52 protein-coding genes and 1 pseudogene (2 of these 53 running past the window's edge) are annotated in these 57102 nt (G+C 70.1%); 27 read left to right on the top strand and 26 right to left on the bottom strand.

The features are described from left to right. Positions 1–153, bottom strand: the start of a protein-coding gene (locus O7615_RS03890; RefSeq protein WP_278181967.1) for a helix-turn-helix transcriptional regulator. Its footprint begins 1401 nt before the window's first position; the window shows 153 of its 1554 coding nt (coding positions 1–153); the start codon lies at positions 151–153; the stop codon falls past the left edge of the window. A 525-nt stretch (positions 154–678) separates the two neighbouring features. Between O7615_RS03890 and O7615_RS03885 the strand changes: the two genes are divergently transcribed. Genes O7615_RS03885 through O7615_RS03870 form a run of 4 tightly spaced genes read left to right on the top strand, consistent with a single transcriptional unit; the run spans position 679 to position 7819 of the window. Next, positions 679–3432: a DEAD/DEAH box helicase family protein gene (locus O7615_RS03885; RefSeq protein ID WP_278175850.1), complete on the top strand. Its 2754-nt coding sequence runs from the start codon at positions 679–681 to the stop codon at positions 3430–3432. Further along, a complete protein-coding gene (locus O7615_RS03880; RefSeq protein WP_278175848.1) occupies positions 3429–4700 on the top strand; it encodes a restriction endonuclease subunit S in 1272 nt (423 codons plus the stop codon). Before O7615_RS03885 ends, O7615_RS03880 begins: the two co-directional genes overlap by 4 nt. Next, positions 4693–6222: a class I SAM-dependent DNA methyltransferase gene (locus tag O7615_RS03875; protein WP_278175847.1), complete on the top strand. Its 1530-nt coding sequence runs from the start codon at positions 4693–4695 to the stop codon at positions 6220–6222. Before O7615_RS03880 ends, O7615_RS03875 begins: the two co-directional genes overlap by 8 nt. Then, positions 6206–7819 carry a hypothetical protein gene (locus O7615_RS03870; protein ID WP_278175846.1) on the top strand — a complete coding sequence of 538 codons (1614 nt, stop codon included), beginning with the start codon at positions 6206–6208 and terminating at the stop codon, positions 7817–7819. Before O7615_RS03875 ends, O7615_RS03870 begins: the two co-directional genes overlap by 17 nt. Positions 7820–7934: 115 nt before the next feature. Here the strand turns inward: O7615_RS03870 and O7615_RS03865 are convergent, their stop codons facing one another. Together O7615_RS03865 and O7615_RS03860 are read right to left on the bottom strand one after the other, a co-directional pair. After that, a complete protein-coding gene (locus tag O7615_RS03865; RefSeq protein WP_278175845.1) occupies positions 7935–8150 on the bottom strand; it encodes a hypothetical protein in 216 nt (71 codons plus the stop codon). Positions 8151–8274: 124 nt separating this feature from the next. Further along, on the bottom strand, positions 8275–10416 hold the full coding sequence (locus O7615_RS03860; protein ID WP_278175844.1) for a hypothetical protein: 2142 nt from the start codon (positions 10414–10416) through the stop codon (positions 8275–8277). Between the two features lie 339 nt (positions 10417–10755). Between O7615_RS03860 and O7615_RS03855 the strand changes: the two genes are divergently transcribed. Then, positions 10756–11172: a hypothetical protein gene (locus O7615_RS03855; protein ID WP_278175843.1), complete on the top strand. Its 417-nt coding sequence runs from the start codon at positions 10756–10758 to the stop codon at positions 11170–11172. Between the two features lie 47 nt (positions 11173–11219). On the opposite strand, the gene O7615_RS03850 is transcribed toward O7615_RS03855, so the two are convergent. Beyond that, complete coding sequence (locus O7615_RS03850; RefSeq protein ID WP_278175842.1) at positions 11220–12449, bottom strand: PIN domain-containing protein; 1230 nt, start codon at positions 12447–12449, stop codon at positions 11220–11222. 143 nt (positions 12450–12592) lie between these two features. Between O7615_RS03850 and O7615_RS03845 the strand changes: the two genes are divergently transcribed. Both O7615_RS03845 and O7615_RS03840 read left to right on the top strand, forming a co-directional pair. Then, entirely contained in the window at positions 12593–13282 is a 690-nt protein-coding gene (locus O7615_RS03845; protein WP_278175841.1) for a hypothetical protein, read from the top strand. Continuing rightward, entirely contained in the window at positions 13279–13707 is a 429-nt protein-coding gene (locus O7615_RS03840) for a hypothetical protein (RefSeq protein ID WP_278175840.1), read from the top strand. Before O7615_RS03845 ends, O7615_RS03840 begins: the two co-directional genes overlap by 4 nt. Positions 13708–13760: 53 nt before the next feature. On the opposite strand, the gene O7615_RS03835 is transcribed toward O7615_RS03840, so the two are convergent. Together O7615_RS03835 and O7615_RS03830 are read right to left on the bottom strand one after the other, a co-directional pair. After that, complete coding sequence (locus tag O7615_RS03835) at positions 13761–14816, bottom strand: DUF4238 domain-containing protein (protein WP_278175839.1); 1056 nt, start codon at positions 14814–14816, stop codon at positions 13761–13763. A 512-nt stretch (positions 14817–15328) separates the two neighbouring features. Beyond that, positions 15329–16045 carry a TetR/AcrR family transcriptional regulator gene (locus O7615_RS03830; protein ID WP_278175837.1) on the bottom strand — a complete coding sequence of 239 codons (717 nt, stop codon included), beginning with the start codon at positions 16043–16045 and terminating at the stop codon, positions 15329–15331. On the opposite strand from O7615_RS03830, the gene O7615_RS03825 reads away from it, so the two are divergent. Together O7615_RS03825 and O7615_RS03820 are read left to right on the top strand one after the other, a co-directional pair. After that, positions 16044–16787, top strand: coding sequence for a methyltransferase domain-containing protein (locus O7615_RS03825; RefSeq protein WP_278175836.1), 744 nt, complete (start codon positions 16044–16046; stop codon positions 16785–16787). The genes O7615_RS03830 and O7615_RS03825 overlap by 2 nt on opposite strands. Further along, positions 16784–17482, top strand: coding sequence for an SGNH/GDSL hydrolase family protein (locus O7615_RS03820; protein ID WP_278175834.1), 699 nt, complete (start codon positions 16784–16786; stop codon positions 17480–17482). The genes O7615_RS03825 and O7615_RS03820 overlap by 4 nt, the downstream gene beginning before the upstream one ends. Here the strand turns inward: O7615_RS03820 and O7615_RS03815 are convergent. Continuing rightward, positions 17466–18038, bottom strand: a complete 573-nt coding sequence (locus tag O7615_RS03815; protein WP_278175833.1) for a TetR family transcriptional regulator — start codon at positions 18036–18038, stop codon at positions 17466–17468. The two genes, O7615_RS03820 and O7615_RS03815, sit on opposite strands and share 17 nt — an antisense overlap. A 90-nt stretch (positions 18039–18128) precedes the next feature. Here O7615_RS03815 and O7615_RS03810 point away from each other — a divergent pair, with 90 nt between their 5' ends. Together O7615_RS03810 and O7615_RS03805 are read left to right on the top strand one after the other, a co-directional pair. Then, complete coding sequence (locus tag O7615_RS03810; protein WP_278175832.1) at positions 18129–19184, top strand: alpha/beta hydrolase; 1056 nt, start codon at positions 18129–18131, stop codon at positions 19182–19184. A gap of 54 nt (positions 19185–19238) precedes the next feature. Further along, a complete protein-coding gene (locus tag O7615_RS03805; RefSeq protein WP_278175831.1) occupies positions 19239–20054 on the top strand; it encodes an SGNH/GDSL hydrolase family protein in 816 nt (271 codons plus the stop codon). A 176-nt stretch (positions 20055–20230) separates the two neighbouring features. Here O7615_RS03805 and O7615_RS03800 read toward each other — a convergent pair whose 3' ends face one another. Together O7615_RS03800 and O7615_RS03795 are read right to left on the bottom strand one after the other, a co-directional pair. After that, positions 20231–20896 (bottom strand): hemerythrin domain-containing protein, encoded by a 666-nt coding sequence (locus tag O7615_RS03800; RefSeq protein WP_278175830.1) that lies wholly within the window; start codon positions 20894–20896, stop codon positions 20231–20233. 171 nt (positions 20897–21067) lie between these two features. Next, a complete protein-coding gene (locus O7615_RS03795) occupies positions 21068–22051 on the bottom strand; it encodes a zinc-binding dehydrogenase (protein WP_278175828.1) in 984 nt (327 codons plus the stop codon). 137 nt (positions 22052–22188) lie between these two features. On the opposite strand from O7615_RS03795, the gene O7615_RS03790 reads away from it, so the two are divergent. Next, complete coding sequence (locus O7615_RS03790; protein ID WP_278175827.1) at positions 22189–22848, top strand: TetR family transcriptional regulator; 660 nt, start codon at positions 22189–22191, stop codon at positions 22846–22848. 60 nt (positions 22849–22908) lie between these two features. On the opposite strand, the gene O7615_RS03785 is transcribed toward O7615_RS03790, so the two are convergent. After that, positions 22909–23772, bottom strand: coding sequence for a helix-turn-helix transcriptional regulator (locus O7615_RS03785; RefSeq protein ID WP_278175826.1), 864 nt, complete (start codon positions 23770–23772; stop codon positions 22909–22911). A 146-nt stretch (positions 23773–23918) separates the two neighbouring features. Between O7615_RS03785 and O7615_RS03780 the strand changes: the two genes are divergently transcribed. Next, entirely contained in the window at positions 23919–24602 is a 684-nt protein-coding gene (locus O7615_RS03780) for an SDR family NAD(P)-dependent oxidoreductase (RefSeq protein ID WP_278175824.1), read from the top strand. Between the two features lie 49 nt (positions 24603–24651). Here O7615_RS03780 and O7615_RS03775 read toward each other — a convergent pair whose 3' ends face one another. From O7615_RS03775 to O7615_RS03745, 7 genes and pseudogenes are all read right to left on the bottom strand, one after another. Further along, a complete protein-coding gene (locus tag O7615_RS03775) occupies positions 24652–26670 on the bottom strand; it encodes a cation-translocating P-type ATPase (protein WP_278175823.1) in 2019 nt (672 codons plus the stop codon). After that, complete coding sequence (locus O7615_RS03770) at positions 26667–27056, bottom strand: winged helix-turn-helix domain-containing protein (RefSeq protein ID WP_278175822.1); 390 nt, start codon at positions 27054–27056, stop codon at positions 26667–26669. The genes O7615_RS03775 and O7615_RS03770 overlap by 4 nt, the downstream gene beginning before the upstream one ends. Positions 27057–27126: 70 nt before the next feature. After that, positions 27127–27426 carry a GNAT family N-acetyltransferase gene (locus O7615_RS03765; protein ID WP_278181966.1) on the bottom strand — a complete coding sequence of 100 codons (300 nt, stop codon included), beginning with the start codon at positions 27424–27426 and terminating at the stop codon, positions 27127–27129. Positions 27427–27481: 55 nt separating this feature from the next. Continuing rightward, complete coding sequence (locus tag O7615_RS03760) at positions 27482–28045, bottom strand: hypothetical protein (protein WP_278175820.1); 564 nt, start codon at positions 28043–28045, stop codon at positions 27482–27484. 178 nt (positions 28046–28223) lie between these two features. Beyond that, positions 28224–29138 carry a DNA-processing protein DprA gene (locus O7615_RS03755; protein WP_278175818.1) on the bottom strand — a complete coding sequence of 305 codons (915 nt, stop codon included), beginning with the start codon at positions 29136–29138 and terminating at the stop codon, positions 28224–28226. A 242-nt stretch (positions 29139–29380) separates the two neighbouring features. Continuing rightward, positions 29381–29800: a lytic polysaccharide monooxygenase gene (locus O7615_RS03750; protein ID WP_347405065.1), complete on the bottom strand. Its 420-nt coding sequence runs from the start codon at positions 29798–29800 to the stop codon at positions 29381–29383. Positions 29801–29885: 85 nt separating this feature from the next. Next, positions 29886–29963: pseudogene (locus tag O7615_RS03745) on the bottom strand (cellulose-binding protein); the annotation flags it as partial. A 613-nt stretch (positions 29964–30576) separates the two neighbouring features. Between O7615_RS03745 and O7615_RS03740 the strand changes: the two are divergent. After that, positions 30577–32556, top strand: coding sequence for a sigma-70 family RNA polymerase sigma factor (locus tag O7615_RS03740; protein ID WP_278175815.1), 1980 nt, complete (start codon positions 30577–30579; stop codon positions 32554–32556). Positions 32557–32577: 21 nt separating this feature from the next. Here the strand turns inward: O7615_RS03740 and O7615_RS03735 are convergent, their stop codons facing one another. From O7615_RS03735 to O7615_RS03725, 3 genes are all read right to left on the bottom strand, one after another. Further along, positions 32578–32976 carry a carboxypeptidase-like regulatory domain-containing protein gene (locus O7615_RS03735; protein WP_278175813.1) on the bottom strand — a complete coding sequence of 133 codons (399 nt, stop codon included), beginning with the start codon at positions 32974–32976 and terminating at the stop codon, positions 32578–32580. Between the two features lie 194 nt (positions 32977–33170). Continuing rightward, complete coding sequence (locus O7615_RS03730) at positions 33171–34241, bottom strand: trypsin-like serine protease (protein WP_278175812.1); 1071 nt, start codon at positions 34239–34241, stop codon at positions 33171–33173. A gap of 188 nt (positions 34242–34429) precedes the next feature. Beyond that, on the bottom strand, positions 34430–35266 hold the full coding sequence (locus O7615_RS03725; protein ID WP_278175810.1) for a helix-turn-helix transcriptional regulator: 837 nt from the start codon (positions 35264–35266) through the stop codon (positions 34430–34432). A 305-nt stretch (positions 35267–35571) separates the two neighbouring features. Here O7615_RS03725 and O7615_RS03720 point away from each other — a divergent pair, with 305 nt between their 5' ends. Together O7615_RS03720 and O7615_RS03715 are read left to right on the top strand one after the other, a co-directional pair. Continuing rightward, positions 35572–36999 carry an aldehyde dehydrogenase family protein gene (locus O7615_RS03720; protein ID WP_278175808.1) on the top strand — a complete coding sequence of 476 codons (1428 nt, stop codon included), beginning with the start codon at positions 35572–35574 and terminating at the stop codon, positions 36997–36999. A gap of 72 nt (positions 37000–37071) precedes the next feature. Next, positions 37072–38406 carry an MFS transporter gene (locus tag O7615_RS03715; protein ID WP_278175806.1) on the top strand — a complete coding sequence of 445 codons (1335 nt, stop codon included), beginning with the start codon at positions 37072–37074 and terminating at the stop codon, positions 38404–38406. Here the strand turns inward: O7615_RS03715 and O7615_RS03710 are convergent. The 3 genes from O7615_RS03710 to O7615_RS03700 all read right to left on the bottom strand — a co-directional run bounded on the left by O7615_RS03710 (position 38361) and on the right by O7615_RS03700 (position 41030). Continuing rightward, entirely contained in the window at positions 38361–39362 is a 1002-nt protein-coding gene (locus O7615_RS03710; protein ID WP_278175804.1) for a 2-hydroxyacid dehydrogenase, read from the bottom strand. The genes O7615_RS03715 and O7615_RS03710 overlap by 46 nt on opposite strands. Before the next feature lie 86 nt (positions 39363–39448). Next, on the bottom strand, positions 39449–40444 hold the full coding sequence (mgrA, locus tag O7615_RS03705) for an L-glyceraldehyde 3-phosphate reductase (RefSeq protein WP_278175802.1): 996 nt from the start codon (positions 40442–40444) through the stop codon (positions 39449–39451). A gap of 367 nt (positions 40445–40811) precedes the next feature. Continuing rightward, entirely contained in the window at positions 40812–41030 is a 219-nt protein-coding gene (locus O7615_RS03700) for a hypothetical protein (protein WP_278175801.1), read from the bottom strand. A 129-nt stretch (positions 41031–41159) separates the two neighbouring features. Between O7615_RS03700 and O7615_RS03695 the strand changes: the two genes are divergently transcribed. Together O7615_RS03695 and O7615_RS03690 are read left to right on the top strand one after the other, a co-directional pair. Further along, complete coding sequence (locus O7615_RS03695; protein WP_278175800.1) at positions 41160–41429, top strand: flavin reductase; 270 nt, start codon at positions 41160–41162, stop codon at positions 41427–41429. Between the two features lie 79 nt (positions 41430–41508). After that, positions 41509–42477, top strand: coding sequence for an aldo/keto reductase (locus O7615_RS03690; RefSeq protein WP_278175799.1), 969 nt, complete (start codon positions 41509–41511; stop codon positions 42475–42477). Between the two features lie 8 nt (positions 42478–42485). Here the strand turns inward: O7615_RS03690 and O7615_RS03685 are convergent, their stop codons facing one another. Beyond that, positions 42486–42941, bottom strand: a complete 456-nt coding sequence (locus O7615_RS03685; protein WP_278181965.1) for a GNAT family N-acetyltransferase — start codon at positions 42939–42941, stop codon at positions 42486–42488. A gap of 161 nt (positions 42942–43102) precedes the next feature. On the opposite strand from O7615_RS03685, the gene O7615_RS03680 reads away from it, so the two are divergent. After that, a complete protein-coding gene (locus tag O7615_RS03680; RefSeq protein ID WP_278175798.1) occupies positions 43103–44566 on the top strand; it encodes a sigma 54-interacting transcriptional regulator in 1464 nt (487 codons plus the stop codon). A 2-nt stretch (positions 44567–44568) separates the two neighbouring features. After that, complete coding sequence (locus O7615_RS03675; protein WP_278175797.1) at positions 44569–46527, top strand: VWA domain-containing protein; 1959 nt, start codon at positions 44569–44571, stop codon at positions 46525–46527. Here the strand turns inward: O7615_RS03675 and O7615_RS03670 are convergent. After that, a complete protein-coding gene (locus O7615_RS03670) occupies positions 46524–47504 on the bottom strand; it encodes a DJ-1/PfpI family protein (RefSeq protein ID WP_278175795.1) in 981 nt (326 codons plus the stop codon). The genes O7615_RS03675 and O7615_RS03670 overlap by 4 nt on opposite strands. Positions 47505–47575: 71 nt before the next feature. Here O7615_RS03670 and O7615_RS03665 point away from each other — a divergent pair, with 71 nt between their 5' ends. After that, the gene (locus O7615_RS03665) at positions 47576–48877 is read left to right on the top strand and encodes an MFS transporter (RefSeq protein ID WP_278175793.1); all 1302 of its coding nucleotides are present in this window, start codon (positions 47576–47578) and stop codon (positions 48875–48877) included. A gap of 30 nt (positions 48878–48907) precedes the next feature. On the opposite strand, the gene O7615_RS03660 is transcribed toward O7615_RS03665, so the two are convergent. Next, positions 48908–49606, bottom strand: a complete 699-nt coding sequence (locus O7615_RS03660; RefSeq protein WP_278175792.1) for an RICIN domain-containing protein — start codon at positions 49604–49606, stop codon at positions 48908–48910. A 148-nt stretch (positions 49607–49754) separates the two neighbouring features. Between O7615_RS03660 and O7615_RS03655 the strand changes: the two genes are divergently transcribed. From O7615_RS03655 to O7615_RS03630, 6 genes are all read left to right on the top strand, one after another. Next, the gene (locus O7615_RS03655; protein ID WP_278175791.1) at positions 49755–51134 is read left to right on the top strand and encodes an FAD-binding oxidoreductase; all 1380 of its coding nucleotides are present in this window, start codon (positions 49755–49757) and stop codon (positions 51132–51134) included. A 67-nt stretch (positions 51135–51201) separates the two neighbouring features. After that, complete coding sequence (locus O7615_RS03650; RefSeq protein WP_278175789.1) at positions 51202–52545, top strand: class I SAM-dependent methyltransferase; 1344 nt, start codon at positions 51202–51204, stop codon at positions 52543–52545. Between the two features lie 97 nt (positions 52546–52642). Then, positions 52643–53200 carry a helix-turn-helix domain-containing protein gene (locus tag O7615_RS03645; protein ID WP_278175787.1) on the top strand — a complete coding sequence of 186 codons (558 nt, stop codon included), beginning with the start codon at positions 52643–52645 and terminating at the stop codon, positions 53198–53200. Beyond that, on the top strand, positions 53193–54047 hold the full coding sequence (locus O7615_RS03640) for an SRPBCC domain-containing protein (RefSeq protein WP_278175786.1): 855 nt from the start codon (positions 53193–53195) through the stop codon (positions 54045–54047). Before O7615_RS03645 ends, O7615_RS03640 begins: the two co-directional genes overlap by 8 nt. A gap of 564 nt (positions 54048–54611) precedes the next feature. Continuing rightward, complete coding sequence (locus O7615_RS03635) at positions 54612–56876, top strand: EAL domain-containing protein (protein WP_278175784.1); 2265 nt, start codon at positions 54612–54614, stop codon at positions 56874–56876. Positions 56877–56915: 39 nt separating this feature from the next. Next, a protein-coding gene (locus O7615_RS03630; protein WP_278175781.1) for a MerR family transcriptional regulator crosses the window boundary here: on the top strand, positions 56916–57102 show its start. It continues 572 nt past the right edge of the window; 187 of the gene's 759 nt are visible here — the first part of the coding sequence; its start codon is at positions 56916–56918; its stop codon lies off the right edge, out of view.

Raw genomic sequence — 57102 nt, 5'->3', positions numbered from 1 at the left:
CTGCCGGCCGGCCTCCACATTCGCCACCGTACTGCGGGTGCTATACACAAGCTGCGCGACCTCCTTCTGAACGAGACCGTGCCCCTTCCGCAACTCGCGAAGCCTTCGGCCGAGTGCCTGCTTCGCGTCCTGCAGCTGTTGTGGATCGATCATCACGATGACCTTCTCGCCGTAGCCTGCCCGCGAACCTGGCACCGAGGCCGGTCGGCCGCCGAGACGGGGGAACCGGCGGCCGACCGGCCGGCATCCGCCGACAGTGACTCGTCAGCCAGTCACGAAGGCAGAACAGATGCTGCCGCCGCTCGCTGGCCTGCCGAGCCCGCCGGACCCGTCGGTTCTTCTACCGTGTTGGTCTTATCTCTTGGTGCCCTTGGCGTCGTGGAGCGCCTGCGATGTGGGGATCATGCGGATCAACTCCTCCAGTGAGGCGGTACCGAAGATCGCCGAGTGTCTGGCCTCGTGCTCGGTGGCATCCGTCACTCAACGCCTTGGCGCCGATGTCGAACACCTCCGACACGAATTTTCGACACTCGCCCACGACAGGCTGCCCATGGCAAGCTTAGGCCCCTCCTGGACCCGCCGGCACACACTCTGAACCCGTTCGAACCGTGATCCTCGGTCACGAGGAGGATGCGGATCGTATGTTTGATCGACTAGCCTCTACTGGCTGTGGGGGCAATGGCTGACGATCTTCGGCTCCAGGCGGAGCAGCGCGCCCGGGTCTTGATCGACCGGCAGCTTCGAGATGCCGGCTGGGTCGTGCAGGACCGTTCCGAGATCAACCTCTTCGTGGGCACGGGTGTGGCCGTTCGTGAGGCCATCATGGCGAAGGGCCATGGTCGGGTCGATTACCTGCTGTATGTCGACCAGCGGGTCGTCGGCGTGATTGAGGCCAAGCCGGAAGGGACGCCGCTGTCGGGGGTGGAGTGGCAGTCGGCCATGTACGCCGAGGGCCTGCCGCCCGCGGTGCGGCTGAAGGCGCTGACCCGCGACGGGCGGCTGCCGTTCGTGTTCGAGGCCAGCGGCTCGGAGACCCACTTCACCAACGGCTACGACCCGCAGCCCCGGGCGCGGCGGATCTTCGCCTTTCCGCAGCCCGGCGCCTTGGCGAGGATCGTCCGTGGCGCGGAGGCCGATCCGAAACGGCCGACGTGGCGGGCGAAGGTTCGTCACCTGCCACCGCTGAACGTCGCTCCACTTCGGCCGGCGCAGATCACCGCGATTGAGGGTGTCGAGCGTTCGCTGGCCGAGCAGCGGTTCGATCGGTCATTGGTGCAGATGGCCACCGGTGCGGGTAAGACCTACACGGCGGTGACGGAGTGCTACCGGCTGCTTAAGCACGGCGGGTTCACCCGAGTACTGTTTTTGGTCGACCGCAACAACCTGGCCGACCAGACCCTGGCCGAGTTCCAGAACTACCGCACCCCGGACGACGGGCGGCGGTTCACCGAGCTGTACAACGTCGACAAGCTCACCAGCGCCGGCATGCTGGGCAGCTCCAGCGTGGTGATCTCCACGATCCAGCGGGTCTACAAGGTCCTCGCTGGCGACACCGCTCCCGAGGGCGACGACCCGGGACTCGACGGGTATGTGCCTGACGCCCCGGTCAGCGTCGTCTACAGCGCGGGGATGCCGCCGGAGACGTTCGACCTGGTGATCGTGGACGAGGCGCACCGGTCGATCTACGGGGTGTGGCGTGGGGTGCTGGAGTACTTCGACGCTCATACCGTTGGCCTGACCGCTACCCCAGGCAAGCAGACCTTCGGGTTCTTCCGGCAGAACCTGGTGTCGGAGTACACCTACCCGCAGTCGGTGGCCGACAACGTCAACGTCGACTTCGACCTGTACCGGATCAAGACCCAGATCAGCGGCCAGGGCTCGAAGATCGACGCCGGCACTGTTGTGCCGAAGGTCGATCGCCGCACCCGCGTCCAACGCCTGGAAACCCTGGACGAGGACCTGGAGTACACCCACAAGCAACTCGACCGGGCAGTCACCGCCACCTCGCAGATCCGCCTGGTGCTGGAAACGTTCCGGGACAAGCTGTTCACCGAGATCTTCCCCGACCGGCACACCGTCCCCAAGACACTGATCTTCTGCAAGGATGACGCGCACGCCGAGGAGGTCGTCACCACCGTCCGCGAGGTGTTCGGCAAGGGCAACGACTTCGCCGCGAAGATCACCTACAGCGCCCGCGACCCCAAGGGCCAACTCCAGGCGTTCCGCACCTCGGCGAGCCTGCGCATCGCGGTCACCGTCGACATGATCGCCACCGGCACCGACGTCAAGCCACTGGAATGCGTGTTCTTCATGCGCGACGTGCGCTCCGCGGCGTACTTCGAACAGATGAAGGGCCGCGGCGCCCGCACCATCGCCGCCGCCGACTTCCAGGCAGTCACCCCCGACGCCACCCAGAAGACCCGGTTCGTCATCGTCGACGCCGTCGGTGTCACCGAACACGACTTCGTCGACCCACCCCTGAACCGGGACAAGGGCATCTCGCTCAAGCAGTTGCTCGACAAGGCCGCCACCCTCACCCTCACCGAGGCCGAAACCGCCACCCTCGCCTCCCGCCTGGCCGCACTGGAACTGCAACTCACGCCCGACGAGCGCACGGAACTCGACGCCGTCGCCGGTGGATCGGTCCGCGACATCGTCCGCGGCCTGGTCGACGCCGTCGACCCCGACACTCAAGCCCGCGCCATCGCCGGCGCCGCAGATCCCGAAGCCGCCGTCCAAGACCTGCTCGACACCGCGGTACGCCCTGTCGCAGCGAACCCGCAGCTACGGCAGCGGATTCTGGAGCTACGCCGTACCCACGACCGGATCATCGACGAGGTCAGCGTCGACGTGCTCGAAGACGCCTACGGAGTGGTCGACACCTCCCGTGCCCGGTCGATAGTCGAGTCCTGGCGGGCGTACCTGGACGAGCACCGCGACGAGATCACCGCGATCCAGCTACTGATGGAGGCGCGTGAGCGGCGGATCGCGTTTGCCGACATCAAGGAGCTCGCCGAACGCATCCAGCGGCCACCCCGCAACTGGACCATCGACCTCATCTGGGCCGCCCACCAAGCGATCGAGGCTGGCCGTGTCCGGCACAGTGACCGGCACACCCTCACCGACCTGGTGTCGCTGATCCGGTACACCATCGGGCAAGATAATGAACTCGTGCCCTACGCGGAGAAGATCCGTGAGCGGTATGCCGGCTGGTTGCGCCAGCAGGAGCAGGCCGGGGTGACGTTCACCGAGACGGAGAGATGGTGGCTGGACCGCATGGTCGAAGTGATCGCCGCGTCGGCGGGCATCAGCCCCGATGACCTGGACAACGCCCCCTTCACTGAACGCGGCGGCCTCGACGGCGCCATCCGCGACCTCGGCCCCAACACCGCCGCCCTCATCGACCAACTCAACACGGAGCTGACCGCGTGACGGACCTGCCCCCCAGGTGGCGCTGGGCAGCGTTGGGTGAAATCGCCGACGTCGTCGGCGGGGTGACCAAGGACAGCAAACTCCAAAGCCGCCCAGATCTGGTTGAAGTGCCCTACCTTCGGGTGGCCAACGTCCAGCGTGGTCGGATTGACCTCTCCAGCGTCGCTACCATCCGAGTTCCGCCACGAAAGGCCGCTCAACTCGAACTGCAATCAGGCGACGTGCTCCTTAACGAAGGTGGCGATCGAGACAAGCTCGGGCGCGGATGGGTTTGGCAAGGACAAATCCCAGGCTGCATTCATCAGAACCATGTATTTAGAGCGCGGATCAGAGACGGGCTACTTCATCCGAAGCTCCTTGCCTGGTATGCCAACGAGGTTGCGCACAAATGGTTTGAGCTCAACGGCAAACAAAGCGTGAATCTGGCATCGATTAGCCTGTCCAAGGTTCGGACCTTCCCCGTGCCGGTACCACCCGTTGAAGAACAATTGCCGATCGTCGAAATCCTCGAATACCATCTCTCGCGACTTAACGTAGCCGAGAACTGCCTTGCCGCCGCATCGGCGCGATGTGAAGCAATGGTGACGTCGGCATTGCTGGTGGATGAGGCGGTAGCCTCATCGCCAAGGGTTGCGTTGAGGAGCCTACTCGCAGCGCCGTTGTCGAACGGTCGTTCTGTGCCGACGAGTGAAGGCGGCTTTCCGGTGCTACGCCTGACTGCCCTCAAGGGTGATCGAGTTGAGCTAAGTGAACGCAAGCCAGGCGCGTGGACTCTCGACGAGGCGCGGCCATTCCTGGTGCAACAAGGCGACTTCATGGTGGCCCGCGGTAACGGTAGCCTGCGGCTTGTCGGGCGCGGCGCTCTAGTGCGTGACCAGCCGGACCCTGTTGCCTTTCCGGATACACTGATCCGCCTACGCGTCGACCAAAGTAGAGTACTGCCTGACTTCCTCTCAGTCGTGTGGAACTCCCCACTTGTTCGGCGACAGATCGAGTCATTGGCCCGGACGACCGCTGGGATATACAAGGTAAATCAGAAGCATCTGGAGAGCGTCGTCCTGCCGGTACCTAACCGCGATCGGCAATCCCAGGTATGTGCTCGATTGGACCAACTCAGGCTTGCGCAGAAGCAGCTGACCCGAGGTCTCGCTGTAGCGGCGATGCGGTCTGCCTCCCTGCGCCGGTCGTTGCTCGACGCCGCGTTCTCGGGACAGTTGACGGGAAGGGCAAGTGACATGGACCTGGTTGAGGAGATGGCGGGTGTCTGACGCGCGGCGGTTGGTCGACAAGCTGTGGTCGTACTGCAATGTGCTGCGTGACGACGGAGTCGGCACGGTTGAGTACACCGAGCAGCTGACGTACCTGCTGTTCCTCAAGATGGCGCACGAACGCGAGACCCGGCCGTTGAACCCGGAGCGGATCGTGCCGCCGCATTGCTCGTGGCAGCGGCTGCTGGACGCCGAGGGCGACGACCTGGAGGTTACCTACCGGCACATCCTCGAAGACCTGGCCCGTCAGCCCGGCACGCTCGGCACGATCTACCGGAAGGCGCAGAACCGCATCCAGGACCCGGCCAAGCTGAAGCGGCTAATCGTTGACCTGATCGACAAGGAGAACTGGTCGGCCGCCGGCACGGACATCAAGGGCGACGCGTACGAGGAACTGCTCTCCAAGGGCGCGGAGGACATCAAGTCCGGCGCCGGCCAGTACTTCACGCCGCGTGCGGTGATCCAAGCGATGGTCGACTGCATTGCGCCGACCGTCCGTGACACTGTCGTCGACCCGGCCGCCGGCACCGGCGGCTTTCTATTGGCAGCGCACGAGTACGCCTCCCGCGATGCTGAGACGTTGACGCCAACCGAGCGAGCCCACCTACGCGACACCTTCGTGAACGGTGTCGAGCTGGTCGACGGTACCGCGCGGCTCGCCGCGATGAACCTGCTGCTGCATGGCATTGGCACCCCGACCGGCGACAGCATCATCGAGGTCAAGGACGCGCTGATCGCCGACCCAGGCCAGCGGTACTCGGTAGTGCTATCCAACCCGCCGTTCGGCCGCAAGTCGTCCCTCACTATGGTCGGCGCGGACGGCCGGGAGGCCCGCGAGGAGCGGGAGATCGAGCGACAGGATTTTGTCGTCACTACCGCGAATAAGCAACTCAACTTTGTCCAACACATCGCCACGATCCTCGACATCAACGGCCGCGCCGCCGTCGTCCTGCCGGACAACGTGCTGTTCGAGGGCGGAGCGGGGGAGATCCTGCGAAAGCGGCTACTGCGGGACTTCGACCTGCACACCATGCTGCGCCTGCCCACAGGCATTTTCTACGCCCAAGGCGTCAAGGCCAACGTGCTGTTCTTCGACAAGAAGCCCGCCGCCGAACGGCCCTGGACCGACCGCCTGTGGATATATGACCTGCGGACCAACCAGCACTTCACCCTCAAACAGAACCCGCTACGCCGCCGCCACCTCGACGACTTCGTCGCCTGCTACCTACCGGGCAAGCCCCGAGCCGAGCGCGTCGAGACCGAGCGGTTCAAGTCCTTCACGTACGACGAACTGCTCGCCCGGGACAAGGTCAACCTCGACATCACCTGGCTACGCGACGACTCGCTGGAGGAAATGGACAATCTCCCAGCACCCGAGGTCATCGCCAGAGAAATCGTCGAGGACCTCACCGCCGCCCTAGCCGAATTCGAGGCGGTTGCCGCCGCGCTGGAAGCCGCCGCCGCACCTGCTACGTCGCAACCATCAGCAGAAGACAGTCAGCGGCGTGACCCAAATCAGTGACGAGGAGCTGCTGGGGCGCTTTGTACTGCGTGCTCGGAGGGTTCAAGCGCATTCGCTCGTCCAAGATTGGGATGAGTTGCTGTATCACGCGAGAGGCGAGTTCCAGGCCCACATCGATATCTCTGGCAGGATGTCGATCAGGCGGCGCCTGCCTGACCACGAGGAGGTCTTCGAGTCGCTCGCCTCGCGTGTTCGACCGCTAACGGTGAAGTCCGAGCCGGTCTACTACGTCAAGGTGTTCACCGCGATTGACCGCCTGCTCGGCGATCGCCAGGGCGACGATCCGTATCGGGAGCGGCTGCAGCAGCTTCGACGAGCGTGGGAGGCTGCTGAAATCCAGGGGACGCAGGCGCAGGCGTACGCGCTGCAATCGGCGCGGATTGACGGCACCGAAGCGACCAATATGGTCTCCGATACCCAGCTCGCCGCCGCCTGGTTGTACGCGGATCTCGTTCATGCAGACGCGACGGGGCCGAAACGGGAGGCGCTTGCATTCCCGCTGCGCGAGCGATACGCAGCCGCCGTGCGCCTGTTCTCGCACCTGGCCGCCTTGACCGTCGAAACCCTGCGATTGGTCCAGTCACTACGAGACAGCAGCGTGCTCTCGGTTGCCAGTTCGGCCTGGGACGACGATGTCGTAATCGGAGCTACCGAGTTCGTACAGGAGGCACAAGCATTCGTCGCTCCTGTCGGCGCCTCCGCTCCGGACCTTCGGAACTCTCTGGGATTCGGGAAGCAATGGAGCCGCTTCACCGTCACAGACCTGCTCCGCCAGGACCCCACGAATCATGTCCGTGTCGTACTTGAAGACGGTGAAGGGGTCAGGATCGCGTCGTATGACGCGGCAGTCTCACGGCGGATGGCCGAGGAGACCTCGGCAGAGTGGGACGTGCTGGTTGCCGGCAGCGTCATCTTCAAGTTCGCCTTCGATGTCGAAGGCGAGCAGATGATCGATGCCCACTTCCTCGGGTGGAAAGCGTTCGACTCGACGAACGAGCTCAAGCTCTCCTCCACACTTCTGCTGATCCAACTCCACCGCGTCGAATCGATGACGTTTGAGGTGCGCGACGAGAAGATCGTTACGCTGCGGCCATCGGCGTTCTCGGCCGACCAGGTTCGCGAACTCGAAGTTCTTGCCGAGACAGTCGCTGACATCGTCGCCATCGAGCGCCTCACAGGGCAGACCCTCGATCCCTGCAATGGGCGGTTCGACGACCGGGACCGCGTGCGCCTGCGCCGCGCCCGCCTGATATGGGAGGGGCAGATCGTGCGTGCCATGCGACATCCTGTAACGGTCACGGCGCCGGAGGGCAATGCGCCACAGGTCATACTCACCGCAGCCGGAACGGTCGACGTGGGTGGTGCCCTTGTGCCTACCCCGGCTATCCTTATGCGTCACCCGGACATGGTCGCGGCGGAACACGGCGACGCACCAGAGGCCGGCCCTCAAGCGAGGAAATACACGATCCAGCCTCCCGAAGGCGAACGCTTCACAGCATGGTCGCCGGACCGCGCGCAGGTTTCGAACGACAACGACCTCATCGTCACGGCGTCCTGGGACCTGATAGGCATCGACGAAACGACGTTCCCGTACTGACGGCACCCACACCACGCGTCGCGACGCTGCGCCCTCGGGTTACCGCCTCATCGCTACGGATACGAGAATCTTCGCCCGGTGCCGTCCCTCCGACCTCCGGGGGCTGTGGGCGGGGCTAGACAACAGGGTTCGGGCTCATCGCCGCGTACAGGTCCTCGATGTCCAGTAGGAGTTGCCGGATCGCGACGGCTGACTGGCGCTCCTGGTCGTGTCGCCGGTGTCGGCTTTTGCCCCACCAGCCGATGGTGAGCAGGATGGTCACGGCGGCGGTTTCGATGCCACCGATCCAATCAGGGACGCTGCCCCAACCAGTTGCGGCAATCGTCGACACCGGTCGTGCACGGTTCTCTCCTCCACCTGCTGCATCTGCCGACGCTAGGTCGCAGGTTACACGCGTCTCGCCCAGCACCCTGATCCTGAGCTGCGGCATCCGGCCTGGTGGTGATGCGCTTCGGTCAGCTTGTCTCGCCGCGGCCTTGGCCTCCCGGTGGGGGTCGCCGCCGGAGCCCTCGATCGGTCGATTTTCCGGTAGCGCTGGTGGCCAAGGGCATCGGGAGCAAATCCATCGTGATAGGCCGTCCGGGGTCGGCGGTGGCGTGAAATGCGAAGGTGAACCTTCTGGAGCCGGTCGGACTCTCGGTGTCGGCGCAGTTTGCGTGGTTGAGCATCGTGTGTTTGAGGACGTCGACGATCGAGGTGACGGTCTGCTGCTTGATGAACACGACGTAGGCGACTCGGGTGTCGTTGGGGGTGAGGTAGCTTAGTACCTGGTCGATGCCTTCGCGGAACTGCCGCTCGCTGTGCCAGACCTTGCACTCCACAACGCCGATGAGCCGACCGTTCCAGTGCACCGCGATGTCGACCTTGCCCTGGCCGTGGAACGTCTCTGCGGTGAAGAGATACGGCTCGGGATGTCGGCCTTGGAGGAAGAGTATGAGGTGGAAGCGCAGCAGTTCCTCGGTGTCGAGTGCTTGCACGAGCGGGGTATGAGCCGCCAGAACCTCTGCCGAGGACTCCAGCGTCTTGAGAACCTCCTCGAAGAGCATCTCCGGATCGGTGCTGGGCCCGGGCGGGGTCCGGGCCGCGTCGGCCCCGACGGAGGGCTCACCGTCCCGCTCGTTGATGGATGCTGACGCGAAGGTGAGGGTGAGTTCTTCGCGTTGCCGTTGGCCGGCGAGCCGGACAGCCAGCATTTTGGGCACGAGGTCCTCCACCGCGGCATTGAGTTCGTCGTGGTAGCGGGCGAGGTCCCGGCGGGCGTTGTCGAGATGAGCGGCAGCGTCGGCGGCACGCTCCCTGATCCACCGCTCCAACTTGCTTCCCGGCATGGTGACGTCGGCGGTGAACACCGCCCGGATCTGGCTGCCCCGCACCTGCCACTGCGGTTCGTGGGCGCACGTAGCGAGCGAGGCTCGCACGAGACCGGCGTCGCCGTCGAAGTCGACGGCAACCTCGTAGTCCTGTACGACCCTGTTCACCATGCGGGTGGGATGGGGAAAGTCGCGGACCTGTTCCCTGCGCTGGCGCACCGGGGCCGCGACCGTCGGGTCGCCGCGGTACGCCGTATCGGGTACGCGGTACTTCGCAACCAGCCGGTCAACGGCGGCCTGCGGGTCGTCATCGAGGGCCTCATCGTGTAGCGCGCCGATCTCTCGCACCGCGTTCCAGAGCCGCTGGCGAAGTTTCGTCGACGGCAGCTCGCCGCCGGCGGCGAGAAGCAGGGGATTCACGTCGTCGAGTATTCCGCAGATCGGCTCTCGGGCGCCGCTGCCTGGTGGGTAGTCGGAACCGGCGCGTGCGCGGGAGCCGTGAGCGGGCGACACGTTTGCGGCTGGCCAGGTGCGAGCGAGGGCGTACGGGTCGGCGACAGTGAACAACTCGAACCGGCCGGTGACGATGCCGGGGTGGTTGCGGGCGGTCACCGTCCAGGTAGCCTCGCACCATTCATTGACGGTTTCTAGCAGGTCAAGCGCGACATCTGGCAGCAGGAGGATCTGACCGGGCCGGAGATCGACCTCGGGGTAGACCAGCTCAATCAGGCGCTCGTCTTTCGGGGTCGCGATGATGAGAGCCGGTTCGACGACGTTGCGCAGCCCGCGATGTACGGAGTCTGCGGCCCGGTCGAAGGGGTCAGCGTGCGGCGCTGTTCGTTCTCCCGGAGTCCATGCAGCCGCCCGCTTGTGAAGTGGGGACGCGGCTACGCCGCCGGGAGGAGACGGTGGGATTGGAATCTCCGTCAGAAGGTCCTCATCAAGATCAGCCTGGATTAGTTGTTGCTGACCATGAGCGTGAAGACGGATCGTCACCTGCGCGCCTTGGATGAGGGCACCGTCGTCGTTGCGGACCGACACGCTGAGCGGAGCGATCTTGCGAAGTCCCAGCAGCCGGTCCGTCCGGTCGTAAACCGCCGACTCCAGCTGACCCAGGTAACGCCGCACGGCCGCCTCGAAGTGTGCGCGGCCCGCGCCGTCTGGATCATCCGGGTCAAGAAGAGCAAACAGGCGATGTTCCTCCCGAGCCAGAAGCACGGAGGTATAGCCAATCACATCGGGCCGGGTTTCCAGCTCCCCAGATGCCGGCGAGACCTCCAGCTGCATCGTTGCCGCTCCCATCCCAGCGGGTCGCATCCCGCTCACCATCAAGTTCCTCGCCCACACGGAGGCCGGTTTGAAATCCGCTGTCAGCATGCCGGGCGTCTCAGAACCAGTGAAGCGCGGGAGGCCAACGGGTACCACGGGTCGGCGAAGCGTACGGGACGACGCTGTACTCAGCCGATCATGGCCCGGCCAGTTCGTCGTTCTGCCGCCCTGGGTCCCCGCCTGCCAGGCCAGGACTGGTCACCGGGGAGTGTGAAATTGGTTCGGGCCGACTCGGGCCTGCAGCCTTGTCGTGTCCGGCCCTGCCAGGATCGTCGTAGCCGATTTAAGGAGGCAGCGTTGATCCCGGAGCCGATGCCCGAGAAGATGCCGATCAGCATGCTCTCCTACGTGATCCGCCACCTGATGTGTCTGGGTTTCCGCGGAAGCGAGTTCCAGGTCCTCTCCGAGGTGGCGTACCGCGATCGTGACAACGGCGGAAGCACTCTGGTCGCCGACGTCGACCTGGATCGCCTGGTCTCCCGGCACACCTCCCGCCGCAGCCTCGACCGTGCCCTCAAACGGCTGCTCGACGCCGGTGACCGGCTCCGACTTGACGGAGACAGGCACGTGATCGTCGGTGCTGTCGAACACGACACCCTTGCCTGCGAGCACCGCCATTGTGCCAGCGAAGTTGCCGTCGCGCGGCGCGCAGACGAATGGTGGCGAGTCGCCAACCGCCCTCGCCGGCATCGGGCCGCCGCCGTCATCCGGTAGCGACGAACGAGGGCCATAGCGGTTCCTTGGGACTGGCACAGGCTTCATCAGCCAAGATGCAGCGGGGCCGGCTGCCCGATTTGGAAACGGCCGCGACACGGCTCGGCGAAGGCGTCGAGGGCACGCAGCGTGGCACGCACCTTCGCCTCGCCGACGGTGACATCGTCCGTGTGCCGTAGTAGAGCGGTGAGGTCTCGTGCGCTCTGGTCACTGTGTGGGCTGCGCGCCAAACGGTAAAGGCACGCCCTCGCCAGGGCAGCCGAAGGACCGCGGTGCCCTGTGATCTCGTCGCTGTCGGGCTGAACTGGTTGGAGCGTCTCGAACTGCCTCCGTGCGGCATCACGTTGCGTCAGGACCTCTGCAACGGTGACAGCGGCGGACGACAGCCCGGTACCTAACGCGGCCTGCACCTTGGCCCTGGCCTCGGGGGCGACGAGGTAACTGACCGCGCCGGCGGTAGCCAGCGTGCCGACCACCAGCCACGGCCACGGCACCCGGCGAGCAGCAGCGACGATCCCGTGGAAGACGCCGGAGCCGGCCAGGCCGAGAAGTGATTCAAATGCGTGGACGAACCGTCCGAGCGGGCCGAGATCGCCGACGGCACCCAGTTCGCTCTGCCACTGAGCGTGGGCGACGTGGTCATACGGATGCCCGTAGACCGCCCGCAACGGTGCTCGGTCCTTACTCAGCAGTGCGGCGTTCAACAGGATCGCCAGGGTTGCGGTGGGGACGTCGTCGGGATCGCAGTACCTGCTGACGGTGGGCGGCTGGTTGAGGTAGTCGAGACGCTGCTGCTCGGCCACGGTCGTCAGCCCGGCAGGTACCTCCACGCACCGGAGCAGGGGCGCGATGCTGTCCTGCCACGCCGCTCGGACGACACCGGGATCAAGGCTCCTCTGCGCCGACCACTCCACCAGGTGCCGTTCGACCTCGTGCAGGACGTGCGGCGCGCAGAAGAGACGGAGCACGCCGCCGTTGGCGGCGTTCAACATCAACGTGCGGGGCTTGCCGGCGGCGACTCGCAGCAGGTCATCCCGGAGGGCGTTCGCATCCACGACGACCGGGAAGACCTCGGGAAGCAGCGCCGGCGCGAACCGTCCGCGTTCGTCGGGGACCGTCACGGGCATCGCCAGGTTGCGGCGGTGCTCCTTCTTCACCATGTCCCGAACGACCGCCGCCGGTTCGGGCAGGAAACGAGAGGGAGGACTCTGCTCCGCGGTGGTCATCCCCGCATCGCCTCCTCTGCACCGATGCTGCGGCGGACGGTTGACCGCCACCACAGCGCCTTGATCTTGATGCTCATGCAACCATTCTGCGCCCGGCGACAACCGGATAACCGGCGGCGCTCCAGCGACAAGGGCTCGCATCCGCGCCTGCGTCGTATCCAATTTCGGTCGGTGAGCCAGGCTGACGGTGCGAGGTGAGAGTCCGCCTCGGCCAGCCGGAGCGCCAATGTGATCACGAACTGGAGACAGAACTCGAAGCGGATGAACGCGAGTCTGCTGGCGACTTCCAGCGGGATGGCCTTGTCCGCCTGAGCGGGCCCGAACTGGCCCATACCTGGCGCCACCGCCACGCCCTGGCCTGGCTGCACGAGAGCTCGGAAACTCTCGACCCCGCGAACGCCTGTCACGGACTGGAACCCCTGGTGAACCTGGCCCGCCTCGAAATCCGAGCCGGCGACAGCGACACCGGCCACTTCCTGATCACCAGCCTGTTCGAGGCGATCCGCACTCGCACCGACATCGTCATTGACGGGATCACCGTCCCCGCCGCCATCCACACCGCCGAACCCGACAACCACCGAGACCTGACCCGCTGGCTGTACGGCGTCTGCCTCGCCGACGGCAGCCGCGCACTCACCAGCGCCGGCCGCTGGACCGATGCCGAGGACCACCTCCGGCGACGGAATGGTATCGGCCAGCGTATGCTCGACGGCCGCCAAGTCGCCGTGATCGCCCGCCTCGTCGCCGGCCAGCACCAGGCGGCACGGCAGCTCCTCACCGAAACCGAACCCGGCGAACCCTGGGAAGCCGCCGTCAACGCCTGCCTCACCGCCTGGTGCCGAGCCCGAACCAACCGCTGCCCGCCGCCCACCGCGACACGATGATCCACCCGTACCTGCAACTACCCAAGAACGCGGGAACAACCGTCTTCACCACCAGGCTCGCCCTGTCGATCATCGACGCCGGGGATAACGACCAAGACTTCGTTACCTCTGTCGGCGAGCAACTGACCAGGGCAACGCTGGACGCTGAGGACGGCTACGCCGCCCGCGACGCCCTTGAACATCCGCTCAGCGCCCAGATGGACGAAACCCGCCGCAGCGCGTTGGCGACCGTACTGGAAACGAGCGGCCTCGACCGGCCACTCGACAACACCGGGCACCGACTGCTGACCTCCGCAGCACGCGTAGCAGCATCAACGATCACCGGAAGACAGCCCTCGGCCATGCGCGCCTTGATCAGCGTGCGGGAAGCCAGCCACGGGCAGCGGCCACCGGAACGTACCGCTGCTGAGGGACATCGTCGGTGACTGGCTGGCTCACCCCGACACAACTCATCCGGGATCGTTGGCCCCAGCGCGCGTCAAGCGCCCACCTGATCATGCCGCTGCACCCATGCATGTAAGACCTCGCCGGTGTAGACGTCTTCGCCGGCACTGTTCCTCTCGTAGAAAGGACCCGTGTTGAACCGGAGAACCGGCCGCCGCCGCGCCAGTTTCAACTCCGTCAACTGACGGGTCCGGTCCGGATGTCCCACTATGAGGGTGTGGCATGCGCTGGCCAGGTCCGCGTTGCACTGGCGAACCCGATCAGGTTCGACGCGCACCGTCGTCGGCCGGGCGTTCTCCAGGTCGACAAGCACAAGTTGGTGACCGGTGTCGAGCGGAAACCTGATCTCATGCGCCGTCTTTATGCCGACTCCCTCAAAGGCATCACGTGGTGTCCGTGGACGCCAGAGAACGAGTGGGGAGTCGGAGGTCATGAACTTCGGCTTGCGGGCAACCTCCAACGTCCACCGCTTCATCGCAAGAGGAACCGCGACGTCTGGGGCCGTGCGCAGAGCGACATTGATGGCGTCATCCTTCGTGACCTCCCCATCACTCATCAAGTGGGAGGCGTGGTACATGTCGAAGGCTCCCTGCACCTCACCGTCGCGCGGGTCGAACCCCAGGTGTTTCTCGGCGAGAAACCTCCGGACGAGGTCGAGAGAAACCTCGTCGCCATTCGCGTACCTCGCGAGCCGGTCGGTGAACAGCACCCGCTCTCGCGTCTCCGGCGTGCGGGTCATCTGGATCGCGAGCACCGCAGCAAGGTTGAACCGCTCCGGCGTTCCCGGCCGAGGTGGCTCACCGGCGGCCAGGACATCAGCGATTGCCTGATCGGCCATGCCATCGACCTCAGCCAGCCAGGTTTCCACCTCCACCGAGGTTTGACCGTCTGCCTTCGTCGTCTGATAGAAGTTCGTCTCCAACGCCACGTTTTTCACGTTGGTGACGTAATGACCGGGCGTCCCACGCCGCCGAACGGCTATCTGTCGATCCCGGCCGAACCGGGCAAGGTACGCCTGGGGAACGTAGTGATGACGCTTCGGCTTGCTCGATGGTCCCGCTGGCACATCGGCAACCGTAGCGGGGGACATCACGCCTCCGCACCGGGAAAACAGTCGAGGTCGAAGGCTCAGACAGCATCACCACCCGGGTTGCGTCCATGGAAGTGGTGTACGACCGGCGTAGTGAACGGCTTCGCTGGTGCGGGCAGTGGTTGGCGGACGGGGTGGCACGAAGCCTCCCACACTGAGTGTGGTCACATTGGTGGTCACAGCCCAAGATCAAATAGCCATCATTGCGCGACATGTGGCGACAGGGAGCGTGATTTGACGTAGAGAATTTTCCCTGCTCAAAGCACCTGTCGGCATCCTGCGGTATGGCGTGACAGAATCGTTACCATACTGGCAGTGTGGGGGTCAGGGGTTCGAGTCCCCTCGGCTCCACCATCTTCCACCGCAGGGTGGGAGGGTGGATTTAATCGGCGAATGCCGATCTCCCGTGTCCGTGAACCGGGCCCTCGAAGCGAGGCGTGCGCACCGGCCGGGATCAACGGATATGTCACCAACCTCGCCGCCTGCCCGGGCGCCCCGATCACCGCCGGTACTCATCGGTCGCGGTCCAGATTCAGTTCGGGAAGACTGCCACCTGTGTCGTCGTCCGGGTGCCGGTCGAGGATGAGATCGCCGGCGCGGCGTAGCACCTGCGCCCGGGTGCGGTCGCCGTGGTCGGCGGCGAGGAAGTGTTCTCCGATGAGGAGGCAGAACGCGAGCACGCTGCGGGCCTCCACCTCCGCTGGATCGTCGCAAAACGTGCCGATCATCTCCCGTAGTAGATCCATGCGCCGGTTGTCGACCCGGCGCAGGCGATCGGCGACCGCCTGATCGCGGCGGGCCCAGTCGCGCAGCGCCAGGTCGATCGGGAGGAGCCGGTCACTGGAGAAGGTGAGGAGGCCGGCGCGGGTGATCCGGGTCTTCGGGTCGCCGCCTTCGCGTTCGACGCGTTCGAACACCTCGTCGATGCTCTCTCGCTCCCAGGTGTCCAGCATGGCCGTCAGTAGCGCGTCGCGGTCGGCGAAGAATCCGTAGAAGCCGCCCTTCGAGACACCGAGCCGCTTGGCCAGCGCTTCGACGCGTACCGCTTCGGGGCCGCCGGCCGCGAGCGCTTCCAAGCCGGCCTCGATCCATCGGTTCCGCGGAGTCCGCGTCTCGAACTTGATGTGACTCACCTCACTTTGCAGTATACGCCACCGTACAGGGAAGTTACCTTCGCCATGTACGGCAGCGTATATGAAGTTGAGCCCGCCACTCAGAGAGGTCGTCATGGAAGTCTTCGGATCGGTGGCAGATCTGTACGAGAAGGTACGGCCCGGTTATCCGGCCGGGGTTGCCGACGCCATCGTCGCGTACCACGGTGGCGTTCCCGGCTCGGTGGCCGAGATCGGCGCCGGCACGGGCAAGGGCACCGAGATTCTTGCTGCCATCGGCGTCCCGATGACGTGCATCGAGCCGGACCCGCGGATGGCCGGCCGGCTCAGTGTGAAGTTTCCGCAGGCGCAGGTCTATCTCGGCACGTTCGAGCAGTGGACTCCGCCGCCCGACGGGGTCGCCGTGCTGGCCTGCGCCATGGCCTGGCACTGGCTGGACCCGGCCACCCGCAACACGCGGGCACGCGACGCCCTCGCGGTGGGCGGGGCCCTCGCACTGTTCGGGCACCGGTACAGCTACGCGGACGCCCGGCAGGCCGCAGCGATCCGGTCGGCGCTCGACGCGCTCGACCCGACCGTCAAGGAGCGGCCGGCGGACTGGATGTACCACGACGTGATGGCGAGCGGTGAGTTCACCGATGTCTGCGTGGAACGCTTCCGCCACGACCTGCCGCTCACCCGGGACCGCTACCTCGCCCTGGTAAGCACCTTCGGGCCCTTCCTGACCCGGCCGCCCGAACTGCAGCAGCGCGGCCTCGACCTGCTCGGTCAGGTGGTCGACGACTTCGGCGGCACCGTCGTGCTCGACCTGCGGACCACCCTGACGCTCGCCCGTAAACCCGCCGAGGTGCCGTCGTGAACCCGGCCTGGCTGCCGGTCGTCGCCATTCAGGGGCTATGGCTGCGCTCCACTCTCCGGCTCGCGTCGGCGCCGGGCGGCGGAACCACCGGCACCGCACCTGGGCCTGCGGGCACGCCCCTGCGGCTGACCGTACTCGGCGACTCCACCGCCGCGGGCTGCGGCGTCACCGGCGACGATGAGGCGTTCGCGGCCGTATTCGCGCGTGAGATTGCCGCCCGCACCGGGCGGCCGGCCCACTGGCAGGTGGTGGGCAAGGTCGGCGCCACGGCTCGGCGGGTCCGGTTCCGGCTCGCCCAGCACGTCGACGACGACCTCGACATGGTCGTCCTGCTCTGCGGCGGCAACGACGTGCTGGCCGGGCGCCGGCCCGCCTCGTGGCGCGACGACCTGACCGGCATCCTCACCGATCTCGCCCACCGCACTGACCGGGTGATAGTTGCCGGGATCCCGCCGTTCACACGGTTCCCCGCGATTCCGGGGAAGCTTGCGCATTACCTCGGCGAGCGTGCGGACGCGCTGAACGCGATCTCCCAGGAGATCTGCTCACGGAACCCGGAGCGGACCGTGTTCATCGGCCCGCCCGCCGGGACGCCACCGCCCGACTTCTTCGGCGCAGACCGCTTCCACCCGTCAACCTTCGGATATCAGCTCTGGGCCCGGGACGCCGCCGCCCGCGTCACCCTGGCCCTCTGACCGGTGCGGTCAGTGTGCGCACCGTGCCGACGATCAGGTTGCGGAACGCGTCGGGGGTGGCGCCGGGAAAGGCGGTCTCGCCCGAGCCCGGGCTGCCGATCGTGGCGAGCTTGAGGACGAGCACGAGCAGGGCCTCGGGTGGGTGGTCGGCCCGCACGGCGCCGCTTTGCTGGGCGGCGCGGATCGCGTCGATCTTGGCGTATGTCGATTCCGCGGCGGCCGGTGACATCGATGCCGGGCCCTCCAGCTGAGCCCACGTGGTCAGCCGCAGGACCTGCGGCTGGGCCTGGTGGAAGTCGAACAGCCGGCCGGCGTATCCGGGCAGGTCGAACGCGTCGAACGGGACCTCGTCCATGGTGCCGGTGATCATCTCTTCGCGGACGGCCGCGTACAGGCCCTCCTTGCCGCCGAAGTAGGCCGAGATGAGCTGCTTGTTGCAGCCGGCGGCGTGGGCGATCCGGTCGACCCGGGCACCGGCGTAGCCATGCTGGCTGAACTCGTCGCGCCCGGCGTCGAGGATGCGCCGGCGGGTGGCTTGCGAATCGCGGACCGTCACCCGACGGATCCTATCCAGCCGGATGGTTGGCAGAAGGGTTCTCATCCCGCTACTCTTCCATCCATCCGGTTGGGTGGCTGAAGGGGAGCGATGAAGATCAAGCGCTGGATGGTGATCACCGCGGTCGTGCTCGCGATGGTCGTGGCGGGTGGGGCGTTCATCGGGCTCAACTTTGGAAGCCAGCCACTCGCGGTGAGCGACAAGCAGCGGGCCGCCATGAGCCCCGACGCCGTCCGCCTTCTCGACACCATGAACTCCCTGGTCGTGCCGGACTTTGTCGTCCGGCGGATCGTCAACGAGGACCGGCTCAAGGCGGAACGGGAAGCCTTCGCCACCGCCGAACGAGCGGTCGAGGACGAGCTGATCGGCCGCTTCCGGCTTACCCTCACCAGCGACGTCATCGACGGCGTACCGGTCACCGTCGTCACCCCACCGTCCGTCGCGCCCGACCGCCGGGGAAAGATCGCCATCAACGTCCACGGCGGCGGGTTCTTCCTCGGCACCGCCCGCGACCGGGTTGGCCTGCTGCTGGCCCACGAGCTCGGCATCCCGGTCTACTCGATCGACTACACGCTCGCGCCCGAGGCGAAGTATCCCATCGCCATCCAGGAGTGCCTGGCGGTCTATCGCGAGCTGGTGGACCGCTTCGGCGCCGACAACATCGTCGGAGTCGCCAGCTCGGCCGGCGGCAATCTGCTCACCGCCACCGTGCTCGCGGCGAAGGCCGCCGGCCTGCCGATGATCGCCGGTCTCGGCCTGTTCACCCCGGTGACCGACCTGAGCGGCATCGGCGACAGCGTGGTGAGCAACGACGGCCGGGACGGTCTGGTCGCCAACCTGCGCGTCGACGTGCCCGCCCGGTTCTACGCGGGCGACGAACCGCTGGACTCGGCCGGCGTCTCTCCGGTCTACGCGACCTATGCCGCCGACTTCCCGCCGACCGTGCTGACCACCGGCACCCGCGATCTCAACCTGAGCGACATCGTCCGCCTGACCTGGCGCCTCGATGACGCTGGCGTGGACACCAAGCTGCTCGTGTCCGAGGGCATGTGGCACGGCTTCCACTGGGAGCCCGACCTACCCGAGGCCGTGCAGACCCGCGCCGCGGCCGTCCGCTTTCTCCAGGCCCGCCTGACCTCCCCGTGACCCTCGCGGACCCACCCCGCCGTCAACATGCCCACGTTCAGAGGAGTACCAACGATGAGAACGCGCATTCGCTTGCTCGCCATCCTGGGATCACTGGCAGCCACGGCCGCCGTCGTGCTCGCCGCCGCTCCCGCCACGGCGGCCGGACGGGGAGATACCTACGTGGCTCTCGGCGATTCCCACTCGTCGGGCGTCGGCGCTCCGCCGTACACCGACCCGAGCACGTGTGTACGCAGCGAGAAGGCATATGCGCCGCTCTACGCGGCGGCTCGGCGGATCAAGTCCTTCGACTTCGCCGCCTGTGCCGGTGCGGTCACCGCCGACCTGGAGAAGCAGCTCGACCGCGTGGGCCGGTCCACCCGCCTGGTCACCCTGACGATCGGCGGAAACGACATCGGATTCGGCAGCGGGGTCGCCACCTGTCTCAGCGGCACGGAGGCAGACTGTGCCGCGGCTGCCGAGGCGAGCCGGCGATTCTCGCGTACCGAACTGCCCGGTCGCCTCGACCGCGCGTACAAGACGGTTCTGGCGCGTGCGCCGCAGGCCCGACTCGTCGTGCTCAGCTACCCGCGCTTCTTCGAGAACACCCCCGACTGCCCGCAGGTCCCACTGAGCCTGACCAAGCGCGCCGCCATCAACGCGGCGGTCGACACCCTCAACAGCGTCATCCGGGAGCGGGTGGCGCGGACGCGCGCGACGTTCGCCGATGTGCAGGACATCTTCACCGGCCACGCGCTGTGCGGATCGGATCCCTGGCTCAACGACGTGACCCAGCCCGGCCCGTTCCACCCTACGGAGGTCGGCTACCGGGCTGGGTACCTCACCGCGCTCGAACGGGCGGTCGCTCCCCGCGGGCAATGTGGGCGTTGATCCCTTGACCAGGACGGTCGCTTCCGCCCCGACCTCTGCCAGGTCGGGGCGGAGCTGGATCTCGTCGCCGGCTTCGAGCGCCAGCAGGGCGGTCGTCCGCTCATGGGCAAACTCCGCGCGGTGCGGGAGACCGTTCGGGTGGCGCGGATCGTCGCCGAGGCGAGCCGGGGTTTGCGTCAGCCGGTGGCGAGCAGGCTCTGGATCCGCTGCCGCTCGCGGGCGTACCGGCGCTGGCCGACCAGCCGCAGCACGATCCGGGCAGCCACCGGTAGCTTGCCCAGGAAGTGGTCGCGTTCCTCGGTCGACGCGTGGTCGAGGACCGCGCAGAGCCCGAGGAGCCGTTGAGCTGGCGGAATCAGGCCCACCGCACGCGCGCCGACGGCGTCCCACTCGGCCACCGTGAGGTGCTTCCGCACCATCGGCAGGATGTGCTCCTCCTCGGCGTCCAGGTGCGCGACCAGCGCCGTCCGGTGTGCGTCGAAGGCGAGGAGCAGGTGGTCGCGGGTGCCCGGCTCCACGGAGTGCCGCCAGGCGGCCAGCGTGAGGTCGACCTGCGTGAGGCTCTGGTCGATCGTCTCGTGCTGCTCCTGCATCAACCGCACCAGGTCGGCTCCGGGCCGTACCCGTTCGGCCAGCAGGGGCCAGATGAGTTCGTCCTCCGCGGTGTGATGGTGGTGCAGGCCGCTGACATAGGTCGTCACGCGCGCGGCGACCTCCTCGGCGCGACCACGGTCGCCATCCGGCACGGCGCGCACCAGCTGCGGCAGCAGGTCCGCCTGGCTGCGGAACACCCGGTGGACGACGACCATCTCCTGGGTGTACGGACGGTCGGGTTCGGTCACGCGACGACTCCTTCGAGCTCGATTGGCGATACCGGCCAAGCCAAGCGGCCGGGGATGGATGCGCGATAGACAGGACGTTGACGCGGCGCGGCGATAGGTCAGGTACGGCGATCACCGGCACCTACCGGCAGCCGGGCCTCGGCCACGAACTGCGCGGGTGCTCGGCGGCGGTCAGGGTTCGAGCAGGATGCGGCCGTTGACCGCGCCGTTCTCGACGCGTCGGTGCGCTTCGGCCGCCTCGGCGAGTGGCAGGGAGTGGACGGGGATGTCGATCAGGCCCTGGGCAGCCGCCCCGAGGGCAGCCTCGGCGGCGGGACGGGCCCGTTCGGGATGGGTGGGCAGGTAGTAGCCGGCCGCGAAGCCGAGCATGGCGAGGTTGCCGCCCCAGAGGGTGTTGCTGGGCACGGTGTGATCCCAGTCGCCACTGGCGTTGCCGACCAGCAGCATCCGGCCCATCGGTGCCATCACCTGGAGGCTGTCGGTGCGCAGTTGACCGCCGACCGGGTCGACCACGACGTCGAAACGCCGGTCGCCGAGCGATCCGATCAGATCGTCGGCGGCGATGATCTCGTCGTAGGGCAGGGTGCTGGCTCGCGCGTCGGCCAGCGAGGTACGGCGTACGGTGCCGACGACCCCGGCCGCACCGAGGGTGCGGGCGACGCCGGGGAATGCGGAGGCCAGTCCGCCCAGGGCCCCGTGCACCAGCACCCGCTCGCCCGACCTGAGGTGTGCCACCTCGGTCAGCGCCAGGAACGCGGTGGCGGCGTTGGGCACGGCGGCGACCGCGAGCGCCGGGTCCACCCCGGTGCCCTCCAGACTGGCGGTCATCGCCGCGTCGACGACGGCGATCGACGCGTAACCGCCCTCGGCCCCGGTGCCGGAGAGGGTCACCACCGGCTCCCCGACCCGGAAGTCCGGCACTCCCGCGCCGAGCGCGCGGATGGTGCCGGCCACCTCCAGGCCGGGCACGTACGGCGGCAGCGGCAGGCCCGGGTGGTCCTGGTAGAGCCCCTGCCGGAGGTAGACGTCGATCAGGCCGACCGCGGCGTGGCTGACGTCGATCGCCACCTGGCCCGGGCCGGGGACCGGGTCGGGCAGTTCGGTGAGCTCGAAGACCTCCGGGTCGCCGAAACGTGTAACGACAGCGGCGTGCATGAGGCGGTCTCCTCTCGTCGGTGGGTCGAGACGCGGTGCGTCGGGCGACCGACCCGTCAACGCAATCGGCTTGCGTTATGGCGACGCTAGCACGTGCGAACGGACTTAACGCATGAGAAGTGCGTTACAGTCGGCGCATGGCTCGCCGTGCCCGATCCCAGGAGGCGAAGGCCCGCCGTGCCGAGGACCTGCTGGAAGCCGCCCAGTCCCTCGCCGGCACGCTCGGTGGTGTGCGCCACGTCACCCTGGCGGCCGTCACCGAGGCCGCTGGCCTGCACCCGTCCGCCGTGCGGCGCTACTTCGCCAGCAAGGAGGAACTCCTGCTCGAACTCGCCGAACGCGGCTGGCGCCAGTGGCGCGACATCCTCACCGCCCGGCTCGCCGGTGCCCGTGGCCTCACGCCGCCCGAGACCGCCGCCGCCATCAGCATCACCCTCACCGCGCTGCCCCTCCTCTGCGACCTGCTCACCCACGTGCCGCTGAGCCTTGAGGGCGAGGTCGGCATCGAACGCGCGCGCCGCTACAAGACCCGGTCGTTCGAGGCCTACGACACCATCGTCGACACGCTGACCGCGACCGGAACGATGACCAACGATCAGGTGCAGGACCTGATCACGGCGGCGCTGGGCCTGACCGCCAATCTCTGGCAGCTCGCCCACCCCACCCCGTCGCTCGCCCGTCTCTACGCGCAGGAGCCCCGCTGGGCGCACAGCGCCCTCGACTTCGAGGGGCGCCTCATCCGCCTCCTCCAGGCCACCGCCATCGGCCTGAGTGCGACTGGCGTGACCGCCAGGTAGCCGGCGACCAATGGCAGTGCCGCGAACCGAGGCCGGGTGTGGCCGTACGGGTCGCCGTTGTCAGGCGGTGGACTCCCGGAGCTGTGCGGACGCGGACGAGGTGGAGAGGTCCGCGGAGGCGAGGAGCGCGAGCTTGTCCGCGTCGGCGGACCCGGCGTCCGGGTGATACACGACGAGCATCAGGCCCTCGGCGCCGCTGATGGCTAGGCGCTCACGGTTGAGGGTCAGCTCCCCGACCTGGGGGTGATCGATCCGGACCGGCGCTCCGCGCTGCCCGCGCACTTCGTGGCGTGCCCAGAGCTGGCGGAACTGGGGGCTTGCCGACGAGAGCTCTCCCGCGAGCTCGATGTAGCGAGGGTCGTCGACGTCGTTGCCCGCGGCTTGCCGCAGGCTCGAGACGAGGCATTCTGTGTTGTCGTCCCAGTCCGGGTGCAGGGCCCGCTCCTCCGGGTCCAGGAACAGATCCCGCAGTTGATTGCCGCCGACGGCGAGGCGCGGATTGAGGGCCCTGGCGAGGGCGTTGGCGGCCAGGATGTCGAAGTACCGTCCTTCGATGAAGGCAGGCTGGACCAGGGAATCCAGGAGCTTGAGGGCGCCAGGTGGCGGCGTCTCCGTGCGCGGCCGGCGTCTGCGCTGCCGGGGTACCTCCGCAACCAGCGAATGCAGATGAGCGACGTGTTCGTCGTCGAGGTGGAGCACGCGAGCGATCGCATCGAGCACCTGTGCCGACGGGTTGCGGTCCCGGCCCCGTTCCAGCCGTAGGTAGTAGTCGGCGCTGATGCCGGCGAGCATGGCGACCTCTTCGCGCCGAAGCCCGGGCACACGCCGCACACCCACGTCGGGGATGCCCGCCTGCTCGGGGGTCACCAGTTCGCGCCGGGCCCGCAGGTACGCGCCGAGGGCGTTCGTCGTCTCCCTCACCATGTGCGCACGGTGATCCGACGGGCGGGGCGCGCTGGATAGGGAGGGCCCTGTCGGACCCCCGGTCAAGCGGGACTCTGGCTCCCGACTGTCGTCGCTCATACCGTTTCGAACAGCCCGCTCGGGCGACCTATTTCGGAAGGTTGTTCATGACCATCACACTCATCACCGGGGCCAACAAGGGCATCGGCTTCGAGACCGCGCGGCAGCTTCTCGACCTGGGGCACGTCGTCTATATCGGCGCTCGCGACGTCGAGCGGGGTGCGAAGGCCGCGGCGGCGATCGGCGCGCGCTTCGTGCAGCTCGACGTGACCGACGACGCATCGGTGAGCAGCGCGCTGGCGGCGATCGACGCGGCCGAGGGCCGGCTCGACGTGCTCGTGCACAACGCGGGCATCCTGGAGACCCGGCTCGACGGTGCCACGGCGTTGCGCGCCTTCGACACCAACGCGGTCGGCATCGTGCGGGTCACCGAGGCGGCGCTACCGCTGCTGCGCAGGTCCTCGAACCCCAACGTCGTCACCATCTCCAGCAGCGCCGGATCGTTCTGGGTGGTGACCAACCCCGAGCGGCCGGAGTACGGACTGCCGCTGGCGCTCTACTCGGCGTCCAAGTCGGCGGCCACGATGCTGACGGTGCAATACGCCAAGGCGAACCCGGGCATCAAGTTCAACGCCCTCGAACCGGGCACCACCGCGACCGACATGACCGCCGCCTTCGGCGTCGGACGACCGGCCGAGGAGAGCGCCCGGGTCGTCGTACGGTTGGCGACGCTGGGCACCGACGGCCCGACGGGAACCCTCCAGGACGAGACCGGCGAGCTGAACTGGTGAGTACGGCGGTCGACACGTGGCCGGTGTCACCGGCAGCGTGACCACCGGCTCATTGGCGTACCGCCTCTGCCGGACCGGTCGCGGGTGTGGTGGGGCGGTCCGGCAGAGGCGCCGGGAGGGCGCGGTGCCGGGGACGGGCGGCGCGTAGCCCGTTGGCGATGACGACGACCTCGGCGATCTCGTGGACGAGGACGACCGCGGCGAGTCCGAGTACGCCGAGCAGGGCCAGTGGGAACAGCACGATGATGATGGCCAGGGCCAGGGCGATGTTGCCGGTCATGATCCGCCTGCCGCGGCGTGCGTGGGCCAGGGCGGCGGGGATGAGGCGTAGGTCGGTGCCGGTGAAGGCCACGTCGGCGGACTCGATGGCCGCCGCGCTGCCGGTGACTCCCATCGCGATTCCGACGGTCGCGGAGGCCAGCGCGGGCGCGTCGTTGATGCCGTCACCGATCATCGCCGTCGGTGCCGCGTCGGTGAGCCGTTGGATGTGGGCGGCTTTGTCGGCGGGGAGCTGTTCGGCATGGACCTGGACGATGCCCGCCTGTTCGGCGATGGCCTTCGCGGTCAGCGTGTTGTCGCCGGTGAGCATCACGGTGGTCACGCCGTACCCGTGCAGGCTTGCGATGGTTTCCGCGGCCTCGGGTCGCAGTTCGTCGCGGGCCCCGATAACGCCGGCGGGCCGTCCATCGGCCTCGACCACGACGACGCTCATTCCTGCTGCGGCCAGTGACCGGGCCTGCTCGGCGAGCGGGCCGGGGTCGACCCAGCGGGGGCTGCCAACCCGGACCGCCTGGCCGGCGACGGTGCCGGTGAGTCCGTGGCCGGGATGCTCCTGCACCTCGGTCGCCGTCGACCGGGCCGGTGCGGCGGCGGTGATGGCCTCGGCCAGCGGGTGACTGCTGGCTGCCTCCAGAGCCGCGGCCATGCCGAGCACGTCGTCGCGGGAGCGGCCTGCGGTGGTGTGCACGGCGACGACCCGGGGCTGGTTGCGGGTCAGCGTGCCGGTCTTGTCGAAGGCGACGGTGCTGATCGTGCCGAGCTGTTCGAACGCGACGCCGGACTTGATGACCACGCCGAGCCTGCTGGCCGAGCCGATCGCGGAGATCACCGTGACCGGCACTGCGATCGCCAACGCGCACGGGGAGGCGGCCACCAACACGACCAGGGCGCGTTCGATCCAGGTGTTCGGGTCGCCGATGACGAACCCGAAGGCCGCGACGATGGCGGCGGCGATGAGCACCAGGGGCACCAGCGGGCGGGCGATCCGGTCGGCCAGCCGGGCGCGTTCGCCCTTGGCCGCGTGGGCCTGTTCGACCAGCCGGACGATCTGGGTGAGCGAGTTGTCCCGCCCATCCGCGGTCGCCTCGACCGTGAGGGTGCCTGAACCGTTGACCGATCCGGCCAGCACGTGATCGCCAGATCCGACCTCGACGGGGGTCGACTCACCGGTGATGGGGGAGGTGTCCAGCCACGACCGGCCTGTCACGACCACTGCGTCGGTGGCGATCCGCTCGCCGGCCCCCACCACGAGGATGTCCATCTCGCGGACCTCCGCCGCCGGGACGACCTGCTCACCGTCGAGGCGGGAAACCCGGGCGGTCGCGGGGATCAGCGACAGTAGCGCCCGCAGGCCCTGCTTGGCGCGGTCCATCGCCCGGTCTTCCAGGGTCTCGGCGATGGAGAACAAGAACGCCAGAGCGGCCGCCTCGCCCACATGCCCCAGCAGCACCGCGCCGATCGCGGCGATCACCATCAACAGCCCGACGCCCAGCCGTCCACGGCCCTGCCCAGCGACAAGCCGTCGGATCGCGCCGGGTGCGAACGTCCACGCACCCGCGGCGAGGCCCATGATGTGCGCGATCAGGGCGGACAGTTCCAGACCGAGCCATCCCAGGAGCAGCCCCGTCACCCACAACAAGCCCGAGACCAGCGGCAACGCCAGCGCGCGGTCGCGCCACCACGGCGCCAGCTCCTCATGCTCGCCGGGCGGGTGCTCCTCGCCCGGCACCGGGCCGGCGCCGGAGCGCGCATCCACCGGCTGGTCGGGGCCGCAGCACTCCCGGCTCACCGCACTCCCGCCATCTCGGCCTCGGCAGCGGGGTGCGCGCCGGGGCGGCAGCACGTCGGCACATCGCAGTCCTCGTCGGTGCACGGCACCCCGTCATCCACGGCCAGGACCACGTCGACCAGCGACTCCAACGCCCGCGTCAGATGCGGATCAGAGATCTCGTACCGGGTCTTGCGGCCCTCCGGCACGGCGACCACGATGCCGCAGCCCCGCAGACACGCCAGATGATTCGACACGTTCGTCCGCGACAGCCCCAGGTCCCGCGCCAGCTGCGCCGGATAGCCCGGCTCGGCGAGCAACGACAACAGAATCCGCGACCGCGTCGCATCAGCCATCGCCCGACCCAACCGGTTCATCACATCCACCCGGGACGCTATGGTCAGCATGCAGTGACCATACACTGCATGCTGACCTATCACACCCGGTTGCCGGGCACCGCCGAACCGCTGCGACCGGCTACGGCCTGGGCCGGCGGCGGGCGTCGAGTTCGCCTGGTTCTGTGGCGTCCGGCCAGGCCATGCGGAAACAGCGGGGAGCGCCGTTGAGTCGGGCCGGATCCCCACCGGGCGGTGGCACCGTCGCCGTCTCGACATGGCGGGCTCCGCAGGCGCGATAGAAGTGCTGCGCCGCTGAGTTCTGCTCCAGGACCCACAGGTGCATCCCGCTGGCAGTCGCGTCTGCCACGACGGCTCGGGCGGCGTGGGCCAGCAGGGTGGTGCCGATGCCAATCCGGTGGTGATCGTGCACGACATGCAGGTTGTCGACGAGCCGGATCGAAGTTTATCGCTATCGTAACCGCGGATAGTCGCCCTTACGCGTCAGCGTCGACGGCGCAGCGGGTGGTGTCGAAGACCGGGCCAGCGATGACTCCAAGTAGGCGTTTGGCTGGCAGATAGGTCGGGTCGATGTGTCGGCCAAGAACGACGGCGGCTACCGTCGACGCTCCAGCGATCTTCAGCGCATGTGCGAGAGACTGCACGCGGGCCCCGGTGGTCCAGGTGTCGTCGAGGATCAGCGCGTGGATCGGTGCCTGCTGCGTGGGCAGCGCGGGTGTGAACCAGTCGGCGTGGAAATCGCGGTTCTCCGGTCCGTATGCGGAATTGACCGAGCTGGTGATCCATGGCAGGTCAAGTCGGGAGCCGACGAGATCGGCGAGTGGATGCGAGCCGGGGCGGCTGCGCGTGCTCGGGACGGCGATGGCATGTGTCGGCGCGGCGCCGGTGTATGCGGTAACGCAGCTGAGATGGTCGTGCAGGAAGAGCAGGAGAACGGCGAGGAGGCTCCATCGAGCCTGCTCCGACCGAACAGCGCCCTTGTAGCTGCGGAGGTTGTGATGGTGCTGCCCCGTACGCGGGGAGTAAGAGATGGGCAGCACAAGATCGGCGAGCTTCCCTCCGGACCGGTTGAGATGCGACTGGCAGCGAAGGCAGAGCGGGTAACCCTCGGTGCGGACGCCCCGGCAGGCCGGGCAGATCCAGGGATGCGCTGGCAGCGGATTGCGCAGGTAGCCGCGCTGTACCTCGACGTACCGACGGATGGTGTTCCAGCGTTGGTCAGCGGAAGGCGAGCTCAGGGAAGTTCTCCAGGCCGGCTTCGGTGGGCTGGTGGCTGAGGATGTCGTTGACGGCTTCCAACAGTTCCATGGTGCCGTGCACGACGTAGACGCCTGGGTTCTCGGCGAATCTCCTGGCCCAGTCGCACTGCATCACCTGGCTGGTGAGCACCACCGGACGGCCGTGCTGCAGCGCGAGCCGAGCCTGGATCCGGGCGCCGCTGGTCTCGCCTGCCTCGACGACGACGGTGGCAACCGCATAGCCGCTCATGACGGCGTTGCGCATGGGGAAACTCTGCCGGCTGGGCTGAGCGTCGGGCCAGAACTGGGAGATAACCAGCCCTACCTCGGTGATGTGGTCCTGAAGGCGCCGGTTGGCTGCTGGATAGTACCGGTTGATGCCGGTGCCGATGACTGCGACGGTACGGCCGCCGGCTTCCAGCGCCGCCGAGTGGGCTGCGGTATCGATTCCCTTGGCGAGCCCGCTGACTACGGTGACGCCGCGTCCGGCGAGGGCGGTGGCGACCGCGCGGGCGATGCGCAGGCCCTGCTCGCTGGCGCTACGGCTGCCCACGACGGCAACCGCCCGGTCGTGGACCCGCAGATCGCCACGGCTGAACAGCAGCGGAGGCATCTCCCGGATGCCGCGAAGCTGGGCGGGATAGGTGTCGTCGAAGAACGTGTGGACGCCGATCCCGTCGGCCTGCCAGCCGGCGATCTCGTGAGCGGCGGCGTCGACCAGCTCAGTTGTGGAGTGGGCAACCGGGAAGAGCGTCTCGGGCTGATTGATGGCGCGGTCGAGAACCGAGGCGGCGCTGCCGTTCTCCTGGATCTCCAGAGCGGTCTCCGACCAACTCGTGCCGGGACGGCGGAGTAGCGCGACCAGGGCCGCCCGCTCGATCGTCGCCGCATCCATGTGCACGATCGTAGGCCCTGGCCTGCTACCACGCCTCAGCCATCCCGCCGAGTGTCGTCTCTGGGCATCCCAGAGGCTGCGTAGGCTGTCCCGCATGAGACGAACATATGTTCTATTGCCGTCGAGGTCAACGCCGACTCGGCCGGGTTGACCTTGTTGCCGTCGCACGGGACGTGCGGCGTGCTCCGGCCCAGGACAATGGTCCTGGGCCGGAGTGGTGCGGTGGCTGTCGGCCTTGCGGATCAGACGATGTTGATGTCGCTGCACCACATGTAGGTCTGGTCCATGTGCGAGGCCTTCCAGATCACGAAGAGGACGTGCTGTCCGGTGCGCCCGGAGGTCGACACGTTGAACGAGATGTTCTGCGCCGGCGCGTACCGCCCGGTCTGCGTGACCAGGTCGATGTTGTTCCAACCGACGCGCTGGCTGCTCGGGTTGAACCCTTGCCGGGTGAGGTAGACCCGGAAGAAGTCAGCGCCGTGGCTGGCCTGGTCGTAGAACTGGAGCGTGAAGCTGCGGCTGACGGTGGTCGCCCGCCATGCTCCCGGCTGGTTCAGGGTGTCGTTCCTGGAGAGAGCGTTGCTGCACAGCTGGCCGTCGGGCGTACGGGCCTGGTACTGCCCGGCCAGGCCGTCGCGCAGCGCGCTCATCCAGTTCCACATGGGTGTCGGGGTTGGCCTGGAACGCCCGGTAGCACATCGGGTCCTGCGTCTGCATCGCCGGGTCCATGTGCCGGCTACCCCAGGACTGCCAGCACTGGTAGGCGCGAGACGCTGGGTTGATGACGGTGCCGTGGGCCTGGGCGGCGCCGGCCCAGGGCAGCATGCTGACCACCATGGTGAGCGTCAGGGCAAGCACCTGGAGGGGCCGACGGACGGCTGACCGGGACTGCCGGCCGGAGTGAGGGGGGTGGTGTGAACGCACGGTGCATCCTCCGTTCTGAAGCGCTCGCCCGGGACGGTATGGGAGCGCTTCCAGAAGTATCACATCAATCGCACCCGATATCAATGATCGTCTATTAGTATTGCGCGACTGATCGACCGACCGATTAGCTGCGCATCGCGGTGGGAAGGCGCGGATCCGGGAATGGGAGACGGTGGGACCGAGCCCGGCGATGCAGGCGCTGGCGGCCATGCTGCCGGCATGGCCCTGGTGATCTGCACCTGGGCCGTGACTGTGGTGAATAGTTTCAACGCATTCCGGCCAGTCAGCTGCTGGCGACGGAAGGCCGGTACGCACACATGGTCAATCCGCAGCCCCGGTCGTACCGGTAGTCACGCGGCGACCACGGCCCGGGGTACCGCCAACGGGAGCGGTGAGACACTGCCGAAACTGTTATCCCGGCGGACGCCGGGCGTCTCCTGTGCGGAGGCGTCGGCCCGGGTGTTCCGCCGCGCCTCGCCCGGTAGTGGTGCGATCACGTGGAGGAGTGGCAGGTATGCGACTGGCAGATCGGGGTGGAGCGGACACCAACCTGGTGATCGCCGCCCGTGCCGGCGATCCGCGGGCGCTCGATGCCCTGCTCGCGGTCTCCCTACCGCTCGTGTACAACGTGGTCGGCCGGGCATTGCGCGGGCACGCCGACGTCGACGACGTGGTCCAGGAAACCCTGCTGCGCGTCGTCCGGAACCTGCCCGGGTTGCGGGATCCCGCCGCGTACCGGTCCTGGCTGATCGCCATCGCCGTCCGCCAGGTACGCGACCGCGAACACTGGCGCCGCACCGCGCTCGACCGTACGTCCGATCTCGACGTGGCGTACGGGGTGCCCGATCCGGCCGGGGACTTCGCCGGCATGACGATTCTGCGGCTCGGCCTGACCGACCAGCGCCGGGAGGTCGCCGAGGCGACGCGCTGGCTGGACGAGGACGACCAGGCGTTGCTCGCCCTCTGGTGGCTGGAGGAGACCGGGGAACTGGACCGGGCCGAACTCGCCGCGGCCCTCGGCCTCACCCAGGGCCACGCGGCGGTGCGGATCCAGCGGATGAAGGAACAGGTGCAGGCGTCCCGGGGCGTGGTCCGCGCGCTGCGGCACTCCGCCTGTCCGGGCCTGGGCGAGTTGACCCGGAGTTGGGACGGCCGGCCCGGCCCGCTCTGGCGCAAGCGCCTGGCGCGTCACGTGCGGGAGTGCGCCCGCTGCGCCGGCGCCACCGGTGAGCTGGTCCCGATCGACCGGCTGCTCGCCGGGCTGCCGTTGCTGCCCCTGCCGCCCGGTGCCGCCGAGGCGATCCTGGCCAACCTGCCCCCGTCGACCGTCCCGCCCGTCGCCGCCGCCAGCCAGCACGTCGCGCCGGCCACCCCCCACGCCGAGCCGCCGGACCCGACGGCGGTCGAGGCGCTCGGGCGCACCGCCGCGCAGAGCAGCGGCGGTGCGCCCGGGGGTGCCCACGCGGTGCGCCCCCGGCTGAGCGGCCTCTTTCCGGTCGGGTCGGCCAAGGTCGCGGGTCCGATCGCCGTGGCCGTCACGGTCGCCGTACTGGCGGTCGGGGCGATCGTCGTGGCGCAGCGGACCGGCTCGGCACCCGCGCCGGTGGCGGCGCCGGCGGGCGAGGCACTGCCGGCGCCGAACCCGCCGGCCAGCCTGCCCCCGCCGACGCCGTCGGCCGCTCCCACGTCACCGGCGGCGAGCCCCACACCCAGACCAACCCCGACGGCGGTACGCCCCGCTGCCCCGCCGCCGGTCGTCACCTCGAAGAAGAAGGGCGTCGGCGTGTGGACCTTCGACGGCGTCAGCCGGGCGCTGGCCGACTCCGGCGCGAGTTGGTACTACACCTGGAACGTCGCGCACCCCGGCGTGACCACCCCGAGGGGCGCCGAGTTCGTCCCGATGATCTGGGGAGCGGACAGCGTCACCGCCGGCAACCTGCGGCAGGCCAGGCAGAACGGGCGGTACCTGCTCGGCTTCAACGAGCCGGACCTCGCCGGCCAGGCGGAGATGACTGTGGAGCGGGCGCTGGACCTGTGGCCGCAGTTGGAGGCGACCGGCCTCCCGCTGGGCAGCCCGGCGGTGGCCTGGGGCGGGGACCGGCCCGGCGAGTGGCTCGACCGCTTCATGACCGGTGTGCGGGAGCGCGGGTACCGGGTCGACTTCATCGCCCTGCACTGGTACGGCGGCGACTTCCGGACCGCCAACGCGGTGGACCAGCTCAGGTCGTATCTCCAGGCGGTGTACGACCGTTACCGGCTGCCGATCTGGCTCACCGAGTTCGCACTGATCGACTTCTCGAACGGGGTCCGGTTCCCGAGCCAGGCGCAGCAGGCGGCGTTCCTCACCGCGGCGACCCGAATGCTGGGCGGGCTGCCCTGGCTGCACCGGTACGCCTGGTTCGGCCTGCCCGCCACCGACAAGGACCAGACCGGCCTCTTCCGCACCGGCAGCGAGGCGACCGCGATCGGTCGCGCCTTCCGGGCCGCCGGCTGACGGCCGGTGCACGGGTGGCGATCACGGCAGGGTGAAGTCGAGCCGGGTGGTCTGGCCGGCGGTCACGGTCGCGGTCTGCGGTGCGCTGTCCCGCTCGTCGGTGCGGACCACGATCTCGTAGCGGCCCGGTGGAAGCCGCCACTCGTACCGCCCGGCGTCGCCGGTGAGGACGCCGATCTCGGGTATCGCGGGCGCCGGCTCGTCGAGCGGCCGGACCTGTACGGACGCCTCGCGGACCGGCTCGCCGGCGGCGGTGGTGGCGGTGCCGGTCACGGTGCCCATCGAGTCGGTGCGGGGTGGCGGCGGTGGCGGCCCGTCGTCCGAGACGGGGTAGTCGCCGCCGAACGCGAGCAGGCTCGCCCCGATCAGCAACGGCGCGGCGATCAGGAGTGCGAGCACCCCGAGGCGCGTCCTGCTCATGACGGCACTCCGCTGCGCTGCGTGCCGCCATGAGGCACCAATGCGCTGAGCCTGATGATTCGCTTGCTCCGCTCGCTCATGTCGGCGCTCCCTTTGGTAGTGGTGACGGACAGTTACTGGGACGTGCCGACGGTGACGGCGGTTCCGTGCGGATGGGCGGCTCGGCTGCCGGCCATCCGCACGGGTGGCTCGGGTCAGCCGTTACGCCAGGTGATCAGGTTGTTGAAGACGCTCTCCGTGATGCGGGTGCCGTGGTTGTTGGTGGAGTGCGGCGACGAGCCGTGCAGGCCGTACGCGTGGATCGCCAGCACGCACTGGCCCGTACAGAAGGAACTGCCGGCCGCCCGGGTCTGGTAGACCGGGCTGCCGCTCTGGCAGCCGAAGGTGTCGTTCTGGTAGAAGACCTGCCGGTCGTGGGTGACCTGGACGGTCTGCCCGGCGTGACGCCACTGCTGACCGAAGGTCTTGTCGCACGGGTAGCCGCTGACCGTGCTGGCGGTGCCGGTGAGCGTGGCGCCCTGCCACCAGAGGCCGAACCAGCCGGTGCTGTTGCCGGCGGCGCAGCTGAGCCGGATCGCCCCGTAGTCGTACGTCTCGTCGCCGTTCTGGGTCCAGCCGTTGACCGAGAGGAGCTGGGTCGCGGTGCAGGTGCCGTACGGTGTCGCCGTCCCGTTGCGGCCCGGGATGATCTGGAAGTCGCCGCGCGGGTAGAAGTTGTTCCCGCCGCCGCCGTTCTGGCCGCCGCCCGGGTGCACGCAGTGCCCGGCGGTGGCGATGATGCTCGGCCCGTACAGCCAGCCGGTGCAGCCCCAGGTGGTGCCCCCGGTGGTCCGGACGATCTGCACGATGGCGCTGGACGGGAAGACGGTGGTCGGGTCGACCCGGACCCGGTTGTCGGCGCCGATGACGCTCTGGATGCCGACCGACCCGCCGTCGGTCGCCGGGGGAAGGCCACCGGCGTCGAACCGGCTGCCTCCCGGACCGGCCTTACCGGTTCCGGCGGCGCCGGAGGTACCGGCTCCCCGGTTGCCGTCGACGCCCCGCTGCACGGTGGGCAGCGCGACCGCGGCGGGCAGGGCACCCGCGTCGGCGGTCGCGCCGTGCGCCCCGGCCCGAGCGGCGGTGGTCGAGGCGGCGGTGGTCGAGGCTTCGGCGGTCGGTGCGGCGGTGGCCGGTGCGGCGGCGAGCGCCGACGCCAGGACGGTGGTGAACCCGATCGCGAGGGTGATCCTCAGTCGGGTCGTGATGGACGGAGCGGGGGTCACGTGGGCCCTCCTCATCGAAGCTGGACGCTTTCGATGGGGAAGCTATATCGGCCAAACGGGCCTAGACGCGCCTCTGTCCGTCCGTCGACACCGACTACGTTCAGTTTCGGACAGAATGCGTACGGTGTCGGCGTGTCGCGCCACCGTCGCCGCTCGGCGGGTCCGAGCCGTCGGCTGGGCGACGCGGGTCAGAGCCGTTGGCCGGCGACGACCGAGAGGAGTCGGAGCTTCTCGTGGCTCTCGCTGCCGGGCGTGGCGGTGAAGACCTGCAACAGCTGCGACTGGTCCGGGTCGACGAGGACCTGGCAGTGCAGTTCGAGGAGCCCCAGCTCCGGGTGCTGGATGCGCTTCGGCGCGCAGTACGGGCCGGCCACCGGATGCTGCCGCCACAGCTCGGCGAACTCCGGGCTGCCGGCCAGCAGCGCATCGACGATCTCCGCGGCCCGGGAACCCCTTCCGTCCCGGGTGTACGCGCGATGCAGGTCCGAGGCGATCAGCCGGCTGTGCCGAGGATGATCCTGATCGGGGTAGCTGCGCCGGGCGTCCGGATCGGTGAACCAGCGGTAGTGCGCACTGCGGGCCAGTCCGGTGAAACTGGTCTCGTCGCCGAGCAGCGCGGTGGCCAGCCGGGTCTGGGTCAGCGTCTCGCCGAGGTCGCTCACCACCTGGGCGGCGACATCGCCGAGGCCGTCGAAGACGCGCATCATGCCCGGGTTGATGTGTTCGTTGCGCCGGACCCGCTGCGGCGCGGGATATCCGCCGAGCCGGAACAGGTGATCCCGCTCCGCCAGCGAGAGCCGCAGACCACGGGCGATCGAGGCGAGCATCTGCTCCGACGGCTGCGGGCCGCGCTGCTGCTCGATCCGGCTGTAGTAGTCGCTCGACATGTCGCTGAGGGCGGCGACCTCCTCGCGGCGTAGCCCACCGGTGCGCCGCCGTCGCTGCCCACGGGGCAGCCCGACGTCCTCCGGCTGGAGCGCCGCACGCCTGCTCCGCAGGAACTCGGCGAGTCGAGCGCGGTCCATGACGGCTCCTTCCGGTCCCCGGTCGTGGTTGCCTCGCCCCGGCCACCGAGGCGGCCTCGTTGCCTCGCCCCGGCCGCCGGGGCGGTCGTCGTTGACAACAACTGGCCCGTCGGGGCTGTTTCCGTGCCGACCGCCCCGGTGGCGGCGCGGCCAACCCCACGGCCGTGCCGCCACGGTGACATCGGCGGTGGGCGGGCAGCCATGTCACGGTTGTCCGGGGATCGGCGGCACCCCCGTCGAAGCCGGCTATCCACGGATCGACTGTGCCTGGTTGCCCCCCGCGCGACCAGCCAAGACTCGGATCCATGACGACCAACACGCACACACCCAACGGCCATTGGATCAACGGCGGGGTGGTCCCCGCCGGATCCGCCGACACCACGACCGTCATCAACCCCGCCACCGGTGAGATCGTCGCCGAGGTGCCCGCCGGCACCGCCGCCGACGTGGCCCGGGCCGTCGCCGCGGCCCGGGCCGCCTTCCCCGGCTGGGCCGCTACCCCGCCCGCCGAGCGCGCCGCCGTGGTGCGGCGGATCGGCGCCGGGCTGGGGGGTCGGAGCGAGGAGATCGCTGCCGCGATCACCGCCGAGATGGGCTCCCCGATCGCCATGTCCCGGACCGCCCAGATCGGCTTCCCGCTCGCGGTCGCCGAGTCGTTTGCCACGTTGGCCGGGGACTTTGCCTGGACCGAGGAGGTCGGCACCTCACTGGTCGTGCGCGAGGCGATCGGTGTGGTCGGCGCGATCACGCCGTGGAACTTCCCGCTCCAGCAGATCGTGTCGAAGCTGGCGCCCGCACTGGTCGCGGGCAACACCATGGTGTTCAAGCCCTCCGAGGTCGCGCCGCTGACGGCACGGATCCTCGCCGAGGTCACCGCCGAGGCGGGCCTGCCGGCCGGGGTCTTCAACGTGGTGTACGGCACCGGCGCGGTCGTCGGCGAGGCGATCTCGGCGCACCCCGACATCGACATGATCTCCTTCACCGGTTCCACCCGGGCCGGGAAGCGGATCTCCGCGGTCGCGTCCGAGACGGTCAAGCGGGTCGCGCTGGAGCTTGGCGGTAAGGGCGCGAACGTGATCCTGGACGACGCCGACCTGCCGCAGGCGGTGCAGACCGGGGTGATGATGGCGTTCGCCAACGGTGGCCAGGTCTGCGGTGCCTGGCCACGGATGCTCGTGCCGGCGTCCCGGCACGACGAAGCTGTGGCGTTGGCCGTCGCGGCCGCCGCCGCGTACACCGTCGGCGACCCGACCGACGAGACCACCCGGATCGGCCCGATGGCCTACGAGGCACACCGGGAGAAGGTCGACGGCTACATCGAGCATGGCATCGCCGAGGGCGCGACGCTCGTGTTCGGTGGCCCCGGCCGGCCGGAGGGGCTGGAGAAGGGCGCGTACGTCCGCCCGACGATCTTCGCGAACGTCGACCCGAACTCCACCATCGCCCAGGAGGAGATCTTCGGCCCGGTGCTGACGATCATCCCGTACGCGGACGAGGACGAGGCCGTCGCGATCGCCAACGGCACCCTGTACGGCCTCACCTCCGGCGTCTTCGGCGAGCCCGAGCACGCTCTCGCCGTCGCCATGCGGCTGCGCGCCGGTCAGGTCGACGTCAACGGCGGCCAGTGGAACCCGCTCGCCCCGTTCGGCGGCTACAAGCAGTCCGGCAACGGCCGCGAGTTCGGCCGGGCCGGCCTCGAGGAGTTCCTGGAGACCAAGGCCATCCAGCGCTGATCCGCGCATCGCGGCCGGCGGAACCCACGGTGGTTCCGCCGGCCGCGGGCGGTTGATGGAAGGAGTTCCGCCATGAGTGCTCGCGCCGAGCCCGCCGTGGGCCGCAGCGCGGTCGCGGTCCTCGCGGTGGCGACGTTCGGCTTCGCCGTCACGCAGACCGCGATCGTCCCGTCGCTGGACGCGATGGCCACGGCGTTCGCGGCATCCCGTACGGACGTGGCGTGGACGCTGAGCGCCCACCTCGTCTCGGCGGCCGTGTGGACCCCGGTGATGGGCCGGCTCGGCGACATGTTCGGCAAGCGCCGGCTGCTGGTCGTCGCCCTGCTGCTGTTCGCCGCCGGGTCCGTCGTGGCCGCGGCCGGTCCCGGACTCGGCTGGGTGGTGGCGGGACGGATCATCCAGGGCGCCGGCGGCGGCATCTTCCCGCTCGGCTTCGGCATCGCCCGCGACGTACTGCCGCCGCGCCGGCTGCCGGGCTCGATCGGCCTGCTCTCCGCGATCTCCGGGATCGGCGCCGGCCTCGGTCTGGTGGTCGGTGGGCTGCTCACCGACCACGCCACGTACCGGTGGATCTTCTGGCTCGGTGCCGGTGTCGCCGCGCTCTCGACGCTGGCGGTCTGGCTCTTCCTGCCGGCGTCGTCGCGCCGCGCGGGCGGCACCGTCGACGTGCGGGGCGCGGTGCTGGTGGAAGGGCGCACCCCGGATCCGCTGGTGCACATCCCGGCGCTGGTGCGGCCCACGGTCCTGCTGACCAACGTGGCCACCGTCTTCGTCGCCTTCGGGATGTTCGGCGCGTTCGTCCTGCTCCCGCAGATCGCCCAGGCGCCGACCGCGACCGGGTACGGCCTCGGCGTGAGCGCCACCGTGGCCGGCCTGTTGCTGCTGCCGGGAAGCCTCGCGATGCTGGTGACCGGCCCGCTCTCCGGCCTGTTGGGCCGGCGCTTCGGTGCCCGGCTGAGCCTGGTGCTCGGCGCGCTCGTCACCGCCGCCGGCCTGTTCCTGCTAGCCCGCGACCTGGGTCGCCTGCCGGCGTTGCTCGGCTACAGCCTGGTGGTCTTCGCGGGGATCGGCCTCGCGCTCGCCGCGATGCCCAACCTCGTCATCGAGGCGGTCCCCGCCGGGCGGACCGGCCAGGCGACCGGCGTGAACGCCCTCGTCCGCTCGGTCGGGTCGGCGCTGGGCGCGCAGATCGCCGCCACGGTCGTCGCGGCGAGCGCGCTCCCGGGTGGTTCGCCCACGGCCGCCGGGTACGGCCGGGCGTTCCTGCTCGCCGGCCTGGCCAGCGTCGCCGCCGCCCTCGTGGGCGCACTCATACCCAACGGGCGGGCGACCGGCGCGGGGCGCGTGGTGGTGGGGCGGTCTCAGCAGACGCGGGCGGGGGTGGGGACCGCCTCGGGGCCGGCCTGATCGATCGCGGTGAGGCTGCCGATCGTGGTGGCGGCGATGTTGCGCAGGCCGTCCTCGGTGAAGAACGCCTGGTGCCCGGTAATCAACACGTTGGGGAAGGTGGTGAGCCGGGCGAAGTCGTCGTCGCCGAGGACCCGTTCGGAGCGGTCCTCGAAGAACAGGTCGCTCTCCTCCTCGTACACGTCGAGGCCGAGGTAGCCGATCCGGCCGCTCTTGAGCCCGTCGATGACGGCCCGGGTGTCCACCAGCGCGCCCCGGCCGGTGTTGATCAGCATCGCGCCCTCGTGGAGCAGGGGGATCCGCTCGGCGTCGATCAGGTGCCAGGTGTCCGGGGTGAGCGGGCAGTGCAGGGTGACGATGTGCGACTCGGCGAGCAGCCGCTCCAGCGGGACGTACTCGACCCCGGCGGCGACCGCCGCGTCGTTCGGGTATGGGTCGCTGGCCAGCACCCGGCAGCCGAAGCCGGCCATGATCTGGGCGACGCAGATGCCGATCCGCCCGGTGCCGACGATCCCGACCGTACGGCCGTGCAGGTCGAAGCCGAGCAGCCCGGTGAGGGCGAAGTTGTGTTCGCGTACCCGGTTGTGGGCGCGATGGATCTTGCGGTTGAGGGCGAGCATCAGGCCGACGGTGTGCTCGGCCACGGCGTGTGGAGAATACTCCGGCACGCGTACCACGGTCAGTCCCAGCTTGTTCGCGGCGGCCACGTCGACGTTGTTGAAGCCGGCCGAGCGCAACGCCGCCACCCGGACGCCGGCCCCGGCGAGCTGGTCGAGCACCTCGGCGCAGAGGTCGTCGTTGACGAAGGCGCAGACCGCGTCCGACCCCTCGGCCAACCGGGCGGTCTGCGCGGTGAGCCGTGGCTCCAGGAAGATCAGGTCGTGACCGGCCGCGGCGTTGGCCGCGGTGAGAAACTCCCGGTCGTACGGCTTCGTGCTGAACACCGCCACTCGCATGGGCCACCTCCACCCTCACGCTACGGCGGAGCGCCCGCGCGGGGGCAGGGTCTTGCGGCCCTCGCCCCGATGTCCCTGGGCGGTGGTCAGCCCAGCTGGGCGTCGATGTCGGCCAGCTCCTCGGGGGTGAGGTCGAGGTGGTGCACCGCGGCGACGTTCGCCTCCAGCTGGGGCACGCTGCTGGCGCCGATGATGAGGCTGGTCATCCGGGGGTCGCGCAGCGCCCAGGCGAGCGCGAGCTGCGCGAGGGACTGCCCGCGCCGCTGGGCGATCGCGGCGAGCCCACGGATGGTGGCCAGCCGCTGCTCGCTCACGTCGCTCTCGTCGAGGAAGACGCTGGTGCGGACCCGGGAGTCGGCCGGGATGCCGTCGAGGTAGCGGTCGGTGAGCAGGCCCTGGGCGAGCGGACTGTACGCGATGCAGCCCGCGCCGACGCGCTCCAGCGTGTCCAGCAGCCCGTCCTCCTCGGTCCACCGGTTGAACATCGAGTACGCGGGCTGGTTGATCAACAGCGGCGTACCCAGGTCGCGCAGGATCGCCGCGGCCCGCTGGGTCTGCTCGGAGTCGTAGTTGGAGATGCCGACGTAGAGGGCCTTACCGGAGCGGACGACGGCGTCCAGGGCGCCCATCGTCTCCTCCAGCGGCGTGTCCGGGTCGTACCGGTGGCTGTAGAAGATGTCGACGTAGTCCAGGCCGAGCCGGCGCAACGACTGGTCGAGCGAGGAGACGAGATACTTGCGCGAACCCCACTCGCCGTACGGGCCGGGCCACATCAGGTAGCCGGCCTTGCTGGAGATGACCAGCTCGTCGCGGTACGGCTTGAGGTCACCGGCCAGCATCCGGCCGAAGTTCTCCTCGGCGGCACCAGGCGGTGGCCCGTAGTTGTTGGCCAGGTCAAAGTGAGTGACGCCAAGATCGAAGGCGCGGCGGACGATGTCCCGCTGGCGCTCGAAGGGGCGGTCCGGCCCGAAGTTGTGCCAGAGGCCGAGTGAGATCGCCGGCAGCCGCAGCCCGCTGGCTCCGCTGCGCCGGTAGGTCATCTGGTCGTAGCGCGCGTCGGCGGCGAGGTAGGTCACGATCATGACCATAGTCCGCCACCGGCCGCCCGGCACCTGTCCGGTGCCTACCTCACCGGTTGGGCCTCGCTCGGCTGCCGCGAGGCCGGCCCGCCGAGGTGGCTGGGCCCCGCCGAGGTGGCGGGTCGGGCGGGTGGTCGTTGGGTGCTGTCGAGCTGAGGGCGTAAACGAATCACGCCGTCCCCGCCGGTCGCCGCCGACCGACGGCGGGCAGTTGGCCGTGCCGGGTCGCGGTCGTCAGCTCGCGGGCCGCGTAGCTGCGCAGCACGCGTCGGACCCGCCGTGAGAGCACAAACGGTTCAGCTCGACAGCGTCGGAAGGGCAGTAGGGCAACCGGACCCGGCTCTCCAGTGACGGGCGGCCGAGGCCGTCATCAGCCCTGCTCATCCTCGTCGGCCGCCGGTCGCGGCCGCCGGTATTCGGCGATCCAGGCTTCGACGTCGGACTTGAGCCAGACCTTGGTGGCCCGCAGCTCCTGGTAGGGCCTGGGGAAGCTGGGTCGCATCGCGATCTGCTGGAAACGTGAGCGCGTTACCCCGAGTCGCTGGGCAATCTCCCACGGCCCCATCAGCTCGCCCGGTCCCTCGGCCATGACTCGAACGTATGCACAACTTCATCTCCCCGATTGGGGAGCCCTGATCGGGGGTGTACATGTTGACAGGGTAGTGGTGGGTGGGGTGGGATCGGGGTGTGCCGGCAGGGCCGGGGGAGGAGACACCTGATGCAGCGACACGCACCCGTCAAGCCGATGTGGTTCTGTGCGGCGTGCGCGCATCCCTGGCCCTGCGGGGTGGCCCGGTTGCACCTGGCCGCCGAGTACGTCGGCAAGGGCCGGGCGTTCGCCATCGAGATGGCCGAACTGCTCTGGGAGGCGACCGCCGACCTCGAACGCATCGGCGGCAACCCGGACGGCTTCGAGCTGTACGGCCGCTTCCTCGGCTGGATCCGGCGGGCGAGTCGCCCGCCGGACCCGGGTGCCGCGACCGACTGAGTTGGGCCGGTGCGTGGCGGTGCGGGCGCGCCCGGCGGATCGGCGGTCATCGTGCTCTGTGGCGGGTACGGTCGATGCCATGCGCTACGTGCGGCTCGACACCCCGAAACCCCTGTCCAAGATCGGTCTCGGTACCTGGCAGTTCGGCTCGCGGGAGTGGGGCTACGGCCCCGACTACGAACGGCTGGCGACGGACATCGTCCGGCGCGCCGTCGAGTTGGGTGTCACCCTCTTCGACACCGCCGAGATCTACGGCTTCGGCCGCAGCGAACGGATCCTCGGCGCGGCCCTGGCCGCCGACCGGGGCAAGGTCACCGTGGCCACCAAGATCCTTCCGGTGTTGCCGGTCGCGTCGGTGGTGCAGCAGCGCGCGGTCGCCTCGGCGGCCCGGCTCGGCGTCACCAGCATCGACCTCTACCAGGTGCACTCGCCCAACCCGTTGGTCGGCGACCACCGGACCATGCGGGGCATGCGCGCGTTGCAGGACGTCGGCCTGGTCGGCGAGGTCGGGGTGAGCAACTACAGCCTGCGCCGCTGGCAGGTGGCCGAGGCGGCGCTGGGCCGGCGGGTGCTGAGCAATCAGGTCCGCTACAGCATGCTCGACCGTAAGCCGGAGGAGGATCTACTGCCGTACGCGGCGCAGGCCGGGCGGCTGGTCATCGCGTACAGCCCGCTGGCGCAGGGCTTCCTCTCCGGGAGGTACGACGCGCACCACCCCCCGGTCGGCGCGATCCGCCGGGCCAACCCGTACTTCCTGCCGGAGAACCTGGAACGCGGCACCGCGCTGATCGAGACGCTGCGCCAGGTGGCCGCCGCGCACGACGCCACGCCGAGCCAGATCGCCCTGGCGTACGTGCTGCGGCACCCGAACGTGGTGGCCATCCCCGGTGCGTCCACCGTGGAGCAGCTGGAGCGCAACGCGGCCGCCGCCGAGATCGACCTGACCGAGGACGAGTACGCCGCGCTGGTCAACGCGACGCGGGCGTTCCGCCCGGTCACCGGGCTGGCCGCCGTACCTCGTCTGATCAAGGCCCGCGCCGGCCGCTGATCGTCGGGTCAGGGTAGGTCGCGGGCGTAGCATACGGAGAGCGGCTCATCGACGTATGGCCCGAAGTTGTCGATGCGTCGGTAGCCCTCACGCTCGTAGAAGCGCATCGCGTCGGGCTGGGCGGTGCCGGTCTCCAGCAGCAGGGTGCGTACGCCCGCGTTGCCGGCGGCCCGCTCCAGGGCGCGCAGGATGGCGGTCGCCACGCCGGTGCCCCGGGCCGATGGGGTGACGTACATCCGCTTGATCTCGGCGGAGTCGTCGGCGAGGAAGCGCAGGCCGCCGCAGCCCAGGGCGGTGCCGTCGCCGTCCCGGGCGATCAGGAAGACGCTGACGGTCTCCGCCGTGGGCTCGGCGCCCGGCTCGTGGTCGTCGGAGCCGTAGCGGGCGTCGAGTTCGGCGCGCTGGGCGTCGCGCAGCCGGGCCGCGTCGGCCGACCCCCAGGGTTCATGATCGATGGAGAGCACCGCGCGCCGTTCCGTCACAGGCGCTACCGTAACGCGCGCCCCACCACCGCCACACTCCTCGTTGATCATGAAGTTGTTGTCGCGACACGCCGTGGTGAGTGGCAACAACTTCATGATCAACGCGTGGGTGGCGGGGTGTGTGGTGAGCTAGCGTTGGGCGGGTGAGTGCACCGTCTACGACATCATCGGTCCCGCCGGCCGACCTGCCCGGCACGCTGGGCGCGCTGCGCGCCGCCGGTCACCGCTACCGCACCGTCAAGCAGGAACTGCGGGACAACCTGCTGGCCCGCCTGCGCGACGGCGGTCCGCGCTTCGCCGGCATCGTCGGGTACGACGACACCGTCCTGCCCGAGGTGGAGCGGGCGCTGCTCGCCGGGCACGACATGGTGCTGCTCGGCGAGCGGGGCCAGGGCAAGACCCGGCTGATCCGGTCGCTGGTGACGTTGCTGGACGAGTGGACCCCGGTGATCACCGGGTCGGTGCTCAACGAGCACCCGCTGCACCCGGTGACACCGGCGTCGCGGGCGCTGGTCGCCGAGGCCGGCGATGATCTTCCGGTCGGCTGGCTGCACCGCTCGATGCGCTACGGCGAGAAGCTGGCCACGCCGGACACCAGCGTCGGCGACCTGATCGGCGACGTCGACCCGGTCCGGCTGGCCCAGGGGCGCACGCTCGGCGACCCGGAGACGATCCACTTCGGGCTGGTGCCGCGTACCAACCGGGGCATCTTCGCGGTCAACGAGCTGCCGGACCTGGCCGAGCGGATCCAGGTGGCGCTGCTCAACGTGCTGGAGGAGCGGGACATCCAGGTGCGCGGCTACCAGCTCCGGCTGCCGCTGGACCTGCTCCTGGTGGCCAGCGCCAACCCGGAGGACTACACCAACCGGGGCCGGATCATCACCCCGCTCAAGGACCGGTTCGGCGCCGAGATCCGGACCCACTACCCGACCGATCTGGAGCTCGAACTGGCGCTGATCCGGCAGGAGGCCGATCTGGTCGCCGAGGTGCCGGAGCACGTGCTGGAGGTGCTCGCCCGGTTCGCCCGCGCGGTGCGCGAGTCGCCGTCGGTGGACCCCCGCTCCGGCGTCTCCGCCCGGTTCGCGATCGCCGCCGCGGAGACGGTCGCCGCCGCCGCGCTGCGCCGGGCCAGCCTGCTCGACGCCGTGGCACCGGGAGCGCCGGCCGAGCCCTTCCTTGCACCCGAGGCGGTGGCACGGGTGGGCGACGCGGTGTCGGTGACGTCGACGCTGCGCGGCAAGGTGGAGTTCGAGAGCGGCGAGGAGGGCCGGGAGGTCGAGGTCCTCGGTCACCTGCTGCGGACCGCCACCGCCGAGACGTTCCGGGCCCGGCTGGCCGGGCTGGACCTGTCGGGGTTCACCGCCCTCGTCGACGACGGGCAGGCGATCGAGACCGGTGAGCTGGTGCCGGCCGGCGAGTTGCTGCGGCAGGTGGGCACGGTGCCGGGGCTGGCCAAGGTGCTCGACCGGCTCGGCATCGGCGACGCGCCGAGCACCGGGCAGGCCGCCGCGGCCGTCGAGTTCGTCCTGGAGGGGCTGCACCTGAGCCGCCGGCTGGGCAAGGACGTCACCGACTCCGGGCGTACCCGCTACGGCGGTCGGGACTGAGCATGGCCGGCAACCGGTTCCGGTACGGGCAGTGGCGCGGCGGCCCCGATCCGCTGGCGTCACCGTACGACGTGCGGGCCGCGGTGGATCAGGTCGGCGCGGAGGTGCTGGCCGGCGGCAGCCTGCGCGACGCGCTGCGGGACCTGCTGCGCCGGGGCCTGCAGGGGCACGGCGGGCTGGACGGGTTGACCGCCCGCGCCCGCCGGCTGCGGCGGGAGGCGCTGCGCCGGGGTGACCTGGACGGCGCGGTGACCCGGGCGCGGGCCCTGCTCGACCAGGCCCTCGCCGCCGAGCGGGACGAGCTGGCCGGCCGGCAGGACGAGGCGGCGCGGTTCGCCGAGACGGTGCTGGACAATCTGCCCCGCTCCACCGCACAGGCGGTACGGGAGCTGTCCGGCTACCCGTGGGCGAGCGACGAGGCCCGGCAGAACTACCAGCGGATCCTCGACGGGCTGCGCGACGACGTGCTCGGCCAGCGCTTCGCCGGGCTGCGCGACTCGGCGCGGCTGGCGGCCGACCCGGCGGTGCAGGCGCGGGTGGCCGAGATGATGCGGGACCTCAACGCCCTGCTGGCCCGGCACGCCCGCGCGGAGGACACCACCGACGCGTTCGCCGAGTTCATGCGCCGGCACGGCGAGTTCTTCCCGGAACGGCCGAGCAACGTCGACGAGCTGATCGACGTGCTGGCCCGCCGCGCGGCGGCCGGCCAACGGTTGATGAACTCGCTGTCGGAGCGGCAGCGCGAGGAGCTGGCGGGTCTGATGCGCGAGTCCCTCGGCGACCGGCTCGATTCGGAGCTGGCCGCGCTGGAGGCGAACCTGCGGGCGTTGCGGCCCGACCTGCGCTGGGGTCGCGGCGAGCGGACGCAGGGCGGCGGCCGGCCGCTGGGCTACGGCGAGGCGACCGGGGCGCTCGACGAGGTCGCCGAGCTGGACGACCTGCTCGACCAGCTGGGCCAGACGCACCCCGGGGCGACCCTGGACGACATCGACGTCGACGCGGTGGCCCGGACGCTGGGCCGCGACGCGGCCGACGACGTACGCCGGCTGCGGGAGCTGGAGCGGGAGCTGCGCCGGCAGGGGTGGGTGAGCCGCGACGCCGAGGGCCTGACCCTGAGCCCGAAGGCGCTGCGCCGGCTCGGCGGCACCGCGCTGCGGCAGGTCTTCGCCGAGTTGACCGCCGGCCCGCGAGGGCAGCACGACCTGCGTTCGGCCGGGGCGGCCGGCGAGGTGACCGGGGCGTCGCGGCCCTGGGAGTACGGCGACGAACAACCGTTGGACGTGGTGCGGACGCTGACCCGGGCGGTCCGCCGGGCCGGCCCGGGCGTGCCGGTGCAGCTGGCCGTCGAGGACTTCGAGGTCGTCGAGACCGAGCGGCGGGCCTCGGCGGCGGTGGCGCTCTGCGTCGACCTGTCGTACTCGATGATCTCGCAGGGGCGCTGGGGGCCGATGAAGCAGACGGGACTGGCCCTGGCGCACCTGATGGCGACCCGGTTCCCGCAGGACGCGCTCCAGATCATCGGCTTCGGCCGGGAGGCGGCGACGCTGACCCGGCAGGAGTTGGCGGCGGTCGAGCCGGACCTGACGCAGGGCACCAACCTGCAACACGCGTTGCGGCTGGCCGGGCGACACCTGCGACGCCACCCGGACGCGGAGCCGGTGGTGCTGGTGGTCACCGACGGGGAACCGACCGCCCACCTGGACCCCGACGACGGGGAGGCGCTCTTCGCGTGGCCGTCGTCGCCGGAGACGATCGAGGCGACCATCCGGGAGGTGGACCGGCTCGCCCGGTACGGTGCGACGCTGAATCTCTTCATGCTCGGCGACGATCCCGGTCTGCGCCGGTTCGTCGAGGCGGTCGCCCGGCGCAGCGGTGGCCGGGTGTTCACGCCGGACGCCGACGACCTCGGCGAGTACGTGGTCAGCGACTACCTGCGGGCCCGCCGAGGCCGCCGCCGCTAGCTCCCACCTTCGGGGGAGCGGCGGAAGGCGCGGCGGTACGCCGACGGGGCGACGCCGATGCGCAGGTGCAGCTGCTGGCGCAGGGCGGCGGTGGTGCCGAAGCCGCTGCGCCGGGCGATCTGCTCGACGGTCAGGTCGGTGCTCTCCAGCAGTAGCCGGGCGTGGTCGGTGCGCTCGTGCAGCAGCCACTGGGCCGGGCTCAGCCCGGTCTCGGCGCGGAACCGGCGGGTGAAGGTGCGCACGCTCATCCGCGCCTGCCCGGCCAGTTTGCGCAGGCTCACCGGCTCGTGCAGCCGCTCGCGGGCCCACTGCCGGGCCACGGCGGTACTGGTGTCGGGCGCCTGCGGCACCGGGCGTTCGATGTACTGGGCCTGACCGCCGTCGCGCCACGGTGGCATGACGCACCGGCGGGCGGCCTGGTTGGCCACCTCGCTGCCGTGATCGGCGCGGACCACGTGCAGGCACAGGTCGATGCCGGCGGCGACGCCGGCCGAGGTGAGCACCCGGTCGTCGGCCACGAAGAGCACGTCGGGGTCGAGGTCGACCTGCGGGTACAGCCGGCGGAAGCGGTCGGCGTGCCCCCAGTGGGTGGTGGCGCGCCGACCGTCGAGCAGGCCGGCGGCGGCCAGCACGAAGGCGCCGGTGCAGATCGACATGATCCGGGCGCCCCGGTCGTACGCGGCCCGCAGCGCCGCGGCCACCTCGGGCTCGATGGCGTCGTGGCGGAGCAGGGCGTCGCCGTACATCCCGGGCACGATCACCGTGTCGGCCCGGTCCAGCAGCTCCAGCCCGTGGTCGGGCAGCACCTGGAAGCCGGCGGAGCTGCGGACCGGCCGCCCACCGGGGGTGCAGGTGTCGACGGCGTAGTAGTGGCGGTTGTCGGCGTCCCGGGCGGTGCTGAAGACCTGAGCGGGGGTGCCCAGGTCCAGGCCGACCACCTGGTCCACGGCGAGGACGGCGATCCGGTGCGGAGTCATGGCCCGATTATTGCGCAACGTGGCTCACCGGCCACTCGCCGGGCAGGGCCGGCCCGCCGCAGACTCGCCTGGTGAATCGAACTGCCCGCCTGCATCCGGCCTGGATCGTCGCCGCCGTCGCCTTCCTGGCGCTGGTCGGCGCCGCCGGGTTCCGGGCCACTCCGTCGGTGCTGCTGCACCCGCTGCACGCCGAGTTCCGCTGGCCGCTGGCCACCATCTCCGCCGCCGTCTCGGTGAACCTGCTCCTCTACGGGTTGACCGCGCCGTTCGCCGCGGCCCTGATGGACCGCTTCGGCATCCGCCGGGTGGTGGCCGCCGCGCTGGTCCTGGTCGCCGTCGGCAGCGGGCTGACCGTCTTCATGACCGCCAGTTGGCAGCTCATCGCCTGCTGGGGCGTGCTGGTCGGGCTGGGCACCGGGTCGATGGCGCTGGCCTTCGTCGCCACGGTCACCGGACGCTGGTTCGTGCGCCGCCGTGGCCTGGTCACCGGTGTGCTCACTGCCGGCGGGGCGGCCGGCCAGCTGGTCTTCCTACCGCTGCTGGCGCTGCTGGTCGACGCGTACGGCTGGCGGTCGGCGGCACTGGTGGTCGCGGGGGCGGCGCTGCTGGTCGTACCGCTGGTGCTGCGGCTGTTGCGGGAGTACCCGGCGGATCTCGGCCTGCCGCCGTACGGCGCGGCGGAGGTGGTGCCGCCGAGCAGGCCGGCGGGCGGGGCCGCCGCCCGTGCCGTGGGCGCCCTGGCCCAGGCGGCGCGCACCCGGCCGTTCTGGCTGCTCGCCGCCGGCTTCGCGATCTGCGGCGCGACCACCAACGGCCTGGTCGGTACGCACTTCGTGCCCGCCGCGCACGATCACGGGATGCCGCAGACCACGGCCGCCGGCCTGCTGGCCCTGGTCGGGCTCTTCGACATCGTCGGCACGATCGCCTCCGGTTGGCTCACCGACCGGTACGACCCCCGGCTGCTGCTGGTGGCGTACTACGCGTTGCGCGGCGGGTCGCTGCTGGTGCTGCCCGGCCTCTTCGCGGCCACCGCCGAGCCGAGCATGCTGGTCTTCATCATCTTCTACGGCCTGGACTGGGTCGCCACGGTGCCGCCGACGGTGGCCCTCTGCCGGGAGTACTTCGGCGCGTCCGGCGCGGTCGTCTTCGGCTGGGTCTTCGCCTCGCACCAGCTCGGCGCGGCGGTCGCGGCCACCGGCGCGGGACTCATCCGCGACCAGCTCGGCACCTACCACCTGGCCTGGTACGCGGCGGGAATGCTGTCGGTGGGCGCGGCGGTGCTGTCGCTGATGCTGCTGCGCCAGCGCGGTGCCGTGTTCGGCGAGCCGCAGCCGGTGGCCGTCGCGCCCCGCGCCTGGAGCTACCGTGGCTGACCAGCTGGAGGCGGGGTGTAGCGCCCAGTGTCACTGCACGGCCCAGCGCTGCGCCGGGTTGCCGTCGCAGGGCGCCTGGATGATGTCGTCGCCGGCTGCGGCGCCGCCGTCGCGGACCTGGGCGCACTTGCCGCTGTGCACGGCCACCAGCACGGTCGCGCCGTCGCCGACCGGTTGCAGCCGCCACTGCTGGTTGCCGTCGCCGTGGCAGCCGAACTGCTGCAACCGGGCGCCGTCGTCGCCGCTGTGACCCTCGACGTCGAGGCACTGGTTGTGGGCGGCGTTGGTCAGCGTGACCGTGTCCGGGTCGAACGGGTTGACCACCCACTGCTGCTCCGGCCCGCCGCTGCACGCGGCCAGCGTGGCGACGGCCCGCTCGCCATCGCCGTCGAGGCCGAGGCAGAGGCCCGAGCCGACGCCGCGGAACACCTTCGGCCCGACGATCGCGTCCGGGTCGGCGCTGGGGGTGGGCGAGGGAGTCGGTTCGGCCGGTGCCGTGCTGGGCTCCGGTTCGGTGTCGGTGGGGCTGGGCGGTGCCGGTGTCGGGCGGGGCGCGGCCACCGTCGGTGCCGGCGTCGGGTCGCCGCCGCCGAGCACGCCGGTGGCGAACAGCACCCCCAGCAGTACGCCGACCAGCCCGACCGCCAGCGCCGTGAGCACCAGCGGGTCGCGGGGCGGCCCGGCGCGGCTGCTGCCGTAGACGGTGCCCGATCCATCGGTTTCCGACATGCCGGCATCCTGGCCCACCGGGGCCGGCGCGGGCCAGCCACCCCCACCGACGGTGACTCCGTCGACGCGGGAAACCGGGATCCGGGGAACTGGGAACGCCGCCCGTGGACATCCCGCCACTGTCACCCGTGGCGCGTAGAGTGATCTCATGCAGGCCGTGCGTGATCATGACCTGGCGGTAGCCCAGCTGCGACGGTCATACGAGGCGGTGCCAGCCGGCCAGCCGGTGCGGTTGGCGAAGCGCACCTCCAACCTGTTCCGCCCGCGCAGCGCCCCCAGCTCGGGGCTGGACGTCAGCGGGTTGGGCGGGGTGCTGGGCATCGATCCGGTCGCCCGCACCGCCGACGTGCAGGGCATGTGCACCTACGAACGGCTCGTCGAGGCGACCCTCGCGCACGGCCTGATGCCGCTGGTGGTGCCGCAGCTGCGCACCATCACCCTCGGTGGGGCGGTGACCGGGCTGGGCATCGAGTCGACCTCGTTCCGCAACGGCCTGCCGCACGAGTCGGTGATCGAGCTGGACGTGCTCACCGGTGCCGGCGAGGTGGTCACCGCTCGGCCGGAGGGCGAGCACGCCGACCTGTACGCTGCGTTCCCCAACTCGCTGGGCAGCCTCGGCTACGCCACCCGGCTGCGGATCGAGCTGCAACCGGTCCGCCGCTACGTGGCACTGCGCAACCTGCGGTTCACCAGCCTGACCGAGCTGACCGGGGCGATCGGCGAGATCGCCGCCACCCGCGCCTGGGCCGGCGAGAGCGTCGACGCGATGGACGGGGTGATGTTCAGCCCCGGCGAGGCGTACCTCACCCTGGCGACCTTCACCGACGACGTGTCCGGGGTCTCCGACTACACCGGGCAGGACATCTACTACCGCTCGCTGCGGCGGCGCCCGCATGACGCGCTGACCACCCACGACTACCTGTGGCGGTGGGACACCGACTGGTTCTGGTGCTCGGCGGCGTTCGGCGCGCAGCACCCGGTGGTGCGGCGGTTATGGCCGGCCCGGTGGCGGCGCAGCGACGTCTATCACCGCATCGTGCGCCTGGAGCACCGGCACCGGGTGGCCGCCCGGATCGACCGGTGGCGCGGCCAGCCGGCCCGGGAGCGGGTCGTGCAGGACGTGGAGGTTCCGTTGGCGCGCACCGCCGAGTTTCTGCACTGGTTCGCCCGGCGGGTCGGGATGACACCGGTGTGGTTGTGCCCGCTGCGGCTCCGTGAGCCGGCGGGCGCGGGATCGGCCCGGTCCTGGCCGCTGTATCCACTGCGGCCGGGGCAGGACTACGTCAACATCGGGTTCTGGGGGAGCGTGCCGATCGCCGAGGGCGCCGCCGACGGCGACGTCAACCGAGAGATCGAGCGCGCGGTGTCGGAGGCGGGCGGGCACAAGTCGCTCTACTCCGACGCGTACTACGACCGGGAATCGTTCGACCGGCTCTACGGCGGCGGGACGTGGCGCGCCGTGCGGGAGCGGTACGACCCGGAGCATCGGCTTACCGGACTGTACGAGAAAGCGGTAGCACGAGCATGAGCGAGCGAATCATCAGGCTCAGCGCGGTGGTGCCTCATGGCGGCACGGAGCGAAGCGGAGTGCCGGCATGAGCCTCACCGACCGAAGCCAGGGAGCGGCAGGCGCTCCCGCCACACCGCCCCCGGGGGGCCGGCGGCATGGACCGACCGTGGCGGACATCGTCCGGGCGGTGACCTCGGGCCCTCTGCCGGTTCGCGTGACCGGGTACGACGGCAGTGCCATCGGCCCGACCGACGCCGGGATCACCCTGTCGATCCGATCCGAACGAGGGCTGTCGTACCTCCTCACCGCGCCGGGCGACCTCGGCATGGCGCGCGCGTACGTCAGTGGTGACCTGGCCCTGGAGGGTGTGCACCCGGGCGACCCGTACGAGGCGTTGCGGGTGCTCAAGGACGAGCTGCGGGTGCGGCCACCGGCGCTGGCCGAAGGGCTGGCCCTGGTGCGAGGGCTGGGCTGGGAGCGGCTGCTGCCGCCGCCGGCTCCGCCGCAGGAGGCGTTGCCGCGCTGGAAGCGGATCATGGGCGGGTGGCGACACTCGCGGACCCGCGACAGCACCGCCATCTCGCACCACTACGACGTGTCGAACGCGTTCTACGAGAAGGTGCTCGGCCCGTCGATGACGTACACCTGCGCGGTGTTCCGTAGCCCCGACGACACGCTGGAGCAGGCCCAGGCGAGCAAGTACGACCTGGTCGCCGGCAAGCTCGCGCTGCGGCCGGGGATGCGGCTGCTGGACGTGGGCTGCGGCTGGGGCGGCATGGTCCGGCACGCCGCCCGCGAGTACGGCGTGCGGGCGCTCGGGGTGACGCTGTCGCGGGCGCAGGCGCAGTGGGCGCAGGCGGCGATCGAGCGGGAGGGGCTGACCGGGCTGGCCGAGGTGCGGCACCTGGACTACCGCGACGCACCGCGCGAGCAGTTCGACGCGGTCTCCTCGATCGGTCTGACCGAGCACATCGGGGTCCGCAACTATCCGGCCTACTTCGGCTTCCTGCGCAACCGGCTGCGACCGGGCGCACGGCTGCTCAACCACTGCATCACCCGGGCGGACAATCGGGCGCCGCACCGCTCGGGCGCCTTCATCGACCGGTACGTCTTCCCCGATGGCGAGTTGGCGGGGCCGGGCCGGTTGATCAGCGAGATCCACGACGCCGGGCTGGAGGTGCACCACGAGGAGAACCTGCGCCAGCACTACGCGCTGACGCTGGCCGCGTGGTGTCGCAACCTGGTGACCCAGTGGGACTTCTGCGTCTCCGAGGTGGGTGCGGGCACGGCCCGGGTGTGGGGGCTCTACATGGCCGGCTCGCGGCTGGCCTTCGAGCGCAACGGCATCCAACTGCACCAGGTCGTGGCGACGCGCAACGGCCAGGACGCGGTGAACGGCTATCCGCTGCGCCCCGACTGGCTGCCCTGACCCGCTGACCGATCCGAAGGCCGCGCCGGATATCGCCGGCGCGGCCTTCGTCGACCCTATTGACAAGGAAGTTTTTTACGTACAAGCTGATTTTGCCATGAGGGATGTCCTGTACCTGGAGCAGATCGAGCAGGCCGAGGCGCTGCTCAAGCCGCAGCGCGTCGAGATCCTGCGGCAGTTGGCCGAGCCGCGCACCTGCACCGAGGTGGCCGCCCGGCTGGAGCAGACGCCGCAACGCGTCTACTACCACGTCAAGCAACTCGTCGGGGCCGGGCTGGTCGAGCAGGTCGACCAGCGCAAGGTCCGCGGCATCACCGAGGGCATCTACCAGGCCGTCGCCCGGTCGTACTGGCTCTCGCCCCGCGTGGTGGGGCGGATCGGTCTGCGCCGGGCGCGCGACGAGCTGAGCCTGGGCTACCTGCTGGACCTGATGGAGGAGGTCCAGGCGGACGTCGCCGCCCTGGATCGCACCGCGCCGGAGCTGCCCTCGATCGGTGTCTCCGGTGAGATCCGCGTGCCGGCGGAGCGCCGGCAGGAGTTCCTGCACGACCTGCAGTCCACGCTGCAGGACCTGTTCACGCGCTACGGCGGCGCCGAAGGTGACGCCTTCAAGCTCGCCGTGGCCTGCTACCCGAAGGAAATCGACCGTGACTGAACCGATGATCGTCGCCGCCCGACTCGCCGTGCCGGTCGCGCGGGTCCGCCAGGCCCTGACCGACCCGGCCGAGCTGCGCGTCTGGCTGGCCGAGCACGCCGAGGTCGAGCTGCCCGAGCGGTACGAGTTCTGGGGCCGGTACACGCCCGAGGGTGACGCGCCGCACCAGCGGCTGCTGCACGCCGACGACGACCGGCTGCGCTTCGCCTGGCTGCTCGACGGCGTGGAAACCACCACCGAGATCACCCTGCGTCCGGACGGGCCGGACGCGACCGTACTGCGGCTGTCCCAGACCCACTTCGACTTCAACGACGTGATCAACGGCACCAGCATCCGGGGCGTCCTGGAGACCTACTGGGCTCTGGCGATCGCCAACCTCGAATCCCACCTGGCCGGCAACCCGCTGCTCCCGAAGACGGACTTCACCCGTACCGACTTCCGGGGCGAGCTGGTGATCGCCGCCCCGGCCGACAAGGTGTGGGAGTCGCTGACCGACTCCGAGCAGGCCAGCGCCTGGTTCGGCTACCCGATCGGCATCGAGCCCTGGGTCGGCGGCCGGTACGCCATGGGCGGCTTCGAGAGCGGCCATGCCGCCAAGGTGGTCGACCTGGAGCCCGGCCGGCGGATATCCGTCGACTGGGGACCGTCCGGCGTCACCACCTGGGAACTGGCCGAGTCCGAGGGGAAGACGAAGCTGACCTTCGTGCAGAGCGGCTTCGACGAGCAGAACCCGCCGTACGCGGCCTGGTCCGGGTCGGTCAGCGGGCTGGCCGAACTGCGGCGCTTCCACGAGGTGCCGGACTGGCAGCCGTTCTGGCTGCCCGGAGAGGCCGCCCCCACCGGTTGAGCCGCCCCGACCACGACCGCCCATCACTAACCGTCACCGAAGCTTACGCCCGCCGAATCCCTCTGCGGACCCTTTGCTCTGCTTACCTATACGCACCGGTTGCTCTAGGTAGTCGACGACAGAAGCGTTGCTTCGCTGGAATGCCAGTTCAAGGCGGGGTTGCGTATGGGTAAGCAGAGCAAAGGGCGCGTGGGGTGATGAGGGTGGGGGTGGGCAGGGTCACTGTGCGTGACGGCCATCGGGTGGTTGCTCTGTGTTACGACCGGTGTGGACTGGTGTGGGGAGAGGGGAAGGGGCGGCTCGGATCGGGTGTTGGTGTCGGGTGGGGTGGTGTCGCTGGCGGGCGCGGATGGGCGGAGGGCGGATGGGCCGTCAGGTTGTGGACTTGGGTGCCGCTGGATCTGGCGGGGTGGTTGCGGGCGTGGCTAGGCTTTCGGGGTTTGCCAGGACCGGTCCTCGTCGTCGAGGGGGTCCGTACCAGAGAGAGCCGGAGCGATCGCTGTGTCGCGAAAGGACGTCGAGCAGGCTGCCGCGCGGTCGCCCGGGCAGAAACGAGCCGGTCGCGTGGGGCTGGTCGGTGCCGGCGTCGTCGTCGCGGTAGAGGCGCTCTGGTTGGCGCTGGAACTGCCCGCCGGCGCACTGGTCAGCGACCTGGGCGCGATCGCCGTGGCGGGCTGGGCCGCGGTGGCCTGCGTCGGGGCGGCCCGCCGGCATCCGGCGGCGCTGCGCCGGTTCTGGCTGTTGTTGGCGGCCACCATGGCGCTGGCCCTGGCCGGGCGGGCACTGTGGACGTCGCAGCGGCTGCTCGGGGATAGTCTGCCGCACACGGTGCCGGTCGGGCTGATCTTCGCGGTGAGCCTGCTGACCGGCACCGGCGCCCTGTTCTGCTCGGTCACCGCCCCGCGCACCACGGTGGGTCGCGCCCGGACCCTGCTCGACGGGGTGATCGTCGGGTTGGCGCTGGTCCCGATCGGCTGGCTGGTGTTCTTCCGCAACGTCACCATGACGGATCTCGACGAGCCACTGCGCACCGCCGGCCTGCTCTACCCGATGTTCGACCTGATGCAGCTGACCATCCTGGTCGCGGTGGTCGGTCCCGGCCGGCCGGTGTGGCGGCCGATGGCGCTGCTCGGGGCGAGCCTGACGGTGCGCGCGGTGGCCGACACGGCGTACGTGTCGCTGGTCGCCGCCGGCACCTACCAGCCCGGCACGCCGATCGACGTGCTCTGGCCGCTGAGCTATCTGCTGATCGTCGTGGCGACCCGGATGTCGCCGCCGTCCGACTACTCCGGCGCCGAGGAGGCGGGGGAGTCGCCGTTGCCGCCGTGGTGGCGCGTGGTGCTGCCCTACCTGCCGGTGGGCGGGGCGATCGTGGCGACCATGCTGGCGCGCGACACCGGCGGCCACACCCCGCTGCCGATCTTCCTGGCGATGATGGCGCTGTTGGCGGCGCTGGCGCTGCGGCAGGGACTGGCGGCGAACGAGAACCTGCGCCTGGTCGCCCGGCTGCGGCAGCTCGCCTACGTCGACCAGCTCACCGGGTTGCCCAACCGGTTGGCGTTCACCCGCCGGCTGCGCGGTGCCCTGCGGGGAACGGACCGGGTCGCGGTGCTGCTGCTGGACCTGGACGGGTTCAAGCAGGTCAACGACCGGTTCGGGCACACCACCGGCGACACGCTGCTGTCCGGCCTGTCCCGGCGGATGCGTCGGGCGGTCGGCGACGACGGCATGATCGCCCGGGTCGGCGGTGACGAGTTCGCCGTGCTGGTCACCGACGGGCGACCGGCGGCGCCGGAGCGGCTGGCCGAGCGGTTGCTGGCGGCGCTGCAACCGTCGCCCGGCGAGGAGCTGGTCGGGGTGCATCCGTCGGCCAGCATCGGCATCGCCGAGTACGGGCCGCAGCACATCTCGTACACGGATCTGCTGCGCGACGCGGACATCGCGATGTACGCGGCGAAGGCGGCGGGCAAGTCCGCGTACCGGCGGTGCACGCAGGGGCTGCGGGAGTCGGCGGTGAGCCGGGCGGAGCTGATCGCCGACCTGCGGCGGGCGGTCGACGAGGAGCAGCTGCACCTGGAGTTCCAGCCGATCGTGGACCTGGCCACCGGGGCGGTGCGCAGCGCGGAGGCACTGGTGCGGTGGCGGCATCCCCGGCTCGGCGTGCTCAGCCCGGCCCGGTTCCTGCCGCTGGCCGAGGAGACCGGGCTGATCCTGGCGATCGACCGGTGGGTGATCCACGAGGCGTGCCGGGCGGCGGCCACCTGGCAGCAGCAGGTGCCGGCGGTGACGGTGGCGGTGAACATCGCCGCGTCGCACCTGCGCCGGCCCGACCTGATCGCGACCGTCACGGAAGCCACCGCCGGGGCCGGGTTGGCCCCCCGGGCGCTGACCCTGGAGCTGACCGAGTCGGCGCTGATCGAGGGCAGCGACGCGGTGCTCGACCGGCTGGGGCAGCTGCGGGAGCTGGGCATCCGGATCGCCATCGACGACTTCGGCACCGGGTACTCGTCACTGAGCTACCTGCACCGGATCCCGGCGACCGAGCTGAAGATCGACCGTTCGTTCGTGGCCCGGATCCCCGAGGACACCCGGGCGTACGCGACGGTGGAGATGGTGACCCGGCTGGCCGGCGCGTTCGACCTGGACGTGGTGGCCGAGGGGGTGGAGACCGAACGGCAGCACGACGCGGTGGTCGCGATCGGCTGCCTGCACGGGCAGGGTTACCGGTACGGCCGCCCGACCGCCCTGGCCGAGCTGCGAACCCTCCTGGCGCAGACCGACCCGTCCGGGGTGACCGGCGTCGCAGAATCGGACTTGACCCTCACGTAACGGCAGGCGGGACCGTGGTTCCCAGGAAGGGAGGGAACCATGGCGTACGGCGTGGGCCAGGTGGCCCGACTCGCCGGGGTGACGGTCCGGACGCTGCATCACTACGACGAGATCGGGCTGTTGTCGCCCAGCGGGCGCAGCGCGGCGGGCTACCGCCGTTACTCCGATGCCGATCTGGAGCGGTTGCAGCTGATCCGGTACTACCGCGAGCTGGGGTTCCCGCTGG

It is taken from the genome of Micromonospora sp. WMMD1082, assembly GCF_029626175.1.
Classification (GTDB): Bacteria; Actinomycetota; Actinomycetes; order Mycobacteriales; family Micromonosporaceae; genus Micromonospora.
The sequence above is the reverse complement of the archived record's forward strand: the minus strand, read 5'-3'. Positions and strand labels throughout refer to the sequence as shown.

Bases quoted from the DNA above. Each gene is read 5' to 3' on its own strand.
- O7615_RS03710 (WP_278175804.1), bottom strand. From the start codon at position 39,362: ATGCGAGTGGCGGTGTTCAGCACGAAGCCGTACGACCGGGAGTTTCTC.
- mgrA (WP_278175802.1), bottom strand. From the start codon at position 40,444: ATGATCGTGACCTACCTCGCCGCCGACGCGCGCTACGACCAGATGACC.
- O7615_RS03670 (WP_278175795.1), bottom strand. From the start codon at position 47,504: ATGACTCCGCACCGGATCGCCGTCCTCGCCGTGGACCAGGTGGTCGGC.
- O7615_RS03725 (WP_278175810.1), bottom strand. From the start codon at position 35,266: ATGGACCGCGCTCGACTCGCCGAGTTCCTGCGGAGCAGGCGTGCGGCG.
- O7615_RS03770 (WP_278175822.1), bottom strand. From the start codon at position 27,056: ATGCTGACCATAGCGTCCCGGGTGGATGTGATGAACCGGTTGGGTCGG.
- O7615_RS03835 (WP_278175839.1), bottom strand. From the start codon at position 14,816: ATGTCCCCCGCTACGGTTGCCGATGTGCCAGCGGGACCATCGAGCAAG.
- O7615_RS03655 (WP_278175791.1), top strand. From the start codon at position 49,755: ATGCAGGCCGTGCGTGATCATGACCTGGCGGTAGCCCAGCTGCGACGG.
- O7615_RS03660 (WP_278175792.1), bottom strand. From the start codon at position 49,606: ATGTCGGAAACCGATGGATCGGGCACCGTCTACGGCAGCAGCCGCGCC.
- O7615_RS03645 (WP_278175787.1), top strand. From the start codon at position 52,643: ATGAGGGATGTCCTGTACCTGGAGCAGATCGAGCAGGCCGAGGCGCTG.
- O7615_RS03795 (WP_278175828.1), bottom strand. From the start codon at position 22,051: ATGCACGCCGCTGTCGTTACACGTTTCGGCGACCCGGAGGTCTTCGAG.
- O7615_RS03690 (WP_278175799.1), top strand. From the start codon at position 41,509: ATGCGCTACGTGCGGCTCGACACCCCGAAACCCCTGTCCAAGATCGGT.
- O7615_RS03790 (WP_278175827.1), top strand. From the start codon at position 22,189: ATGGCTCGCCGTGCCCGATCCCAGGAGGCGAAGGCCCGCCGTGCCGAG.
- O7615_RS03650 (WP_278175789.1), top strand. From the start codon at position 51,202: ATGAGCCTCACCGACCGAAGCCAGGGAGCGGCAGGCGCTCCCGCCACA.
- O7615_RS03675 (WP_278175797.1), top strand. From the start codon at position 44,569: ATGGCCGGCAACCGGTTCCGGTACGGGCAGTGGCGCGGCGGCCCCGAT.
- O7615_RS03750 (WP_347405065.1), bottom strand. From the start codon at position 29,800: ATGTGGAACTGGATGAGCGCGCTGCGCGACGGCCTGGCCGGGCAGTAC.
- O7615_RS03740 (WP_278175815.1), top strand. From the start codon at position 30,577: ATGCGACTGGCAGATCGGGGTGGAGCGGACACCAACCTGGTGATCGCC.
- O7615_RS03810 (WP_278175832.1), top strand. From the start codon at position 18,129: ATGAAGATCAAGCGCTGGATGGTGATCACCGCGGTCGTGCTCGCGATG.
- O7615_RS03715 (WP_278175806.1), top strand. From the start codon at position 37,072: ATGAGTGCTCGCGCCGAGCCCGCCGTGGGCCGCAGCGCGGTCGCGGTC.
- O7615_RS03830 (WP_278175837.1), bottom strand. From the start codon at position 16,045: ATGACGACCTCTCTGAGTGGCGGGCTCAACTTCATATACGCTGCCGTA.
- O7615_RS03805 (WP_278175831.1), top strand. From the start codon at position 19,239: ATGAGAACGCGCATTCGCTTGCTCGCCATCCTGGGATCACTGGCAGCC.
- O7615_RS03700 (WP_278175801.1), bottom strand. From the start codon at position 41,030: ATGGCCGAGGGACCGGGCGAGCTGATGGGGCCGTGGGAGATTGCCCAG.
- O7615_RS03695 (WP_278175800.1), top strand. From the start codon at position 41,160: ATGCAGCGACACGCACCCGTCAAGCCGATGTGGTTCTGTGCGGCGTGC.
- O7615_RS03885 (WP_278175850.1), top strand. From the start codon at position 679: ATGGCTGACGATCTTCGGCTCCAGGCGGAGCAGCGCGCCCGGGTCTTG.
- O7615_RS03720 (WP_278175808.1), top strand. From the start codon at position 35,572: ATGACGACCAACACGCACACACCCAACGGCCATTGGATCAACGGCGGG.
- O7615_RS03780 (WP_278175824.1), top strand. From the start codon at position 23,919: ATGACCATCACACTCATCACCGGGGCCAACAAGGGCATCGGCTTCGAG.
- O7615_RS03825 (WP_278175836.1), top strand. From the start codon at position 16,044: ATGGAAGTCTTCGGATCGGTGGCAGATCTGTACGAGAAGGTACGGCCC.
- O7615_RS03860 (WP_278175844.1), bottom strand. From the start codon at position 10,416: ATGCAGCTGGAGGTCTCGCCGGCATCTGGGGAGCTGGAAACCCGGCCC.
- O7615_RS03755 (WP_278175818.1), bottom strand. From the start codon at position 29,138: ATGGATGCGGCGACGATCGAGCGGGCGGCCCTGGTCGCGCTACTCCGC.
- O7615_RS03785 (WP_278175826.1), bottom strand. From the start codon at position 23,772: ATGGTGAGGGAGACGACGAACGCCCTCGGCGCGTACCTGCGGGCCCGG.
- O7615_RS03735 (WP_278175813.1), bottom strand. From the start codon at position 32,976: ATGAGCAGGACGCGCCTCGGGGTGCTCGCACTCCTGATCGCCGCGCCG.
- O7615_RS03840 (WP_278175840.1), top strand. From the start codon at position 13,279: ATGATCCACCCGTACCTGCAACTACCCAAGAACGCGGGAACAACCGTC.